Origin of the sequence: Paractinoplanes rishiriensis, assembly GCF_016862375.1 — a bacterium.
GTDB lineage: Bacteria > Actinomycetota > Actinomycetes > Mycobacteriales > Micromonosporaceae > Actinoplanes > Actinoplanes rishiriensis.
The window spans coordinates 1-56,118 of sequence record NZ_BOMV01000051.1 but is presented as its reverse complement, the minus strand read 5'-3'; the positions used below and the strand labels follow the sequence as shown (position 1 = coordinate 56,118).

Annotated in this window: 52 protein-coding genes and 1 other RNA gene; 22 read left to right on the top strand and 31 right to left on the bottom strand. The window is 71.1% G+C overall.

Annotated elements, in window-relative coordinates:
• The first annotated feature begins 19 nt into the window (after positions 1-19).
• Both lipB and Ari01nite_RS21040 read left to right on the top strand, forming a co-directional pair.
• The gene (gene lipB, locus Ari01nite_RS21045; RefSeq protein ID WP_203782993.1) at positions 20-649 is read left to right on the top strand and encodes a lipoyl(octanoyl) transferase LipB; all 630 of its coding nucleotides are present in this window, start codon (positions 20-22) and stop codon (positions 647-649) included.
• Positions 649-813, top strand: coding sequence for a DUF5808 domain-containing protein (locus tag Ari01nite_RS21040; protein WP_203782992.1), 165 nt, complete (start codon positions 649-651; stop codon positions 811-813). The genes lipB and Ari01nite_RS21040 overlap by 1 nt, the downstream gene beginning before the upstream one ends.
• Before the next feature lie 3 nt (positions 814-816).
• Here Ari01nite_RS21040 and aspS read toward each other — a convergent pair whose 3' ends face one another.
• Positions 817-2,082: an aspartate--tRNA(Asn) ligase gene (aspS, locus tag Ari01nite_RS21035; RefSeq protein ID WP_203782991.1), complete on the bottom strand. Its 1,266-nt coding sequence runs from the start codon at positions 2,080-2,082 to the stop codon at positions 817-819.
• Positions 2,083-2,462: 380 nt separating this feature from the next.
• Between aspS and lipA the strand changes: the two genes are divergently transcribed.
• Together lipA and Ari01nite_RS21025 are read left to right on the top strand one after the other, a co-directional pair.
• Positions 2,463-3,359, top strand: coding sequence for a lipoyl synthase (gene lipA / locus Ari01nite_RS21030; protein ID WP_203783224.1), 897 nt, complete (start codon positions 2,463-2,465; stop codon positions 3,357-3,359).
• 1,244 nt (positions 3,360-4,603) lie between these two features.
• Complete coding sequence (locus Ari01nite_RS21025; protein ID WP_203782990.1) at positions 4,604-5,257, top strand: hypothetical protein; 654 nt, start codon at positions 4,604-4,606, stop codon at positions 5,255-5,257.
• Position 5,258: 1 nt separating this feature from the next.
• Here Ari01nite_RS21025 and Ari01nite_RS21020 read toward each other — a convergent pair whose 3' ends face one another.
• The 4 genes from Ari01nite_RS21020 to Ari01nite_RS21005 form a co-directional block, all read right to left on the bottom strand.
• The gene (locus tag Ari01nite_RS21020; RefSeq protein ID WP_203782989.1) at positions 5,259-5,627 is read right to left on the bottom strand and encodes a DoxX family protein; all 369 of its coding nucleotides are present in this window, start codon (positions 5,625-5,627) and stop codon (positions 5,259-5,261) included.
• Positions 5,624-6,508 (bottom strand): sigma-70 family RNA polymerase sigma factor, encoded by an 885-nt coding sequence (locus Ari01nite_RS21015; protein ID WP_203782988.1) that lies wholly within the window; start codon positions 6,506-6,508, stop codon positions 5,624-5,626. The genes Ari01nite_RS21020 and Ari01nite_RS21015 overlap by 4 nt, the downstream gene beginning before the upstream one ends.
• A 71-nt stretch (positions 6,509-6,579) precedes the next feature.
• The gene (locus Ari01nite_RS50945; protein WP_275410861.1) at positions 6,580-9,435 is read right to left on the bottom strand and encodes a helix-turn-helix transcriptional regulator; all 2,856 of its coding nucleotides are present in this window, start codon (positions 9,433-9,435) and stop codon (positions 6,580-6,582) included.
• Positions 9,436-9,478: 43 nt separating this feature from the next.
• A complete protein-coding gene (locus Ari01nite_RS21005; RefSeq protein WP_203782986.1) occupies positions 9,479-9,649 on the bottom strand; it encodes a hypothetical protein in 171 nt (56 codons plus the stop codon).
• Between the two features lie 161 nt (positions 9,650-9,810).
• On the opposite strand from Ari01nite_RS21005, the gene Ari01nite_RS21000 reads away from it, so the two are divergent.
• Positions 9,811-10,503 carry a DUF4191 domain-containing protein gene (locus tag Ari01nite_RS21000; RefSeq protein ID WP_203782985.1) on the top strand — a complete coding sequence of 231 codons (693 nt, stop codon included), beginning with the start codon at positions 9,811-9,813 and terminating at the stop codon, positions 10,501-10,503.
• Here Ari01nite_RS21000 and Ari01nite_RS20995 read toward each other — a convergent pair.
• Entirely contained in the window at positions 10,500-10,886 is a 387-nt protein-coding gene (locus Ari01nite_RS20995) for an RDD family protein (RefSeq protein WP_203782984.1), read from the bottom strand. The genes Ari01nite_RS21000 and Ari01nite_RS20995 overlap by 4 nt on opposite strands.
• Positions 10,887-11,101: 215 nt before the next feature.
• Here Ari01nite_RS20995 and glnA point away from each other — a divergent pair, with 215 nt between their 5' ends.
• The gene (gene glnA / locus Ari01nite_RS20990) at positions 11,102-12,526 is read left to right on the top strand and encodes a type I glutamate--ammonia ligase (RefSeq protein WP_203783223.1); all 1,425 of its coding nucleotides are present in this window, start codon (positions 11,102-11,104) and stop codon (positions 12,524-12,526) included.
• A gap of 209 nt (positions 12,527-12,735) precedes the next feature.
• Here glnA and mptB read toward each other — a convergent pair whose 3' ends face one another.
• The gene (gene mptB / locus Ari01nite_RS20985) at positions 12,736-14,280 is read right to left on the bottom strand and encodes a polyprenol phosphomannose-dependent alpha 1,6 mannosyltransferase MptB (protein WP_275410860.1); all 1,545 of its coding nucleotides are present in this window, start codon (positions 14,278-14,280) and stop codon (positions 12,736-12,738) included.
• 76 nt (positions 14,281-14,356) lie between these two features.
• On the opposite strand from mptB, the gene Ari01nite_RS20980 reads away from it, so the two are divergent.
• The gene (locus Ari01nite_RS20980; protein WP_438872205.1) at positions 14,357-15,883 is read left to right on the top strand and encodes a hypothetical protein; all 1,527 of its coding nucleotides are present in this window, start codon (positions 14,357-14,359) and stop codon (positions 15,881-15,883) included.
• Between the two features lie 15 nt (positions 15,884-15,898).
• Here the strand turns inward: Ari01nite_RS20980 and Ari01nite_RS20975 are convergent, their stop codons facing one another.
• The gene (locus Ari01nite_RS20975; protein ID WP_203782982.1) at positions 15,899-18,907 is read right to left on the bottom strand and encodes a bifunctional [glutamine synthetase] adenylyltransferase/[glutamine synthetase]-adenylyl-L-tyrosine phosphorylase; all 3,009 of its coding nucleotides are present in this window, start codon (positions 18,905-18,907) and stop codon (positions 15,899-15,901) included.
• A complete protein-coding gene (locus tag Ari01nite_RS20970; protein WP_203782981.1) occupies positions 18,907-19,692 on the bottom strand; it encodes a type 1 glutamine amidotransferase in 786 nt (261 codons plus the stop codon). Before Ari01nite_RS20970 ends, Ari01nite_RS20975 begins: the two co-directional genes overlap by 1 nt.
• Positions 19,693-19,805: 113 nt before the next feature.
• Here Ari01nite_RS20970 and Ari01nite_RS20965 point away from each other — a divergent pair, with 113 nt between their 5' ends.
• A complete protein-coding gene (locus Ari01nite_RS20965) occupies positions 19,806-20,159 on the top strand; it encodes a VOC family protein (protein WP_203782980.1) in 354 nt (117 codons plus the stop codon).
• Here Ari01nite_RS20965 and Ari01nite_RS20960 read toward each other — a convergent pair.
• Positions 20,146-20,838: a helix-turn-helix transcriptional regulator gene (locus Ari01nite_RS20960; protein ID WP_203782979.1), complete on the bottom strand. Its 693-nt coding sequence runs from the start codon at positions 20,836-20,838 to the stop codon at positions 20,146-20,148. The genes Ari01nite_RS20965 and Ari01nite_RS20960 overlap by 14 nt on opposite strands.
• Positions 20,839-20,883: 45 nt before the next feature.
• On the opposite strand from Ari01nite_RS20960, the gene Ari01nite_RS20955 reads away from it, so the two are divergent.
• Positions 20,884-22,032 carry a low temperature requirement protein A gene (locus Ari01nite_RS20955; protein WP_203782978.1) on the top strand — a complete coding sequence of 383 codons (1,149 nt, stop codon included), beginning with the start codon at positions 20,884-20,886 and terminating at the stop codon, positions 22,030-22,032.
• 94 nt (positions 22,033-22,126) lie between these two features.
• On the opposite strand, the gene Ari01nite_RS20950 is transcribed toward Ari01nite_RS20955, so the two are convergent.
• Both Ari01nite_RS20950 and Ari01nite_RS20945 read right to left on the bottom strand, forming a co-directional pair.
• Positions 22,127-22,552, bottom strand: a complete 426-nt coding sequence (locus tag Ari01nite_RS20950; RefSeq protein ID WP_203782977.1) for a DUF350 domain-containing protein — start codon at positions 22,550-22,552, stop codon at positions 22,127-22,129.
• Positions 22,553-22,606: 54 nt separating this feature from the next.
• Positions 22,607-23,959 carry a glutamine synthetase family protein gene (locus Ari01nite_RS20945; protein WP_203782976.1) on the bottom strand — a complete coding sequence of 451 codons (1,353 nt, stop codon included), beginning with the start codon at positions 23,957-23,959 and terminating at the stop codon, positions 22,607-22,609.
• Positions 23,960-24,094: 135 nt separating this feature from the next.
• Here Ari01nite_RS20945 and Ari01nite_RS20940 point away from each other — a divergent pair, with 135 nt between their 5' ends.
• Together Ari01nite_RS20940 and panB are read left to right on the top strand one after the other, a co-directional pair.
• A complete protein-coding gene (locus tag Ari01nite_RS20940) occupies positions 24,095-25,891 on the top strand; it encodes an NAD+ synthase (RefSeq protein ID WP_203782975.1) in 1,797 nt (598 codons plus the stop codon).
• A gap of 130 nt (positions 25,892-26,021) precedes the next feature.
• Positions 26,022-26,852 (top strand): 3-methyl-2-oxobutanoate hydroxymethyltransferase, encoded by an 831-nt coding sequence (gene panB, locus Ari01nite_RS20935; protein ID WP_203782974.1) that lies wholly within the window; start codon positions 26,022-26,024, stop codon positions 26,850-26,852.
• Positions 26,853-26,949: 97 nt separating this feature from the next.
• Here panB and Ari01nite_RS20930 read toward each other — a convergent pair whose 3' ends face one another.
• From Ari01nite_RS20930 to Ari01nite_RS20915, 4 genes are all read right to left on the bottom strand, one after another.
• Complete coding sequence (locus Ari01nite_RS20930) at positions 26,950-28,365, bottom strand: RNB domain-containing ribonuclease (protein WP_203782973.1); 1,416 nt, start codon at positions 28,363-28,365, stop codon at positions 26,950-26,952.
• A gap of 74 nt (positions 28,366-28,439) precedes the next feature.
• Positions 28,440-30,599, bottom strand: coding sequence for a hypothetical protein (locus Ari01nite_RS20925; protein ID WP_203782972.1), 2,160 nt, complete (start codon positions 30,597-30,599; stop codon positions 28,440-28,442).
• A gap of 89 nt (positions 30,600-30,688) precedes the next feature.
• On the bottom strand, positions 30,689-30,961 hold the full coding sequence (locus Ari01nite_RS20920) for a hypothetical protein (RefSeq protein ID WP_239162889.1): 273 nt from the start codon (positions 30,959-30,961) through the stop codon (positions 30,689-30,691).
• 72 nt (positions 30,962-31,033) lie between these two features.
• Positions 31,034-32,059: an aspartate-semialdehyde dehydrogenase gene (locus Ari01nite_RS20915; RefSeq protein WP_203782971.1), complete on the bottom strand. Its 1,026-nt coding sequence runs from the start codon at positions 32,057-32,059 to the stop codon at positions 31,034-31,036.
• A gap of 112 nt (positions 32,060-32,171) precedes the next feature.
• Between Ari01nite_RS20915 and Ari01nite_RS20910 the strand changes: the two genes are divergently transcribed.
• A complete protein-coding gene (locus tag Ari01nite_RS20910; protein ID WP_203782970.1) occupies positions 32,172-32,969 on the top strand; it encodes a class I SAM-dependent methyltransferase in 798 nt (265 codons plus the stop codon).
• Between the two features lie 5 nt (positions 32,970-32,974).
• On the opposite strand, the gene Ari01nite_RS20905 is transcribed toward Ari01nite_RS20910, so the two are convergent.
• Genes Ari01nite_RS20905 through Ari01nite_RS20895 form a run of 3 tightly spaced genes read right to left on the bottom strand, consistent with a single transcriptional unit; the run spans position 32,975 to position 35,402 of the window.
• On the bottom strand, positions 32,975-33,574 hold the full coding sequence (locus Ari01nite_RS20905) for a M15 family metallopeptidase (RefSeq protein WP_203782969.1): 600 nt from the start codon (positions 33,572-33,574) through the stop codon (positions 32,975-32,977).
• Positions 33,575-33,616: 42 nt separating this feature from the next.
• Positions 33,617-34,231 (bottom strand): GTP cyclohydrolase II, encoded by a 615-nt coding sequence (locus Ari01nite_RS20900; protein ID WP_203782968.1) that lies wholly within the window; start codon positions 34,229-34,231, stop codon positions 33,617-33,619.
• Positions 34,232-34,268: 37 nt separating this feature from the next.
• A complete protein-coding gene (locus Ari01nite_RS20895; protein WP_203782967.1) occupies positions 34,269-35,402 on the bottom strand; it encodes an ABC transporter permease in 1,134 nt (377 codons plus the stop codon).
• Between the two features lie 499 nt (positions 35,403-35,901).
• On the opposite strand from Ari01nite_RS20895, the gene Ari01nite_RS20890 reads away from it, so the two are divergent.
• Both Ari01nite_RS20890 and Ari01nite_RS20885 read left to right on the top strand, forming a co-directional pair.
• Complete coding sequence (locus tag Ari01nite_RS20890; protein ID WP_203782966.1) at positions 35,902-36,960, top strand: type I glyceraldehyde-3-phosphate dehydrogenase; 1,059 nt, start codon at positions 35,902-35,904, stop codon at positions 36,958-36,960.
• Between the two features lie 11 nt (positions 36,961-36,971).
• On the top strand, positions 36,972-37,892 hold the full coding sequence (locus Ari01nite_RS20885; RefSeq protein ID WP_203782965.1) for a threonine/serine dehydratase: 921 nt from the start codon (positions 36,972-36,974) through the stop codon (positions 37,890-37,892).
• Between the two features lie 7 nt (positions 37,893-37,899).
• Here Ari01nite_RS20885 and Ari01nite_RS20880 read toward each other — a convergent pair whose 3' ends face one another.
• On the bottom strand, positions 37,900-38,664 hold the full coding sequence (locus Ari01nite_RS20880) for a sulfite exporter TauE/SafE family protein (protein ID WP_203782964.1): 765 nt from the start codon (positions 38,662-38,664) through the stop codon (positions 37,900-37,902).
• Positions 38,665-38,717: 53 nt separating this feature from the next.
• Between Ari01nite_RS20880 and rnpB the strand changes: the two genes are divergently transcribed.
• Both rnpB and Ari01nite_RS20870 read left to right on the top strand, forming a co-directional pair.
• Positions 38,718-39,130: RNase P RNA component class A (gene rnpB / locus Ari01nite_RS20875), an RNA gene on the top strand.
• A gap of 216 nt (positions 39,131-39,346) precedes the next feature.
• Positions 39,347-40,195, top strand: coding sequence for a 1-aminocyclopropane-1-carboxylate deaminase/D-cysteine desulfhydrase (locus tag Ari01nite_RS20870; protein WP_203782963.1), 849 nt, complete (start codon positions 39,347-39,349; stop codon positions 40,193-40,195).
• Here the strand turns inward: Ari01nite_RS20870 and Ari01nite_RS20865 are convergent.
• The gene (locus Ari01nite_RS20865) at positions 40,133-40,783 is read right to left on the bottom strand and encodes a TetR/AcrR family transcriptional regulator (protein WP_239162888.1); all 651 of its coding nucleotides are present in this window, start codon (positions 40,781-40,783) and stop codon (positions 40,133-40,135) included. The two genes, Ari01nite_RS20870 and Ari01nite_RS20865, sit on opposite strands and share 63 nt — an antisense overlap.
• Between Ari01nite_RS20865 and Ari01nite_RS20860 the strand changes: the two genes are divergently transcribed.
• Together Ari01nite_RS20860 and Ari01nite_RS20855 are read left to right on the top strand one after the other, a co-directional pair.
• On the top strand, positions 40,782-41,942 hold the full coding sequence (locus Ari01nite_RS20860; RefSeq protein WP_203782962.1) for an MFS transporter: 1,161 nt from the start codon (positions 40,782-40,784) through the stop codon (positions 41,940-41,942). The two genes, Ari01nite_RS20865 and Ari01nite_RS20860, sit on opposite strands and share 2 nt — an antisense overlap.
• A 122-nt stretch (positions 41,943-42,064) precedes the next feature.
• Entirely contained in the window at positions 42,065-42,952 is an 888-nt protein-coding gene (locus tag Ari01nite_RS20855) for a hypothetical protein (protein ID WP_203782961.1), read from the top strand.
• A gap of 4 nt (positions 42,953-42,956) precedes the next feature.
• Here the strand turns inward: Ari01nite_RS20855 and mctP are convergent, their stop codons facing one another.
• From mctP to Ari01nite_RS20815, 8 genes are all read right to left on the bottom strand, one after another.
• The gene (mctP, locus tag Ari01nite_RS20850; protein ID WP_203782960.1) at positions 42,957-44,600 is read right to left on the bottom strand and encodes a monocarboxylate uptake permease MctP; all 1,644 of its coding nucleotides are present in this window, start codon (positions 44,598-44,600) and stop codon (positions 42,957-42,959) included.
• A 4-nt stretch (positions 44,601-44,604) separates the two neighbouring features.
• Positions 44,605-44,823 carry a DUF3311 domain-containing protein gene (locus tag Ari01nite_RS20845; RefSeq protein WP_438872208.1) on the bottom strand — a complete coding sequence of 73 codons (219 nt, stop codon included), beginning with the start codon at positions 44,821-44,823 and terminating at the stop codon, positions 44,605-44,607.
• A gap of 130 nt (positions 44,824-44,953) precedes the next feature.
• Positions 44,954-46,219 (bottom strand): glycoside hydrolase family 18 protein, encoded by a 1,266-nt coding sequence (locus tag Ari01nite_RS20840; protein ID WP_203782958.1) that lies wholly within the window; start codon positions 46,217-46,219, stop codon positions 44,954-44,956.
• A 77-nt stretch (positions 46,220-46,296) separates the two neighbouring features.
• On the bottom strand, positions 46,297-47,388 hold the full coding sequence (locus tag Ari01nite_RS20835) for a bifunctional RNase H/acid phosphatase (RefSeq protein ID WP_203782957.1): 1,092 nt from the start codon (positions 47,386-47,388) through the stop codon (positions 46,297-46,299).
• Positions 47,385-48,119: a zinc ribbon domain-containing protein gene (locus Ari01nite_RS20830; protein ID WP_203782956.1), complete on the bottom strand. Its 735-nt coding sequence runs from the start codon at positions 48,117-48,119 to the stop codon at positions 47,385-47,387. Before Ari01nite_RS20830 ends, Ari01nite_RS20835 begins: the two co-directional genes overlap by 4 nt.
• On the bottom strand, positions 48,116-48,970 hold the full coding sequence (locus tag Ari01nite_RS20825) for a Nif3-like dinuclear metal center hexameric protein (RefSeq protein ID WP_203782955.1): 855 nt from the start codon (positions 48,968-48,970) through the stop codon (positions 48,116-48,118). Before Ari01nite_RS20825 ends, Ari01nite_RS20830 begins: the two co-directional genes overlap by 4 nt.
• Positions 48,971-48,989: 19 nt before the next feature.
• The gene (locus Ari01nite_RS20820; RefSeq protein ID WP_203782954.1) at positions 48,990-49,574 is read right to left on the bottom strand and encodes a flavoprotein; all 585 of its coding nucleotides are present in this window, start codon (positions 49,572-49,574) and stop codon (positions 48,990-48,992) included.
• 16 nt (positions 49,575-49,590) lie between these two features.
• Positions 49,591-50,817: a helix-turn-helix domain-containing protein gene (locus tag Ari01nite_RS20815; RefSeq protein WP_203782953.1), complete on the bottom strand. Its 1,227-nt coding sequence runs from the start codon at positions 50,815-50,817 to the stop codon at positions 49,591-49,593.
• A gap of 242 nt (positions 50,818-51,059) precedes the next feature.
• Here Ari01nite_RS20815 and Ari01nite_RS20810 point away from each other — a divergent pair, with 242 nt between their 5' ends.
• A complete protein-coding gene (locus Ari01nite_RS20810) occupies positions 51,060-51,728 on the top strand; it encodes a bifunctional DNA primase/polymerase (RefSeq protein WP_203782952.1) in 669 nt (222 codons plus the stop codon).
• Between the two features lie 213 nt (positions 51,729-51,941).
• Here Ari01nite_RS20810 and Ari01nite_RS20805 read toward each other — a convergent pair whose 3' ends face one another.
• Together Ari01nite_RS20805 and Ari01nite_RS20800 are read right to left on the bottom strand one after the other, a co-directional pair.
• Positions 51,942-52,538, bottom strand: coding sequence for a helix-turn-helix domain-containing protein (locus tag Ari01nite_RS20805; RefSeq protein ID WP_203782951.1), 597 nt, complete (start codon positions 52,536-52,538; stop codon positions 51,942-51,944).
• A 27-nt stretch (positions 52,539-52,565) separates the two neighbouring features.
• Complete coding sequence (locus Ari01nite_RS20800; RefSeq protein ID WP_239162887.1) at positions 52,566-53,303, bottom strand: hypothetical protein; 738 nt, start codon at positions 53,301-53,303, stop codon at positions 52,566-52,568.
• A gap of 299 nt (positions 53,304-53,602) precedes the next feature.
• On the opposite strand from Ari01nite_RS20800, the gene Ari01nite_RS20795 reads away from it, so the two are divergent.
• The 3 genes from Ari01nite_RS20795 to Ari01nite_RS20785 all read left to right on the top strand — a co-directional run bounded on the left by Ari01nite_RS20795 (position 53,603) and on the right by Ari01nite_RS20785 (position 55,178).
• Entirely contained in the window at positions 53,603-54,109 is a 507-nt protein-coding gene (locus tag Ari01nite_RS20795) for a ribonuclease FAU-1 family protein (protein ID WP_203782949.1), read from the top strand.
• A 51-nt stretch (positions 54,110-54,160) separates the two neighbouring features.
• Positions 54,161-54,712: a hypothetical protein gene (locus Ari01nite_RS20790; protein WP_203782948.1), complete on the top strand. Its 552-nt coding sequence runs from the start codon at positions 54,161-54,163 to the stop codon at positions 54,710-54,712.
• Between the two features lie 82 nt (positions 54,713-54,794).
• Complete coding sequence (locus tag Ari01nite_RS20785; RefSeq protein WP_203782947.1) at positions 54,795-55,178, top strand: VOC family protein; 384 nt, start codon at positions 54,795-54,797, stop codon at positions 55,176-55,178.
• Positions 55,179-56,118 lie beyond the last annotated feature (940 nt).

The following is a 56,118-nucleotide window of genomic DNA, read 5'->3' as shown; positions in this document are numbered from 1 at the left end:
CGGGGATAGGGTTGGCGGCGTGACATCCTCGACGCTCACGGTGCTGCGTCCGGGCCTGGTCGACTACCGCGAGGCCTGGGACGAGCAGCGCCGCCTGCACGACGCCGTGGTGGCGGGCGAGCAGCCCGACACCATCCTGCTGCTGGAGCACCCCAGCGTGTTCACCGCGGGCAAGCGCACCGAGCCCGCCGACCGCCCCGTCGACGGCACACCGGTCGTCGACGTCGACCGCGGCGGCAAGCTCACCTGGCACGGCCCCGGCCAGTTGGTGGGCTATCCGATCATCCGGCTGCCCGACCCGGTCGACGTGGTCGCCTACGTGCGCCGCACCGAGCAACTGCTGATCGACGTCTGTGCCGAGTTCGGCGTGGTCACCGACCGCATCGAGGGCCGCAGCGGCGCCTGGGTGCGGGCCGACGACCGGGGCCCGGACCGCAAGATCGCGGCGATCGGCATCCGGGTGGCGCGGGGCGTGACGCAGCACGGGTTCGCGCTCAACTGCGACTGCGACCTGTCGGCGTACGACCGCTTTGTGCCCTGCGGCATCCGCGACGCCGGCGTGACCTCGCTGACCACCGAGGTCGGGCGGCCGGTCCCGGTCGCCGAGGTGCTGCCGGTGCTCGAACGCCACCTGCCGACGCTGCTCTGATGGCCCTCTACAAGGATCCGCAGGACTCCCGGGTCTTCGTGCCCAAGCAGGGCGGCGGGATGGGCCTGAACTTCGCCCACCCCATCGCCTGGGCGATCGTGGTCTCGATGACCGTCATCCCGGTCGTGGTGGTGACGGTCACGACGATTGCCCTGCTGCTCTGACGTCTACGGCGTCAGCCGGTTCAGGTCGCGCGGGAACGCGGTCACCTCGCGCACGTTCGCCGCACCGAGCAGCCGCGCCACCAGGCGTTCCAGCCCGATCGCCCAGCCACCGTGCGGCGGCATCCCGTAGCGGAAACCGTCCAGGTAGCCCTCGTACGGCTCGAGCGGTTCGCCGGCCCTCTGCAGCGCGGCCACGTAGTCCTCGTAGCGGTGCAGCCGCTGCCCGCCGGTCACGATCTCCAAACCCCGGAAGAGCAGGTCAAAGCCATTCGAGTACGCGGGCAGAGCCGGGTCCGGGTGGGTGTAGAACGGCCGTTTCCGCATCGGGTAGCCGGTCACGTAGAGGAACTCGGAGTCGTGCTCCCGGAGCGCCCACTCGCCCAGCGCCCGCTCGTGCGCCGGGGCCAGGTCGGGTTCGTCGGCCGGCGCGCCCACGATCCGCAGCGCCTCGGTGAAGTGCACCGCCGGGATCTCGGCGAGCACCTTGGGGACCGCCGTCCCGGCACTTTCCGCGACGGTCGCCATCATCACGCTCAGCGTGCGGGTCAGCGCCGCCATCACGTCCCGGTGGTCGGTCACGAAACCCATCTCGGCGTCCAGCGACGTGTACTGCGCCAGGTGCCGGACCGTGTCGCTGGGCTCGGCGCGGAACACCGGTCCCGCCTCGAAGACCCGCTCGAACACGCCGACCATCAACTGCTTGTAGAACTGCGGCGACTGCGCCAGATAGGCCGGCCGCCCGAAGTAGTCGAGCCGGAACACGTTGGCCCCCGACTCGGTCGACGAACCGACGATCTTCGGCGTCTGGATCTCGACGAACCGCTGCTCGGTCAGCGCTGCCCGGAATCCGGTAGTCGCGGCGGCAGCCACCTTGAGTGCCTGCCGGCGTACCGGATGACGCAGCGCAAGCCCCGCATGCGCGAGCTGGGTGGGCAGGCTCGCGCTCAGCGCGGGGCGATGCAGTTCAAAGGGCAGCGGTACGCGCACAGCGGACAGAACCCGGATCGCCGGACCGGTCAGCTCGACGCCGCCCGGTGCCTGCGCGTTGGCGCTGACCGTGGCCTCGACCTGGACGACGCTCTCCTCGGTGAGCTCCTCGAGCAGGGCGCGGGTCGCGGGTTCGGTGACGACGACCTGGCTGAGCCCCTCGGCGTCCCGGACGATCAGGAAGGCCACCGACTTGAGCAGCCGGCGGCGGTGAATCCAGCCGGCGATCGTCACGGTCCTGCCGACGTGGGTGGCCAGTTGGGTGGAGAGGATGCGTTGCATGGCGGAACCTCCTCTGGTGACTGCAACGCGGCCCCAGGGAGGTGTGGGCGAGCGGGATCCTCGCGGTGCCACCACACCTTCGCGCCCTTGTTCCGGGCGCCTCTTGTCGTGCCTCGGCTCGGGAGTGTCTTCACGCCCCGGCGCACGGGCCGCCATCACAGCTACGGCGGCTCTCTCGGCCGGCGGTCCGGAGCGCTACTCGGTTCCGTCACTGCCGTAGCGCGACGTTAACAGCAGGCGACCTGCGGTGAAAGCACATTCGCCCGCAGTCGGTGACGGCGGTCACACCTAAGGTCACGTGAGCCTCGTCGCCCCTGTCTAGGCAGGAACCTATTCAGGCGTAATCTCGCCTTGTGACTATTGCTCCCGAGGGCCGCCGCATGCTGCGCATCGAAGCGCGCAACGCCGAAACTCCCATCGAGCGGAAGCCGCCCTGGATCAAAGTCAAAGCCAAGATGGGCCCCGAGTACACACAGATGCGGGGCCTGGTGCAAAAGGAAGGCCTGCACACGGTCTGTCAGGAGGCCGGCTGCCCCAACATCTATGAGTGTTGGGAAGACCGTGAGGCCACCTTCCTGATCGGCGGCGACCAGTGCACCCGCCGCTGCGACTTCTGCCAGATCGACACCGGTAAGCCTGCCGAGTTCGACGCCGACGAGCCCCGCCGCGTCGGCGAGTCGGTGGCCACCATGGGCCTGCGCTACGCCACGGTCACCGGCGTGGCCCGCGACGACCTGCCCGACGGCGGCGCCTGGCTCTACGCCGAAACCGTCCGCCAGATCCACAAGCTCCAGCCCGGCTGCGGCGTCGAGTTGCTGATCCCCGACTTCAACGCCGACCCGGCCCAGCTGGCCGAGGTCTTCGGCGCCGCACCCGAGGTGCTGGCCCACAACGTCGAAACGGTCCCCCGCATCTTCAAGCGCATCCGCCCGGCGTTCCGCTACGAGCGCTCCCTGAACGTCCTGACCCAGGCCCGAGCCGCCGGCCTGGTGACAAAGAGCAACCTGATCCTGGGCATGGGCGAGGAGCGCGCCGAGGTCTCCCAGGCCTTGCGCGACCTCCACAACGCCGGCTGCGAACTGGTGACCATCACCCAGTACCTCCGCCCCACCCCGCGCCACCACCCGGTGGAGCGCTGGGTAAAGCCCGAGGAATTCGTAGAACTACGCGAGGAGGCCGACCAGATCGGCTTCGCCGGCGTGATGAGCGGCCCCTTGGTCCGCTCGTCGTACCGCGCCGGCCGCCTGTACCAGCAGGCCCTCGACGCCCGCGGCTGAACCCGCCCCGAGGCCCCGCACTGACCCGGTGCTCGGCCACTGATCACCGCAACCGCACCCCGGAACCCGGTCCGCATCATGGCCGAGATTCCAACGGTCCGGACCGTCCGCGGTACTCCACCCCATCTGGTCGAACAAAAGCCGCTTTCCCGTTCATAACGGCAACCCGGCGCCGACGAGCTTCTGTTCGCCTCGAGTCTTCTGGATGGCGTGGTCGCGGCGCGACGTCGAGGCCCGCCTGGCGGTCCGGCGCTCGTCCGGCCCTTTCGCCGCAAAGTCCCCCGCTCGTGCGCGTCCGGGACGCAACGACCCAGGCCCCATCGCCCTGACGCCGGGTGCCCGACCCGAAATGGCGAAATTAGTCGAGTGACCACAGATCGCCAAAATCTCGCCACGCGGCCCGTGGCGTCTGGTTAGGGCGGTACTTGTCGGATATATCCGGGTGCCGAGAGCGGCGCGACAGCTAGGGGCCACCGGGAGAGCTGCCGCATCAAGGGACGACCATGCTTGTGGCTATCGGCTCGGCCGCGCAGGAACGAAAGTGGGGGGAGTCGAGTGGTCGGGGCGCGCTAAGCCGGCACCGCGGTACGCGAGGGTCGGAACGCATGCTGCTGGGTGCGCTGGCGCTTCGGGGACTTGAGGATTGTGGGCCCGGCTAGGGCAAAAACGACTTATCGGGTTAGGGGCCGGGTGGCCGGGTGGGTGGGAGGTGGTGCTGGTCGGGCAGGGTTTTTGCTGGTGGTTAGTGGGGGTGCCTAGCCTGGAACTGGGTGGTGTGAAGCCGCTCGATGGTGAAGAACGGGGAGACGTGGATCCGGGCCGGGGTTTCTCGGTCACCGCTTGGCGGCCCGGGTAGTCAGAGGTGAGACCGGCCCCAATCGGTTGCGCTGAGGATTGGGGACTGGGGCGTGCGGCGGTTCTTGCTTGTGCTGGCCGGTTTGACCGCTGTGCTGGCCACCTCGGGGGTTCCGGCCGTGGCGGCCACCGCTACTGCGGCATCGTGTGTTTCCGCGGCTCAGGCCGAGTACCGGCGCACGTTCGACGGGGCGGCCGGGAAAGTCACGATTCGCGCGGAGCGGGCCCTGTGTTCGGGGCAGAAGCAGGCCTTTTCGCTGGTTTCCTACACGGCGGGGGCGCCCGGGACGGCCAGTGGGCAGTTCGTCTACGACTCGGCCGGCGCGACCATCACCTCTAGCCGTCGATCCGTGACGCTTGACGTAGCCGTACCAGCATGCTTTTTCCAAGTGAATGCCATCAAGGGCACCGGGGTGCGCACCGAGACCACCAGCAACACCAGTCCCTACGGTGCCGCGAACCTGCTCGACTGGTACGCGGGCGGCAGCACGGCCTGCACCGCCACGCCCACGGTCACGTTCGCCAACGCCTGCGACGGCACCTTCACCGCGACGCTCGCCAACGGGCGGTCGGCCAACGCGCAGGCGATCTTTGTCGTCGGTGAGCGGCGGATCCGGCTGCCGGCCGGGGGCTCGACGAAGCTGCGGGGCGGCAAGAACTCGACCCTGACGATCCGGGCCAGCAACTTCACCACGTACGTGGGCACCTGGGGTTTGCCGGACGGACCCTGCGCCGCCCCGACCCAGCCGGCACCCACCCGGGTCGCGTCGCCCGCCGCGGCCGTGCCCACCCAGGGCGCGGTGACGCCGGGCCCCACGACCACCTCCTCCGCCCCGGCGTCGGGCAGCGGGGGCGGCATCGTGGACGAGGCGGCCTACGGCACCGGCCCGGACGGCACCGCCCCTGCCTCGGCCACGCCGGTCGCCCAGGCCACGAGCGGCATGGGCGCCGGCAGCGTCCTCGTGATCGTGCTGGGGCTGCTGATGATCGGCGGCGGCCTGATCGTCCTCACCAAGGTGATCCGCAGCATCCGCAGCACCTGACCTAACCGGCGAACCGGCCGGCCGCCACGAACGCGGCCAGGGCCAGGTAGAGGAGGTTGACCAGGACGTGCTTGAACTCGTGCAGGCGGTACACGACAACGGCGGCGCCGATCATGATGATCGCGATGCCGACGGCGGCCAGCGGGGTCAGGATCGGCGCGATGCCGAGCAGGACGGGCAGGATCAGGCCGATGGCGCCCAGGACCTCGAGGGCGCCCAGGGTCTTGACGAAGCGGGGGCTGAACTGGAGTGCCCAGCCGCCGCCGGGGGCCTTGGCCAGCGTTTCGCGGGGGACGAACAGCTTGGTCAGGCCGGCGAACAGGAAGGCGGTGGCCAGCAGGCCGGAGATGATCCAGAGTGCGGTGTTCATGAGAGTTCTCCTTCGCGCAGGCCCATACGGGCTAGTCGGTCGGGATCGCTCACCGAGAGGATGGCGACAATGCGGCCGTCGACGATCGTGCAGGACACCACGCCCATCAGCCGGCCGGTTCGGGTCCGGCCGACGAGCGCGGGCTCGCCGTTGAGCAGGGCGGGTACCGCGGTTGCCACCGCCCGGATCCCGTGCAGCACGCGTTCGGCCACCGCCGCCGCACCGTCGCGGCCGACCAGGCCGTGCGCGCTGTAGGAGCGCCAGGTCACCTGCGGATGGAGCAGGCGCAGCAGGCCGTCGAAGTCACCGCCGCGGGCCGCCGCCAGGAACGCGTCGACCACCTCGCGCTGCTTGCGGCGTTCCTCGGCCGGCCGGGGCGTGCCCTGGACCTTGCGCCGGGCTCGGCTGGCCAGCATCTTGGTGGCGTCCGCGGACCTGCCGATGATCTGGCCGATGTCGTCGAACGGCACCGCGAACAGGTCGTGCAGCACGAACGCCAGCCGCTCGGCGGGCCCGAGCGCGTCGAGCACCACCAGCAGCGCCGTCCCGACCGAGTCGGCGAGCAACGCCTCGTCCTCAGGCGCTACGCCGCTGTCCTCGGTCAGCACGAACTCGGGCAACCTGTCCTCGTACGACGTCTCGGGCCGGGCCCGGCGCGACCGCAGCACGTCGATGCAGACCCGCCCGACCACCGTGGTCAGCCAGCCGCCGAGGTTGTCGATCGCCCCGGCGTCCTGGCGGGCCAGCCGCAGCCACGCCTCCTGCACCGCGTCCTCGGCGTCCGCCCGCGAGCCGAGCATCCGGTGGGCCACCGCGACAAGACGGGCGCGTTCCCGCTCGAACGCTCCCGCGAGGGTCTCCTCCGGGGCCGATCCGGCCATGTCGTCACCTTCCTCGAGCGATTCCGTCACAGGTCCTGACGGAATCGGAAGGGCCGAGGTAACAGAGCAGGTCAGTCCTCGGCCAGCAGGCCGAGGCGGTGAGCCACCGCGGCGGCCTCGACCCGGTTGGCCACCTCCAGTTTCGCGATGATGCGGGACACGTGGACGCTCGCCGTCTTGGGCGAGATGTAGAGGCTGGCGGCTATCCGGCTGTTGCTCTGGCCCTGTGCCACCAGGCGCAGCACCTCGCGTTCGCGGGCCGTCAGGATCTCGGTGCCGGCGGCGGCCGGTGCGGCGGGTGCCCGGACGCCCAGCCGGCGGGCCAGGGTCTCGGCGGCGTCGAACACCGGGACCGCGCCCAGCGCGTCGGCGATGGCCTGCGCCTCGGTCAGCGACTCAGCCGCCGCGGCCCGGTCGTGCGCCTGGGACTCGGCCAGCCCGAGCAGCGCCGTGGCCAGCTCGTAGCGGTGACCGTCGGCGCGCCAGGCGTCGACCGCGGCCTGCCATCGCTGTTCTCCGGAGTCCAGCAGGGCGGCGACCTGGGCGGCGAAGGCGCGGGCGGCCGGGTAGTCGGTGGGCAGGCCGTCGGCGGCCCGGCGCACGCAGCGAGACAGGTCGTCGCCGCCGGGGACGGTGGCCGCGACCCGGGCCGCGGAGGCGAGCAGGGGCCAGGCGTAGCGGGGGCGCTGGGTCACGGCCGGCTCGAGGACGGCGGCGTGGGCGATCTCGAGCGCGGCGGCCGGGTCGGCGGCGGCGTCGAGAGCCAGCAGGACCCGCAGGTTTTGGATGCACAGCCGGTTTTCCGCGTGCAGGAACGGCTTGCCCAGCCAGGTGCCGGCACTGTGCACCAGAGCCCCGGCCGTGTCGCGGCCACGCGCCAGCCGCAGTTTGGCCCGCAGACGCAGCCACGGCAGGCCCAGCGTGCCGGGCGGATCGTGCCGGGCGGCCTCGGCCAGGCGGGCGTCCGCCTCGTCCCAGCGGCCCAGCGCGATCAGGGCCTCGGCGAGGTTGGCCAGCAGGAACACGCCGGTGGTGCGGCTCACGCCGACCCGGTCGGCGTCCGGGACGCCCTCGGCCGCGGCCGCCGCGGACTCCTCGTAGCGGCCCACCTCGAACAGGGCGTCGGAGATGTTGACCAGGGCGTGCGCGAGGCTCGGCAGGTCGCCGGCGGCCCGGGCGCGATCGGCCGCCGCATACATGGTCGAGAGGACGTCGCCGGGCATGGCGCGACCGGCGCAGACCTCGCCGTATGCCACCTCGGCTGCCACCTGGGTGGCCAGGTCGCCCTCGTCAGCCGCGGCCGCGATCGCCTCGCGGGCCACCTCGGTGACCCAGTCGCCGTCGAGAGCCGCGCCCACGTGGGCCAGGTCGGCCAGCAGGCGCACCCGGGTGGCGCCGGGCGGGGCCAGGCCGAGCAGGCGGTGCGCCTCGCGGCACTCGTCGGCACCGTCGCTCTTGCCCATCGTGCGCAGCAGCTTGACCCGGCGGATCAGCAGCCGGGCGGCGCGCAGCGGCTCGGCCTCGGCGTCGAGGTCGCCCAGGGCGGCCCGGGTCAGGCTGAGCGCGCGCAGGTGGTCGCCCCAGTCGATGGCGACCAGCGCGGCCTCCTCGAGCAGGTCGAGATGCTCGATGCCGAGCAGGGCGCCGGCGTCGGGCACGTCCTCCCAGAGTTCGAGTACGCGGTCGAGCAGCCGGGCCTGCTCGCCGAACGCGAACCGGCGACCGGCCTCGTCGGCGGCCCTCTTTGCGGCGACCAGCGCGCGCGGGTGGTCGCGGGCCGCGTGCCAGTGGTGGGCGACCTCGGCGGCGGCCCGGCCGGCCGCCACCAGCCCGGGATCGGCCTCGACCACCTCGGCGTAGCGGGCGTGCAGCCGCGCGTGCTCGCCGGGCAGCAGATCGTCGTGCACCGCCTCGCGGACGAGCGCGTGCCGGAACTCATAGCCGCCGTCGGGGTCGACGACGATCAGCTGGGCCGCCACGATCGCGCGCAGCGCCGACTCGAGGGTGCCCTCGTCCATCCCGGCGACCCGGGTGAGCAGCTCGTGGCCGAACGCGGTGCCGCCGACCGCGGCCACCCGGAGCACCCGCTGGGCCGGCTCGGGCAGCAGGTCGACCCGGGACAGCAGCAGATCACGCAGGCTGGTGGGGATGTCGGCGCAGGCCGGGTCGGCGGCGGTGGCGAACTGCACGATGAAGAACGGGTTGCCCTGTGCGCGTTCGTTGACCGCGTCGACCGTGGGCGGCCGGGGTTCGACGCCGAGCAGCTGGGTGAGCAGCTCGGCGGTGCCCTCGCGGTCGAGCCGGTCGACCTCGTGACGCTGTACGCCGCGGACCCGGTCGAGCTCGGCCAGGAAGGGGCGCAGCGGATGGCCGCGATGCAGCTCGTCGGTGCGGTAGGTGCCGACGAGCAGCAGCTGCGGCGCCCGGGCCGAACGGACCAGGAAGCCGATCAGATCACGGGTGGAGCGGTCGGCCCAGTGCAGATCCTCGAGGATCAGCACCACCGGGTGCTCGCGGCTGAGCGTGTCGAGCAGCGCGCCGACCGACTCGAACAGCAGGCCGCGCCGGGCGTCGCCGGGCTCGGGCGTCGGGCCCAGCTCGGGCAGCAGCCGGGCGAACTCCCGCTCGCGGCCGCCGAGGATCTCGGTGCCGTCGGCGCGGACCAGGTCGCGCAGCGCGGCCGCGAACGGCGCGAACGGCAGGCCCTCCTCACCGAGCTCGAGGCAGTGCCCGGTGAGGATCCGGACCGGGTCGCCGGCGAGGCCGCGGCAGAACTCCTCGACCAGGCGGGTCTTGCCCACCCCGGCCTCGCCGCCGATCAGCACCGTGGTCGGTTCGGCGTGCCGGATGCGTTTGAGGGCGTCACGCAGCACGGCCAGGTCGGCCTCACGGCCGACCAGGACCTCGCTGTGCGCATGCGCCGTCATGAGGTCGAGCATGCCACGGGGGTACGACAAGACCGGCCCCCGCTCAAACGGCGGCCGGCCGCCTGGCCGGCGCGCGACGCCAGCGGCTGAGCCGGCGGTGCCGGCCGGTGGACGCGCCTCGGAAGCGCCGGTGGCCGGCCGCCTCGAGGATCAACTCGGCGACGTGCTGGCGGTGCAGTTCGAGCTGGATGTACGGGTCGTTGTAGGGAAACATCGTGATCGCCTTCCGAAGGGTCGTTTCGCTGTTGTCCTCGACTCTTCGCGCGAAGGCACCCCCGGCACATGGGGCAGCTGCCTCATTTCCGCACCGCCGGCCTCCTTACCCCCGGTGCCCGCCACACGTAAGGCCTCACGACAGCACTACACTTACGGGTTATGGCAAAACCCCAGGAGAAGGTGTCGTTCCGCGAGCGTCTGAAGCAGATCGGACAGGTGTTCGCGTTCACGGCAAAGCAGGACAAGTGGTTCGTGCCGCTGCTGGTCGCGGCCGTACTACTCCCGCTTTCCCTGACCGTCCTCGTGGTTCTGCTGACGGGCGGCTGGTTCTGGCTCCCGGTCGGCATCATGCTGACCCTGCTGGCCGCCGTGATCGTGCTCAACCTGCGATCCAACGCCGCGATGATGAACGCGGCCGAGGGGCAGCCCGGCGCGGCCGCCTCGCTGATCGAGAACATGCGCGGTGACTGGCGGGTCCGTCCCGCGGCGGCCTCGACCACCCAGTTCGACATGGTGCACGTGGTGCTGGGCCGGCCCGGCGTGATCCTGCTGGCCGAGGGCAACCCGCAACGCGTACGTGGTCTGCTCGGTCAGGAAAAAAAGCGGCTCGCCAAGGTGATCGGCAACGCACCGCTCTACGACTACGTGATCGGCACCGAGGAGGGACAGCTCGCCATCCGCAAGCTGCGCTCCACGCTGATGCGGCTGCCCCGCAACCTGACCGGCAAGGACGTGAACTCGCTGGACAAGCGGCTCGGCGCGCTGATGGCCCGGCCGCAGATGCCGAAGGGCGCGATCCCCAAGAACATGCGTCCGCCCAAGGGCCAGTTCCGGCAGCAGCGGCAGCGCTAATTCACCGCGATCACGACCGACCCGGCCGCCCGGTCGTGCAGGCCCCGACCGTCCCCATCGGAGATCATCGCGGGGATCACCAGGGCCAGCAGCAACGCGCGGACGAACGCCCGGGGAATGCCGACGGCACCACCGTCGGCGATGGCGAGGCAGCGGATCCGGAACAGCGCCTTGCCCAGGGTCTGTCCGAACAGGCCGACGAAGAACGCGTGGGCCAGCACGAAGATGCCCAGCTGCGGCCACGGGTTGGCGCTCAGGCTGTCGACCAGCAGGCTCGCCACCAGGGTGCAGATCAGCCAGTCGACCAGCAGCGCGCCGAACCGCCGGCCGAACGACGCGACCTGGTCGAGAGCCGGTGGCTGGGGCTTGCCGGTGGTCGCCATCCGGCCAGCGTAACCGGGGCTCTTTCGGCGACCGGGCGCGCCGGGGCGGGGTTCGCGGTAGCGTGCGAGTGATCGCGCTCTCTTCTCGGACTCCGTAACACGACGGAAACAATAGGGATACGCCTGGGCAACTCGGTGCCCATAGCGTCGCGACCAGCCAGCCAAGCGGCGGAAGCACGCCGCCCGGTATCGACATCATGCGCCAGGAGGACGTGTTGTTCGCCAATCCCGAGGAACTCCTGCGATACCTCAAGGACGAGGACGTCAAGTTCGTCGACGTACGTTTCTGTGACCTGCCCGGCGTTATGCAGCACTTCAACATGCCGGTCGAGTCGTTCGACGACAGTGTTGTCACCGACGGCCTCGCCTTCGACGGATCCTCGATCCGCGGGTTCCAGGCCATCCACGAGTCCGACATGATGCTGCTGCCGGACGTCACCACGGCCTTCGTGGACCCGTTCCGGATCCAGAAGACGCTGGCTCTGAACTTCTTCATCCACGACCCGTTCACCCGCGAGGCCTACTCGCGTGACCCGCGGAACGTGGCGAAGAAGGCCGAGACCTACCTGGCCTCCAGCGGCATCGCCGACACGGCGTACTTCGGTGCCGAGGCCGAGTTCTACATCTTCGACTCCATCCGGCACTCCACCGGCGCCAACGAGGCGTTCTACTACATCGACTCGATCGAGGGCGCCTGGAACTCCGGCAAGGAGGAGGAGGGCGGCAACCGCGGCTACAAGACCGCGTACAAGGGCGGCTACTTCCCGGTCGCGCCGGTGGACCACTACTCCGACCTGCGCGACGCCATGGTGCGCCGCCTGATCGACGTCGGCTTCACCGTCGAGCGCTCGCACCACGAGGTCGGTACCGCCGGCCAGGCCGAGATCAACTACAAGTTCTCGACCCTGCTGCACGCCGGCGACCAGATGCAGATGTTCAAGTACATCATCAAGAACACCGCCTGGGAGCACGGCAAGACCGTCACCTTCATGCCCAAGCCGCTGTTCGGTGACAACGGCTCCGGCATGCACACCCACCAGAGCCTCTGGCTGGGCGGCGAGCCGCTGTTCTACGACGAGACCGGCTACGCCGGACTGTCCGACACGGCCCGCTGGTACATCGGCGGCCTGCTGCACCACGCGCCCAGCCTGCTGGCGTTCACCAACCCGACGGTCAACTCGTACCGGCGCCTGGTGCCCGGCTTCGAGGCCCCGGTCAACCTGGTCTACTCGCAGCGGAACCGCTCCGCCTGCACCCGTATCCCGGTGACCGGCAGCAACCCGAAGGCCAAGCGCGTCGAGTTCCGCGTGCCGGACCCGTCGTCCAACCCGTACCTGTCCTTCTCGGCCCAGATGATGGCCGGCCTGGACGGCATCAAGAACAAGATCGAGCCGCCGGCCCCGATCGACAAGGACCTGTACGACCTGCCGCCGGAGGAGTGGGGCAGCGTCAAGCAGGTGCCGGGCTCGCTCGACGCGGTGCTGAACTCGCTGGAGAACGACCACGAGTTCCTGACCGCCGGCGGCGTCTTCACCGACGACCTGATCTCCACGTGGATCGACTGGAAGCGCGCCAACGAGATCGACCCGGTCCGCCTCCGCCCGACCCCGCACGAGTTCGAGATGTACTACAACGTCTGATCCGAGGTAAGGAGAACGGCGGTCACGCTCAGCGTGGCCGCCGTTTCTCGTTCCGGTGCGGGCTAGAGGGCTTAAGCGCCTTGCCCCAGACCTCGCCTCCGCCGTCACCACGCCGGGCGAATAGTCGGCGGCGCCGACGACCGCAATACCGGCGACCAGCGCAAAGGAAACAACGCTGACACGGCGCTGACATGCCGTGTCAGCGCCGGTCAGCGCGAGGGCACCGGGCCCGGTTTGCCGATCGGCTCCGGTGCCGCGTCGCCGGTGTCCGCCCGTTCCCGGCGCAGCCAGCGGACCGCGCGGACGGCCACCCACACGACCAGGGCGGTCATCACGAACGACAGCGGCACCTGCAGGTAGCGGAACGAGCCGTCCCCGGAGGGCAGGATGGTGAACATCGAGAGCACCACGGTGCCGGCGAACCAGCGGGCGGGCACCGTGGTCACCGCCAGCAGCACGGCCGGCCAGGTCAGATACCAGGGCTGGGTGATCGGCGCCAGGAAGATCACCGCGAGGCAGGCCAGCGCCGCACCGTAGAACGGACTCTCCCGGCGGGTCCGCCAGACGATCGCCACCAGGGCGACGGCCAGCAGGATCAGCGCCACGACCCGGGCCGCCGGCACGGCATCCCACTGCAGGCCGAACCACTTCCCGATCGCGTTCACGGTGATGCCGGCCCCGGTCATCGGGGACGTCCAGTTCACCGCCTTGTTGGCTCCGGAGAGCGCGGTGACCCAGCCCATGCCGAGGCCCGAGGCGTACGAGAGGAGCACCAGCGTGCCCAGCGCCGACGCCAGCACCGCTCCACCGCGCCGGAAGATCAGGGCCAGCGCCGCGGGCTCCGGCAGGCCCATGGCCCGCCACCGCCCGCCGGGTGAGCCGGTCGGCGGGAACAGGGCCGGCCCGCCCGCGGCCAGCAACGCCCCGAACGGCAGGATCACACCGAGCGTGGGCTTGACCGCGGCGGCCAGCCCGAGCAGCGAACCGCCGGCGACCAGCGCACCGGCGCGCACCGACCGGCCGGCGAGCAGCGCCATCCCGGCCACGAGCAACGCCATCGTCGTGGCGTCGTTGTGGCCACCGCCGACGAGATGAACTGACACCAGCGGGCTGGCCAGCACCAGCCACATGGCCCGGTCGACCGGCGCGCCGGCCCGGCGAGCCAGCACCGGCAGCACCGCCGCGAGCAGGACCAGCGAGACCACGGCCAGCGCACGGAAGACGGCCAGCGCGAGGAACTGCGAACCCGGCGCCACGGCCAGGCCCGCGAAGACCACGAACACCGGCCCGTACGGCGTCGGGGTGTCCCGCCAGATCACCGACATCGAGTCGAGCCACGGGCACGGCTGCGAGGACACCCCCTGCAGGTACGGGTTGCCGCCGGAGGCGTAGAGCGTGCCCTGACAGGCGTACGCGTACAGGTCGCGGCTGCCGAGCGGCAGGGTGACCAGCATCGGCAGGCACCACAGCGCGGCGGTGACGACGATCCAGCGCACGCTGAGCGCTCCGCGACCGGTCAGCCGGATCCCGTACCACCAGGCCACGCACAGCGCCGCCAGGCCGACCGTCCAGAGCGAGAGCGCCAGCGGGCCGTACGGGCTCTGCAGCACGCTGGTCAGCGAAAGGTGCCGGACCAGTTCCGGGCCGGCGCCGTGGAACAGGCCGGCGACGGCGCAGCAGACCGAGCCGAACAGGCCGAGATAACGCAAAACCGACGGCCGCGACAACACGCTTTCAGTCACCGGCTGCTCCACTTGATCCGCGCACCCCAACGACGATATCTCCCGCGCGCCGGTGGTCGCCCGGGCGGTGCCCGGTACTGTCTGGCGGGTGTTCGCTCGGCACCGGTTGGAGTGGGTCACCGCCGTGGTCGCGGCGGTTCCCGGTGTCGCCTACCTGCTCCTGCCCGCGCTCGGCTCGGATCTGTCCGCCCAGGTGGCGCGGGCCGACTTCTTCGCGGCGCACGGCTACACGCCGGTCGACCTGCGGTGGTACGCGGGCGTCAACCAACTCGGCTACAGCCTGCTGTCGCAGCCCGTGATGGCCCTGCTGGGCGTGCGGATGACCGGCGCGCTCGCCCTGGTAGCGGCCGCGGTGCTGCTCGCGGTCCTGTTCCGCCGCACCGGCGCGCCCCGGCCCGGCCTCGGTGTCCTGGTGGGCACGGCATGCATCGCCGGCAACCTGGTGAGCGGCCGGATCACGTACGGCCTAGGGGTGGCCCTGGGTCTCGCCGCCCTGGTCGCCCTGACCAGCGCGACCAGGCAGTGGCTCGCGGCGGTGTTCGCCCTGCTGGCGGCCGCGACGAGCCCGGTGGTGGCGCTGTTCCTGGGGCTGGCCGGGGTGGCGCTGCTGCTGTCCCGCCGGGTCCGGCCGGGGCTGCTGATCGCGGTGCCGGCCGCGGTGCCGTTGCTGGCGGCGGCGCTGCTGTTCGGCGACGGCGGCTGGATGAACATCAGCCGCACCGACACGATCCGCGCGGTGGTGGCGAGCCTCGCGGTGGCGGCCCTGGTCCCGCTGCGCGCGGTCCGCATCGGCGGGGTGCTGTCGGCGCTGGGCGTGCTGGCCGCCGCCCTGGTGCACACCCCGGTGGGCCTGAACGCCACCCGCCTGTCGGTGATGTTCACTCTTCCGGTGCTGGCCGCTTACGCAACGCTTCCCCGCCTGCACGCCCGGATGCCGCTCTGGGCGGTGGGGGTGCTGCTTGCCGCCGCCTGCTGGTGGCAGCCGCCCGTGGTGACCGGCGACCTCCGCGACCTCGGCAATCCCAGCGCCGACCCCGCCTACTTCGCGCCGCTGCGGGCCCGCCTCGCCCAGGAACAGCTCACCGGCCGCGTCGAGATCCCGCCGACCCGCGACTACTGGGAAGCCGCCCGCCTCGGCGATCTCCCGCTCGCCAGGGGCTGGCTGCGGCAGGCCGACATCGACCGCAACCCGCTGTTCTTCACCGCCATCCCCGGCGCGCGCGGCACCGGCGTACCCCTCAATGCCGACACCTACCGTGACTGGCTCGCCCAGCTTGCCGTGCAGTTCGTGGCGGTGCCCGACGCCGAGCTCACCTGGTCGGGCCGTCCCGAGGCAGCCCTGGTCACCGGCGGTCTCCCCTACCTCACCGAGGTCTGGCGCGACCCGCACTGGCGCCTCTACCGGGTCGCCGGCCACCAGCCGGTCGTCGCGGCGCCGCTGGTCGCCGTCACCGCGGCTGCCATCACCTTCGACGCGCCCGCGGCGGGTGACGTGCCGGTCCGGGTGCGCTACTCCCGCTGGCTGCGCGCGGACGGCGGCGCGACCGTCGAACCCGACGGCGACTGGACGACGGTGCGGGTCCCGGCACCGGGCCGATACACGCTGAGCAGCTGACTCGGGGCAGCGCGATCAGGAGTCCATGACGCGTTCCATGGCGGCCCGGGAGCGGCGGGTCAGCCGCAGGTAGCGGTCGACGAACTCGCCCGGGTCGCCGCCGCCCAGCAGTTGCACGGTGCCGGCCAGTTCGACGCCGTGCCGCGGCAACTGGTCGGTGGGACGGCCGCGCACCAGGGTGAGCGCGTTGCGCACCTGGGCCGCCAGGGTCCAGCCCTCGGTCATCGCGGCCGCGTCCGCCCGGTCGACCAGACCGCCCTCCGTCTCCGCGACGAGCGCCTCGATCGTGCGGGTCTTGCGCAGGTCCGGCAGCGCGTACGCGTGCCGCAACTGCATCAGCTGCACCGCCCACTCGACGTCGGCCAGACCGCCGCGGCCGAGCTTGGTGTGCGTGTTCGGGTCGGCGCCGCGGGGCATCCGCTCGGTCTCGACCCGGGCCTTGATCCGGCGGATCTCGACCACCTGGTCGCGGGTCAGCCCGCCGTCGGGGTACCGCATCGTGTCGGCCAGCGCCTCGAACTCCCGGCCCAGCGAGTCGTCGCCGCTGACGAAGCGGGCCCGCAGCAGCGCCTGCGCCTCCCACACCTTCGACCAGCGGGCGTAGTACTGCTGGTAGGCCGCCAGGCTGCGGACCAGCGGACCCTGCCGGCCCTCGGGTCGCAGGTCGGCGTCGATGCCGAGTGGCGGGTCGGGGGCCGGCGCGGTCAGCACCCGGCGCAGTTCCTCGGCGATCGCGTGCGCCGCGGCGCTGGTCTCCCGCTCCGGCGCACCCTCCGGCGCGTCGTAGACGAACAGCACATCGGCGTCCGACGGGTAGCTCATCTCGTACCCGCCCAGGCGGCCCATCCCGATGATCGCGAAGCGCAGGCCGGCCGGTGCGGTGCGCGAGCGGCGGGCCACCTGCAGGGCCGCGTTCAGGGTGGCGTCGGTGACGTCGGACAGCGCGATGCCGAGCGCGTTGACGTCCAGCGGCTGGGCCGGTGCCAGGCTGCCGGCCCGGCTCAGGATGTCGGCGCAGGCCAGCCGGAACAATTCGCGGCGGCGCAGCGCGCGGACCGCGGTGATGGCCTTGACCGGGTCGTCCGCGTGGCGTTCGGCCGCGGCCGCGAACCCGTCGATCAGCGATTCCCGGCTGCGCGGCACCAGTTCGGCGTCCTCGGCCAGCAGCCGCAACGCCTCCGGGTCGCGGGTGAGCAGGTCGGTCGCGTACCGGGACAGGCTCAGCACCCGGGCCAGCCGGCGGGCCACCGGGCCGCCGTCGCGCAGCAACCGCAGATACCACGGCGTGCTGCCCAGCTTGTCGGACACGTGCCGGTAATTGAGCAGGCCGCGGTCCGGTTCGGGGGCGTCGGCGAACTCCTGGAGCAGCATCGGCAGCAGGGTGCGCTGGATGGCCGCCGTGCGGGTCACCCCGCCGGTCAGCGCCTGCAGGTGGCGGACCGCGCCGGTGGGGTCGGCGAAACCGAGGATCTCGAGGCGCTTGCCGGCCGACTCGGCGGTCATCCGCAACGCCTCGGACGGCACCCGGGCCACCGCCTCGAGCAGCGGCTGGTAGAGCAGCTTGACGTGCAGCCGGCGGACCTGCGCGGCGTGACCCACCCAGTCGGACCGGAACGCCTCGACCGCGTCCCGGCCGGGCAACGCCGTGTAGCCGAGCGCGGCGGCCAGCCAGCGCACCGCCGCCGGATCGTCCGGCACGGTGTGCGTACGCTTCAAATTCTGCAGTTGCAGCCGGTGCTCGACGCCACGCAGGAAGCGGTAGCCACGCAGCAGCGTCTCGCCGTCCTGCCGGCCCACATACCCGCCCGCCACCAGCGCCCGCAGCGCCGGCAGCGTGCCACCGCTGCGCAGCGTCTCGTCGATCCGGCCGTGCACGAGCTGGAGCAACTGCACCGCGAACTCGATGTCGCGCAGGCCGCCCGGCCCCTTCTTGATCTCGCGGTCGAGCTGGTTGGCCGGCACGTTGTCGATGATTTTGCGGCGCATGTCGCGGACGTCGGCGACCGCCTCGGGCCGCTCGGCCGCGTGCCAGATCAGCGGCGCCAGGTCGGCCAGCCACTCCTGGGCCAGGGCCTCGTCGCCGGCCGCCGGGCGTGCCTTGAGCAGCGCCTGGAACTCCCAGGTGCGGGCCCACTTGCGGTAGTAGGCCTGGTGGCTGGCGAGGGTGCGGACCAGCGGCCCGCGGCTGCCCTCGGGGCGCAGCGCCGCGTCCACCGGCCAGGCCACCTGCCCGCAGATCTCGATGAGCCGGGCCGCCACCGTGGTGCCGGCGCTCAGGTCCTCATCGGTGGCCGCCACGAAGATGACGTCCACATCGGACACGTAGTTCAGCTCGTTGCCACCGCACTTGCCCATCGCGACCACCGCCAGCCGCGGTTCGGTCACGCCTGCCGGCAGGCCGGCCACGGCGATGCCGTACGCGGCACCGAGCGTCTCGTCGGCCAGCCGGGACAGCGCCGCCATGGTCGGCTCCAGCCCGCGCCCGCCGGTGAGGTCGGCCGCCACGATGCGCAGCAGGGCGATCCGATATTGCCGGCGCAGCACCGGCACGGTGAGCTCGTCCTCGACCTCCAGGTGCCCCTCGGCGTTCGGCGGCAGGCCGGTCTTGCCGGTGGCCAGCACCTGCCAGTCGTCCGGGTTGGCCACCAGGTGGTCGCCGAGTGCCGAGGACGCGCCGAGCACCGCGACCAGCCGTCGGCGGAGCCCGTGATCGCGGTAGAGGGCGCCGATCACCGCCTCGGTCGCCTCGTTGGGGCTGATCTCGCCGGCCGGCCCGGTGACCTTGCGGCCGTTGCCCCGGTCGGCGGCCCGGCCGGCCGCGTCGACCAGCCGGTGCAGCTGGCGCAGCGCCAGGTTGGGGTCGGCGGCCCGGGACAGCGAATGGATCAGCTCGGCCGCGTCGGTGCCGGTGGGCGCGTGCGACTCGACGTCCCACAGCCGCAGCCCGGTGGGACCGAGCAGATCGGCCGCCCGGTCACCGTTGTCGGCGAAGCCGTACCGGGCCAGCCGGCTGGGCCGTGTCATTACTGGCCCAGCAGGGGCAGCGTCGACCCGGTGCCGGCGGCCGGTATGTCGGCGTCCGGCAGGGTGCCCAGCGCGAGCGACGCGAACCGGGCCGCGAACGGCTGCCACACCTCCTCGACGTCCGGCAGCACCTCGGCGATCGCATAGACCACGGCCTCCGGGTCGTAGCCCAGCTCGTCGAGCGAGGCCCGGTCGTCGACGGCCCACCGCTCGATCATCGCGATGTCGCACTCGATGTGGAACTGGACGCCCCAGGCCCGGTCGCCGAGCCGGAACGCCTGGTGCGGGTACCGGCTGGAGGCGGCCAGCAGCACGGCCTTGAGCGGCAACTCGGTGATCTCGTCGCGGTGCCACTGGATCACGTCGGGCAGCAGCGGCACCCACTTGAACAGCGGGTCGGTGTCGGCCGCGTCGCGCTTGCCGACCAGGCCCGGGCCGATCTCGGGGCCCGAGGTGCTGCGTTCGACCAGGCCGCCGTGCGCCTGGGCGAGCAGCTGACCGCCGAGGCAGACGGCCAGGGTAGGCACCCGGTTGCGGACCGCCTTGCGCAGCAGCCCCTCCAGCTCCGGGAACCACGGCGCGCCCGGGGTGCCGTCGGCGGCCGAGTACGCATTCTGGTCGCCGCCCAGCACCACCAGCGCCAGGTGGTCGTCGAGCGTCGCCGGCAGCGGATCACCGGCGTACGGCCGCAGCACGGTGAGCTCGAGGCCGGCCTCGGTCAGCCACTCGCCCAGCCGGCGCAGGTCGTCGGACGGGTCGTTCTCGATGACAAGTGCGGTTCCCACTCCCCCGAGGCTAGTCGTAACCAGATCCGGAAACACCGACAGGAGGCTGTCGCCGCGGCCAGCGATGGTGGAACTCGCCGGCGACGGGCCGGCCCGGAACGAGGGAGCAGGACATGTCCGCAGTCAACGGCATCGGCTGGTTCGAGATCGGCACCAGCGAGCCCGAGGTGGCGCAGCGTTTCTACGGCGAGGTCTTCGGCTGGACGTTCGCCGACGACGGCGGTTACCGGATCGTCAGCACGCCGGACGAGGGCGGCCTGAACGGCGGCATCTTCAACACCGAGGGCAACGTGCCCAACTACGCGATCTTTACCGTGCTGGTCGACGACACCGCCGAGGCCTGCCGCCGGATCGAGGCGGCCGGCGGCAAGGTGCTGGTGCCGCCGCAGGGCGACCCGGAAGGTCTCAGTTATGCCCACGTGCTCGACCCGTCGGGCAACCATTTCGGCGTTTTTACGCAAGGCTGAGCTGGGCCAGCCCTTCGGGGATGTCGAGGTCGCCGGCCGCCAGCTCGCGCGGCGGCGGCACCTCGGCGGTCACCCCGACCGTGCCGATCCGGTCGGTGCGGAACGCCCGCACCGACTCGCGCAGGCGGCACCAGGCCACCAGGTACCAGTGGGTGGGGCTGCCCACGAACGCGAGCGGCTCGATCTCGCGCCGGCTGGCGGTGCCGGACCGGTTCGCGTACGAGATGCGCAGCACCCGGCCGGTCGACAGCGCATCGGCCACCACCCGCGGCATCTCGACGGCCGGCGCACCACCCACCAGATGGATGCGGGACGCCAGCGTGCGGGCCCGGGCCGCGTCGCCGGCATGCATGGCCGCCACCAGCTTGCGCAGCGCCGTGGCGGCCGGCGCGTGGAACGGGGTGCCGGCCAGCCGTCGCAACGCCAGCGCCATCGCCACCGCCTCGTCCGGCGTGAAGTTGACCGGCGGCAGCGTGTGCGCCCGGTCGAGGCAGTAACCGCCGGTGCGGCCCGTTTCGGCGTAGACCGGCGTGCCGGACTGTTGCAGCGCCGAGATGTCGCGCTCGACCGTACGGACGCTCACCTCGAACCGGTGGGCCAGCCAGCGTGCGCTGCGCGGCCGCGGCGCCACCGCGCGCAGTTCCTCGACCAGGGCGTAGAGGCGATCGGTACGGTTCACGGTCCGGATGTTAGGCCGGGGGTACGACACAATTAGGCTGCCGCCATGGCCGAGCCCCCGCCGCCCGCGATCCGGGTGTCCACCCTGGAGCTCTTCTTCGACCTGGTCTTCGTCTTCACGATCATCCAGTTGGCCGAGACGCTGGCCGACGACCTCAGCGCCGCCATGCTCGGCAACGTCCTGCTGATCCTGTTCGTGATCTGGTGGATGTACTCGGCCTACGCGTGGCTCACCAACGCGGTCGCGCCGAGCAGCACCACCCGCCGCACGCTGCTGCTCACCGGGATGGCCGGTTTCCTGGTGATGGCGCTCGCGATCCCCGGGGCGTTCGGCGAGTACGGCTGGCTGTTCGGGGTCAGCTACCTGATGGTCACCCTGGTGCACGCGGTGCTGTTCCGCACCGCCGGGCCGGGCGCCCGCGACCTGATGAGGGTGTTCGCCCCGCTGAACATCCTGGCCGCGCTGCTGGTGCTGGCCGGCGGCCTGGTGCCGGACCCGTGGCGGTACCTGTTCTGGGTGGCCGCGCCGCTGGTCCAGATCGTCGCCGGCTACCTGCACCGGATCAACCTGCACACGATCTCGGCCGGGCACTTCGCCGAGCGCCACGGCCTCGTCGTGATCGTCGCGATCGGCGAGTCGATCCTGGCGATCGGCACGGGCTTCCACGGCGTGCCCCTGGGCCTCGGCGAGATCCTCACCGCGGTGCTCGCGCTCTGTGTCGCGTACTACTTCTGGTGGTACTACTTCGCCGGTGACGACCGCCGCGCCGAGCAGGTGCTGGCCGGGGTCACCGAGCCGGGCCGGCGGGCCCGGCTGGCGCTGGAGGCGTGGGGATTCGCGCACTACCCGATCCTGCTCGGCGTGGTGATCGCCGCGGTTGGCATCAAGAAGACCGTCGGGCACGCGTACGAGCCGCTGCACTGGGACGCCGCCCTGGCCCTCGGCGGCGGGGTGGCCGTCTATCTGCTCGGGCACGCCGCCTTCCTGCGCCGGCTCGGGCTGCGCGGCGTACGCCATCGGCTGGCCGCGACCGCCCTGGTGCTGGCGACCGTGCCGCTCGGGCACGTGGTCGCGATCGCCCAACTGGCCGTCGTGGTCGTCATCCTGGTGGTCGTCGCCATCGGCGAGAACCTCCCGGAGATCCGCCGCACCCACTCCACGGACTTCACCGACTTCGGCCGCAACGGCACGTAACAGGCACGTTTGTGGTCCGGCCGGACCAGGTCCGGCCGGACAGGTGTGCTGGGTGGCGCTACCGCGCGGAACCGCCACCCGGTTCTGCGATTGGTCAGGCGATACAGGCACAGACGATGAGCGCGGCACCGAAATGGGACGCCGCGCTCACCATCGCGCCGCCGTGCCGCTCCGGGGTGCAGATGACGTCGCCCAGCTTGCCCGGGGTCATCCAGTCCAGCACCAGGAAAGCCAGGCCCATCACGCCGATGCCCACCAGGCCGAAGACGACCGTGGAGGCCAGGCCCTGGCCGAAGCTCTCGTAGCTCGTGAAGATCGCGGTGAACACGATCAGCGCGATGCCCAGTTGGTTGGCCGCCAGCAGCAGCGCGGCGTTGTGGTTGCGTTCGGCCCAGATCAGGTCGCGCAGCTTGCCGGGCGTCAACACATCGACCAAAACATATCCGAGGGCCATCAGGCCGATGCCCACCAGGCCGAATACGATGCTCCGGCCGGCGCCCTCGAGCAGATCTTGCAGCACGGTCTCTCCTTCACACAGCGTCAGGAGAGACCGTACAAGAACGGATCTACGTTTCTACAGAGCGCCGAGATAACGTTGCCGCTCGTACGGCGTGACCTCGCGCCGGTATTGCTCCCATTCGGCGCGCTTGTTCCGCAGGAAGAAGTCGAAGACGTGCTCGCCGAGCACCTCGGCGACCAGCTCGGACTTGCTCATCACGTCGATGGCCTCGGACAGGTTCTCGGGCAGCGCGTCGTACCCCATGGCCTTGCGCTCGGCCGGGGACAGCGACCACACGTCGTCCTCGGCACCGGGGGGCAACTCGTACCCCTCTTCGATGCCCTTGAGGCCGGCCCCGAGCATGACGGCGAAGGCCAGGTAGGGGTTGGTCGCCGAGTCGATCGAGCGGACCTCGACCCGGGCCGAATTCGGCTTGCCGAACGCCGGTACCCGGACCAGCGCCGAGCGGTTGAGGTGGCCCCAGCTCACGAACGCCGGCGACTCGGTGATCGCGTTGGGCAGTTGCAGCGGGAAGAGGCGCTTGTACGAGTTGACCCACTGGTTGGTGACCGCCGTGTACTCCCGGGCGTGCACCAGCAGGCCGGCGATGAACGCGCGGGCGGTCTTGGACAGCTTCATCGGGTCGTCGCCGTCGTAGAACGCGTTGCGCTCGCCCTCGAACAGCGACAGGTGCGTGTGCATGCCGCTGCCCGGCTGGTCGGTGTACGGCTTGGGCATGAAGGTGGAGCGGACCCCCTGGGAGAGCGCCACCTCCTTGACCACGTGCCGGAAGGTCATGATGTTGTCGGCCGTGGTGAGCGCGTCCGCGTAGCGTAGGTCGATCTCCTGCTGGCCGGGCGCGACCTCGTGGTGGCTGAACTCGACCGAGATGCCGATCCGCTCCAGGGCCAACACCGCCTGCCGGCGGAAGTCGCGGGCCACCGCGTGCGTGGTGTGGTCGAAGTAGCCGCCGGTGTCCACCGGCACCGGCACCGAGCCGTCCAGCGGCCCGTCCTGGACCAGGAAGAACTCGACCTCGGGGTGGGTGTAGAAGGTGAAGCCCTTCTCGGCGGCCCTGGCCAGCGAGCGGCGCAGCACGTGCCGCGGGTCGGCCCAGGCGGCGCTGCCGTCGGGCAGCAGGATGTCGCAGAACATCCGGGCGCTCTCGCCGGAGACGCCACCCTCGAACGGGAAGACCTGGAACGTGGTCGGGTCGGGCATGGCGACCATGTCCGACTCGTACACCCGGGCGAAGCCCTCGATGGCCGAGCCGTCGATGCCGATGCCCTCCTCGAAGGCGGACTCCAGCTCGGCCGGGGCGACCGACACGCTCTTGAGGGTGCCCAGCACATCGGTGAACCAGAGCCGGACAAAACGGATGTCGCGCTCCTCGAGAGTGCGAAGCACGAACTCCTGCTGTCGGTCCACGTTCACCCCTAGTAGCCAGGCTCTGACGAGCCAGTCTTCCTCGCTGCCGTTACGCCGAGATTACGCTGACCGGCCCTGGTCGCGGCGCCCCGGGGGGCGGGATGAGAACCCGCCCCTTGGGGAAGAATAGGTGCCATGCCCACGCTTCGGATCGCCCTGGCCCAGGTGAACTCGACGGTCGGCGACATCGCCGGTAACGCGGCGGCGATCCGCCGCTGGTCCCGGGCCGCCGCCGACGCCGGCGCGCAGCTGATCGCCTTCCCCGAGATGATGCTGACCGGCTATCCGATCGAAGACCTGGTGTTCCGCAACTCGTTCATCGAGGCGTCCCGCGCCGGCCTGGCCACCCTGGCCCGTGACCTGCGGGCCGACGGCCTCGGCGACCTGGCCGTGGTGGTGGGTTACGTGGACGCCGACGGCCCGGCCGCGACCAGCGCCGAGGCCGCGCCGGGCCGGGGTCGCCGGGACTCGTCCGCGCTGCTGTTCGGTGGCGAGGTGGTGGCCCGCTATGACAAACACCACCTGCCCAACTACGGCGTCTTCGACGAGGACCGCTACTTCGAACCGGGCACCTCGCTGACCGTGGTCCGGTTCGCCGGGGTCGACATCGCGCTCACCGTCTGCGAGGACATCTGGCAGGCCGGCGGCCCGTTCACCGCGGCCCGCCGGGCCGGCGCCAGCATGGTGCTCAACATCAACGCCTCGCCGTACGAGCTCAACAAGGACGACGTACGGCTGCCGCTGGTCAAGCGCCGGGCCGCCGAGGCCGGCGCCACCGTGGTCTACGTGAACGCGGTCGGCGCCCAGGACGAGTTGGTCTTCGACGGCGACTCGATGATCGTCACGGCCGGCGGTGAACTGCTCAGCCGGGCCGGCCAGTTCACCGAGGAACTGCTGATCCACGACCTGTCGCTGCCGGCCGCCGACGCCGTGCCGAACCAGGCGGCCAAGACCGACGCCGAGCCGCTGCCGATCGTCGAGCAGTTCATCGACGACGAGATGGAGATCGTCCGGGTCGAGGTCCCGGCCGAGCCCCGGCCGGCCCACGGCGACAAGCACGACGGCGGCGTCGCCGAGCGGGTGGCCGACGCCGCCGAGGTCTGGTCGGCGCTGGTCCTGGGCCTGCGCGACTACGTCAACAAGAACGGCTTCCGCTCGGTGGTGCTGGGCCTGTCCGGCGGCATCGACTCGGCCGTGGTGGCCGCCATCGCGGTCGACGCGCTCGGCCCGGAGCGGGTCGTCGGCGTCTCGATGCCCAGCGGCTACTCCTCCGGTCACTCCCGGGACGACGCGGCCGACCTGGCCAAGCGCACCGGCCTGGATTACCGGGTGGAGCCGATCCAGCCGATGGTCGACTCGTTCCTGGCCAACATGTCGCTGTCCGGTCTCGCGGTGGAAAACCTCCAGGCCCGGGTGCGTGGCGTCATCCTGATGGCGCTGTCAAACCAGGAGGGCCACCTCGTGCTCACCACCGGCAACAAGAGTGAGCTCGCGGTCGGTTACTCCACCCTCTACGGCGACTCGGTGGGCGGCTTCAACCCGCTCAAGGACGTGCCCAAGACCATGGTGTGGCAGCTGGCCCGCTGGCGGAACACCCAGGGCGAGCCGCCCATCCCAGACAACTCGATCAGCAAGCCACCGAGCGCCGAGTTGCGTCCGAGCCAGCTCGACAGCGACTCACTGCCCGACTACGACCTGCTCGACCCGATCATCAAGGGGTACGTCGACCACGACCTCGGCCGGGACGACCTGGTCGCGGCCGGCAACGACCCGGCCCTGGTCGACCGAGTGCTGCGCATGGTCGACCTGGCCGAATACAAGCGACGCCAGTCCGCCCCCGGCCCCAAGATCTCCGGCAAGGCGTTCGGACGTGATCGTCGTCTCCCCATTACGAACAGGTTTCGCGAGGGTGGTGCCTTCAGGCCGGTTTAGGGCGGCGGCGGGGTGGTCGGATGGGGTGTGAGAACTTCCACTCGCCCCTGACCGCGCGCTTTCCCGGGTGCAAGCATTGCCGCATACCCGGGGACCGCAACCGCGCGGCCTCGAGGGAAGGAGTAGCACAATGTCGGACATTCCCACGCTGTACGGTGGCCCCGCCACCCGTCGCGTCCGCACCCGCGACCTCCTCGCCGCCAAGGTCCGCGGCGACCGCTGGCCGATGCTGACCTCCTACGACCAGTACACCGCGTCGATCTTCGACCAGTCCGGCATCCCGGTGCTGCTGGTCGGCGACTCGGCGGCCAACAACGTATTCGGCCACGAGACCACCCTGCCGATCACGGTCGACGAGTTGATCCCGCTGGTCCGCGCCGTGGTCCGGGCCACCAAGACCGCCCTGATCGTGGCCGACATGCCGTTCGGCAGCTACGAGGAGGGTCCCACCCAGGCGTTGCGCACCGCGGTCCGGTTCATGAAGGAGGGCGGCGCGCACGCGGTCAAGCTCGAGGGCGGCCGCCGCGTCGCCGCCCAGATCGAGGCGCTGACCGGCGCCGGCATCCCGGTGATGGCGCACATCGGCTTCACGCCGCAGAGCGAGCACGCCCTCGGCGGTTACCGCGTGCAGGGCCGCGAGAACGAGGGCGCCGAGGTGCTGGCCGACGCCCGCGCGGTGGCCGAGGCGGGCGCGTTCGCCGTGGTGCTCGAGATGGTGCCGGGCGAGGTGGCCAAGTCGATCACCAAGGAGCTGCCGATCCCCACGGTCGGCATCGGCGCCGGCCCCGACACCGACGCCCAAGTGCTGGTCTGGCAGGACATGGCCGGCCTGCGCACCGGCCGCACGCCGCGTTTCGTCAAGCAGTACGCCGACCTGGCCGGGGCGCTCTCGTCCGCGACGCAGCAGTTCGCCGCCGAGGTCCGTGGTGGTGAGTTCCCGGCCGCGGAGCACACATTTTAGAAAGTACGATGACACCGCCCGGTCCCGTGACGCACGCCCGGGCGGTGCCGTCCCGGCCCCTCTGCCGCGGCTGCCGGGCTGTCCTGCAACTAAAGCTCTAAAGCTCGAACTGCACCTTCCGCGCCGCCGGATCGGCCACCGTGAGCGTCACCTCGACGCGTTCCCCCAGCGGCAGTTCGCCGAGGCACCGGGCCCGCACCGCCGGCTCGTCCAGTGCCACGGTCCCACCGGCGGCCCGGTTCCGGCCCGGCTCATCCCGGTCGACGACCCCGGCCGCAAACCGCTCACCCACCCGCCCGTGCAACAGCACCGCCTCGGTGAGATCAATAGCCCCGCGCGTGGCCGCGCCCGCCAGCCGATCGGTGTCCGCCATGGTCTTGGGCAGCTGCGGCAACGCCTCCCGAACCCACTCCGGCACCGCCACCCCCGCCTGCAACGCCAGACAGACCTCGGTGGCAAACCGATCAGCCAGGCGCCGCAGCGGCGCCGTGACGTGCGCATAAGGCGCACCCACCCCACCGTGCCCGGTCTCCGCGGGCAGGGTGCCCTCGAACTGTGTGTAAGCCGCGCCGCGTAACAGATCGGCCGACTGGTCCAGGAACGCGGCGCCCCTCGGCGTGGCCGGATCCACGGCCGCCACCACCGCACCCACCGAGGCGCCGTCCGGCCAGGGAATGCCCAATGAGGCCGCTGCGGCCCGCAGCTTTTCCACCGCGTCCGGGCGGGGCGGCGGCATCGTGCGCAGCAGCCCGATCCCGCCCTCGATCATCATCGCCGCCGCCGCCATGCCGGTGAGCAGCGAGATCTGCGCGTTGTGCTCCTCCACCGGCAGCGGCGCCCGCAACACCAGCCGCCACCCGTCGCCGTGCCGTTCGACCTCCTGATCGGGCAGCGGCAGATTCACCGCACCGCGATCGGCCGCCCGGCGGGCCAGCAGCGCACCCAGTTCGGGCAGCAGCGCGTACGGCTCCCCGGCCGTCCCCGAATCCACCTCGTCCTGCACCGTGACGTAGGACAGTTTGGCCCGGCTGCGAATCCGCGCCCGCTCCAGCGACACCCCGGTGGTCTCGCCGTCGGCATCCAGGTCGATCGTCCACACCACGGCCGCCCGGTCGACGTCCGGGAACAGGCTGACCGCGTCCTCGCTGAGCACCGCGGGGTGCAGCGGGATCCGGCCGTCCGGCAGATAGATCGTCTGCCCGCGCACCCAGGTCTCGGCGGCGAGCGCACCGCCCGGCCGCACGTAGGCGGCGACATCGGCGATCGCGTACCGCACCCGGTATCCGCCGCCGTCCCGCCGGCTCAGGTGCAGGGCCTGGTCGAGGTCGCGCGAGGTGGCCGGGTCGATCGTCACGAACGGCACGTCGGTGCGGTCGGCGGGCGGCAGCGCGGTCTGCCGCACGGACTCCTCGGCCTCGGCCGCGGCCGACGCCGGGAACTCACCCGGTAATCCCAGTTCGCCGCGCAGCACCGAGAAATCGATCTGTGGCGCCCTAACCCGTTTGATCGGCACGGCTCATTCCTACCAGGCCGCGGAAACGACGGAGGGCCACGCCGACCGGCGTGGCCCTCCGTACGGGTGGTGCGTCAGCGCGCGCGCTTCGCGGCAACCTTGCGGGCCGCGGTGCCCCGGCTGCCGGTGTTGCCGGCCGCGGCCTTGCGGGCCGCCGCCGCGGTGGGCGCCTTGGCGACCTTGGCCTTGTTGGTGGCCGAGGTCTTCGCGGTCGGCGTGGCCTTGGCGACGTTGGCCGACTTGGCCGCCCGCCCCCGGGCCGCCGTCTGGGTGGCGCCGCTGCGGGCCGGCTTGTTGGCCGCCTTGCCCGCCATCGAGTCGGCCAGTGCCGTCTTCGCCGCGGTCAGCTTGCTGGCCGTCGCCTTGGCCGCGCTCGACTTGGTGGCCGGCGACTTGGTGCCCGGCGACTTGGTGCCCGGCGACTTGGTGCCCGGCGACTTGGTGGCCGGCTTCTTCGCCGTCGCCTTGGTGGCGACCTTCTTGGCGGTGGCCGCCGTCTTGGTCGCCGCCTTCTTCGCGGTCGTGGCGGCCTTCTGGGCGGTGGTCGCGGTCCTGGTCGCCGCCTTCCGGGCGGTGGCCGTACCGACCGGCTTGGCCGCCTTCTTGGCCGCCGCCGACTTCGCGCCGGTGCGCGCCGCCGACCCGGCCTTGGCCGCCGCACCGTCGACCGCCTTGGCCGCACGACCGGTGGCGCCGGCCTTTGCGGTCCGGGCCGCGCTGGTGTTCTGCGAGGCGACCTGGCTGGCCGCGTCGGCACCGGCCCGGGCCGACCGCGCCGTGGAACTCGACCGCGCGGTCCGCGCCGCGGTCGTGTTCTGCGCAGCGATCTTGGCAGCGCCCCGGGTGCTGGTCCGGGCCGCCGCCGCGTTCTGCCCGGCGACCTTGCTGGCCGCCTGGCTGCCGGCCTTGGTCGCGCGCGCCGTCGAACTGCCCTTCACGGTCCGGGCCGCGGTCGCGTTCTGCGCCGCGACCTTGGTGGCCGCGCCGCGGGCGGTGGTCCGGGTCGCCGTCTTGGTGGCGGGCGGCTTCTTGGCCGCGGTCCGCGCCGTGCTGCGGGTCGCACCCGTCTTGGCCGGCCCGGTGGCCTTCGCGACCGCGGCCTTCTTGGCAGCCGCGGTCCGGGCCGCCGCCGCCGCGGTCTTGGCCGCCGCCGCCGCGGTCTTGGCCGCCGTCGCCTTGGCCGCAGTCGTCTTGGTAGCCGTCGTCTTGGCCGCCGTCGTCTTCGTAGCCGGGGTCCGCGTCGTGGCCGCCTTACCGGTAGCCGCGTTGGTCACCCGCGTCGCCGTCTTCTTCGCGGCCGCGGTCTTCGACGCAGCCGCCGTCTTCGTGGCCGCAGTCCTGGTGGCCGCAGTCTTGGTGGCCGCCGTCTTGGTGGCCGCGGTCTTGGTGGCCGCCGTCTTGGTGGCCGCGGTCTTGGTGGCAGCCGCACTCTTGGTGGTGGCTCGCGCCGCCGCCGTCGTCTTGGTGGCCGCCGTCTTGGTGGCGGTGCGCGCCGCGGTCGCCGCCTTCTTCGCCGCCGCGGTTTTGGTCGCGGTGGTCTTCGCCGCCGCGGCCGCGCGGGTCGCCGCCGCCGTGCTCTTCGTCGCGGTCGACGCCGCCTTGGCCGCGGCCGCCCGGGCCAGCCCGGTCGCGGTGCGACTCGGCTTACGGGCCGCGGTCGCCTTCTTGTTCGCGTCGGTGATCACCGGCATGCCGCTCAGCGAACCGAGCACCGCCGACATGTCGTCCGACCGCCGGCTCCGGCGGGCCGGCTTGATACCCGCATCGGTCGGCACGTCGAGGGCCGGCTCGCGGGTCAGCGTGATGCTGTCGTCCATGTCCGCGGCCGGCGTCGGCTCCGGCGGAATCGTCGCCGTCGTCATGCCGGGAATCGGGTGGCTCATGGCCGCCGTGCGCCGCGGCGTGACGGGCCGGCGGGTCGTGCCGGACTTGGCCTTGGCAGCGGTCTTGGCAGCGGTCCTCGTGGAGGCGGCGGTGCGCGACGAGGCCGTGGCGCGAGTGCCGGCCGAGGCGGCGGGCTTCGCGGTGACCGGCTTGGCCGGCTTGGCCGCGGCGGCCGACGTCTTGCGGTTGGGCGTGCTGGGCTTGGGAACCGCGGGACGCGTGGTGGTCGTGGTGCGTACCACGGTCTTCTTGGTCGTGGAGCTCGCGGCGGCGACCTTCTTCGAAGGCTTGGCGGCGGGCGTACCGGACCGGGCCGACGATCTGGTCGTAGCCTTCTTGGCAGCGGCCATCAGGGTGTTCCTCCTTGCGAATGACTGCGGGCTCGTCTCCGCCTGGAGACTGCGAGATCCGGCTTGGACACAGGGGGTCGGAGCCGGTGTTAGCTGACCTCCCCGGTCCAGCGGGCATCCTCGGCATCCCACTCGGCATTGCGCTTCTCGACGGTCTCGAGTGCCCGCGTCGCTTCGTCAGCCGTGGCGTAGGGGCCGAGCCGGTACTGGCCGGGACACACGTCGTCGCCAGTCTCGACACGGCTATGGCGAAGGCACCAGAAATAGCCGCCCTCGCCGAGCCCACTGTCGTTCATGCAACCACTGTGCACCGCAAACCGACCATCCGCCACCGATTCGGGCAAAAAGTCCCAGATTTCCACATTGGATCTGAGTGGAACTCAACAAAAACCGCCCCGACCGGGTGGGTCGGGGCGGTTCCGGGAGACGGGAAGTTACCGCAGTTCCGCGGCCACCAACTCGGCTACCTGCACCGCATTGAGGGCAGCACCCTTGCGCAGATTGTCGTTCGAGACGAACAGAGCGAGGCCGTTCGCCACCGTCTCGTCGGCGCGGATCCGGCCCACGTACGAGGGATCCCGTCCGGCCGCCTGCAGCGGCGTCGGCACGTCGGAGAGTTCCACGCCGGGCGCGGTGGCGAGCAGTTCGACCGCGCGCTGTGGGCTGATCGGCCGGGCGAACCGCGCGTTGATCTGCAGCGAGTGCCCGGTGAACACCGGCACCCGCACGCACGTGCCGGACACCAGCAGCGACGGGAGGTCGAGGATCTTGCGGCTCTCGTTGCGCAGTTTCTGTTCCTCGTCGGTCTCGCCGAGACCGTCGTCGACGATCGAGCCGGCGAGCGGGAGCACGTTGAACGCGATCGGTCTGGCGAACGAGCGCGGTTCCGGGAACTCCGCGGCCGACCCGTCGTGGGTCAACTCGGTGGCCCGGTCGGACACCTTCTTGACCTGCTCGTCGAGTTCGCTCACGCCGGCCAGACCGGCACCGGAGACCGCCTGGTAGGTGGTGGCGACCATGGCGACCAGTCCGGCCTCGTCGTGCAGCGGGCGGAGCACCGGCATGGCGGCCATCGTGGTGCAGTTGGGGTTGGCGATGATGCCGCGCGGACGGTTGCGGGCCGCGTCCGGGTTGACCTCGGAGACGACGAGCGGCACCTCGGGGTCCATCCGCCAGGCCGACGAGTTGTCGATGACGACGGCGCCGGACTCGGCCACCCGCGGCGCGAGCTCTTTGGAGCTGCCCTTGCCGGCCGAGAAGAGAACGATGTCGAGACCGCGATAGTCGGCCGTCGACGCGTCCTCGACCGTTATCTCGCCGTCCCGCCACGGCAGCGTGCGCCCGGCGCTGCGCGCCGAAGCGAAAAGCCGGAGCTGGTCTGCCGGAAAACTGCGCTCGGCCAGGATGCGGCGCATGACGCCGCCGACCTGTCCCGTCGCGCCCACAATGCCGATCCTCATGCGCACAAAAGTACGTCCTGAGCTGCCCGGCGGGAAATCACATAATCCGACACCGTCCAAATAGCGGGATTCTGGTCTCACATAGGGAGACAGCGGGGTTAGCTTCGAGGGCATGGCGACGTACACGCACGGGCATCACGAGTCGGTCTTGCGCTCGCACCGCTGGCGCACCGCAGAGAATTCGGCGGCGTACCTCCTGCCGCATCTTTCCTCCGGCGCCACGGTGCTGGACATCGGTTGCGGCCCCGGCACCATCACGGCCGACCTCGCGACGATCGTCACACCGGCCCGGGTGACCGCCGTGGAGATCACTGACGCGGCTCTCGATCTGGCCCGCGCCGAGATCGACCGGCGCGGCCTGACGAACGTGACGTTCGCGGTGGGCGACGTGCACGCGCTGGACTTTCCGGACGACACGTTCGACGTGGTGCACGCCCACCAGGTGCTCCAGCACGTGACCGACCCGGTGGCGGCGCTGCGCGAGATGCGCCGGGTGACCCGCCCGGGCGGACTGGTCGCGGTCCGCGACAGCGACTACGCCGCGTTCACCTGGTTCCCCGAGTCACCGGCGCTGACCGACTGGCTGGCCCTGTACGAGCGGATCGCCCGCGGCAACGGCGGCGAACCCGACGCCGGACGCCGGTTGCACGCGTGGGCCCGCGCGGCCGGCTTCACCGACGTCACCGCGTCGTCGAGCACGTGGTGTTTCGCCACCGCCGAGGACCGCGCGTGGTGGGGTGGCCTGTGGGCCGACCGGATCCTGAAGTCCGACATGGCCGCCACCGCCCGGCGCACCGGCGCCGCGACCCCGGACGACCTGCAGCGGATCTCGGACGGTTGGCGGCAGTGGGCCGCCGACCCGGACGGCTGGCTCTCCCTGCTGCACGGCGAAGTGCTGGCCCGGGCCTGAGAAACCTAGACGGCCTTGGGCTTGAACGCCCAGTGCCAGCTCTCCCGCGGGGTGTCCTCGACGAAGCCGTACCGGTCCGCGTTCTTGCGCATCCAGTCCAGCGCCTTCGGGTTCAGGTCGAGGTCGGTGGCCATGCCCCAACCGTGATCGCTGGTGCCGGGCTTGGCCGCCAGCCCGCCCTGCGAGTAGAGGCCCTTGCGCCGGGCCAGGTCGACCTGCTCCTCGTAGGGGCGGTAGGAGTCGGTGATGCCGATCTTCACGCCGTCCCGCTCGGCGTCGGCGATCATCCGGGTCAGCCCCTGCGCGGCCGGCGCCCACAGCTTGTGCCGGGTGTTGCCGACCTGCTCCAGGGCGCTGGCCGGGATCTTCCCGTTGCCGTACGCGGCCAGGTCGGTGGGGATGCCCTTGCTGTTCAGCTTGTACGAGCCGGTCGACGCCGGGTTGGCGGCCACGGCGTCGTTCAGGATGCTGGCGAAGTCGTTGCCGCCGGCACCGGTCGTGGTGGTCTGGCTCTGCGCCGTACGCGTCGCGGTCTGTTGGGTCTGGAGCGCGATCATCCGGCTCTGGATGTCGGCGATCCGCTGGTTCACTCCCTCGATTCCCACGCAGTTCCGTTCGGCGTCACCCGGGAAATCTGAGCCGGAAACCTAAAGTCGGCCGGCCAGTGGCAGCGCGATCGTGTGCCGGGTCTGCTCGACCTTGGCCTCGAGATAGCGGACATTCGCCGCGGACGCGTACACCCCGGTCGGGACCACCTCGCGCACCTCGACGCCGGCCGCCCGCAGAGCCGCCGGTTTGTCCGGGTTGTTGGTCAGCAGGTCGACCGTGGTGACGCCGAGCACGTCCAGCATCTGCGCCGCCGCGGTGTAGTCCCGTTCGTCGTCGCCGTGCCCGAGCGCCCGGTTCGCCTCGTACGTGTCCAGGCCCTGCTCCTGCAGCGCGTACGCGTCCAGCTTGGCGTAGAGGCCGATGCCACGACCCTCCTGCCGCAGGTAGAGCAGGTAGCCGCCGGTCTGCTCGATCCGGTCGACCGCCTCGCGCAGCTGGGGACCGCAGTCGCAGCGCTGCGAGCCGAAGACGTCACCGGTGAGGCACTCGGAGTGCAGCCGCACCAGCGGGACCCGGTCGGTGGCCGGCTCGCCGAACGCGAGGGCCAGGTGCTCCTTGCCGTCGGCCAGCCCGGTGAACGTGATCACCTTGGCGGTGGCCGAATAACCGTCGGCGAAGCGCAGCGGGACGGTGACGCGGGTGCGTACGGACATGCCGGTTCGATCGGTAGCGGTCCGCCCGGGATGAGGCTTAGAGCGGAACCGGCTCCCGGCGCTCGCTGCCCTCGAGCCGCTCGACCAGTTCGAGATCGACCTCGCTGGTGCTGTTCCGCCGGTTCGGCAGCATGTTGGTGATCAGCACGATCAGCGCGCCGATGCCCGCGTACAGGCCCAGGGTGAGCAGGTGCCGGTTGATGTCGGCGGCCGGGAAGTACAGGTTGTCGCGTACCGCCTGAACGCCGGCGCCGGTCGGCAGATGCTCGCCCACGATCCGGCCGAGGGCCGGCAGGAACTCGGGCAGGATGCTGGCCCCCGAGATGACCGTGCCGAGCGTGAAGTACATGACGCCGACCAGCGCGCCGGCCGGGCCGAGCAGCGCCACCGCGCCGGCCGTGGACGCCGTGATGGCCAGCGAGATCAGGGAGAAGATGGCCAGCATCTCGCCCCGGTCGGCGGTGGTGCCGACGCCGAACCAGGTCATCGACCAGAGCACCACGGCGGCCGAGCCGACCGCGTACACGGCCAGGATGGAGACGTGCGCGATGCCGCGCCGCCAGGACCGCCTGGTACGCGGGATCAACCGGCCCAGGCCCATCGAGGCGATCGTGCCGCCGAGCGCGAGCGCCTGGGTGAGGAAGCCGAGCGAGACGCCGTTCACGTCATCGGTGGGCAACGGCACCACGTCGGTGATGTCCGGTGGCGTGTTGAGTTCCTGCGCCCGGGCCACCGTCATGTCCTCGTCCTCGCCGGCCAGTTCGGCCAGCGTGGCGGCGGTCTGCTGCTGGACCACCGCGGTGTAGGTGCTGCGCAGCAGGGAGGCAGCCGGGACGCCGGCGGCACTGGCCACGTAGAGATGCGGACGCGAGCCGGTGACATCGACTCCGCCGTAGACGTCGCGCCGCTTGATCGCCACGATCAGGTCGTCCGCGGAGGCGTAGTCGGTGACCTTGAAATGGTCGTTCCGGTCCAGCAGGCCGATCACCGCGGGCCGCTTGGCCGCCGACGAGACCAGGCCCACCGGCACGTGGTGCGGCTGCGCCTTGTGCCCCATGCCGAGGTAGTACGCGGTGAGCCCGAGTTGCACGAGCACCCCGATCACGCACACCGCCAGCGCGAATCGCCGGAACTGCCGGACCGACTCGACCGGCTTGGTCTCCTCCGCCACCGCGCGCCCTTCTTCCCCGTCTGCCCTCACTGGAGAGCATTACGGACGAAAGCGCATCATGCGGCCGGTTTGCCGATCAGAGTCCGCGCTCGGCGGCCGTCGGGCGCGCTGCAGTCTCTGCACCGCGCACTCACCCGGGTGATTGCCGCCACGCGGTGAGCGGTTTCCGGAATACCGCGGTGCCGCGTCCCGCTTGGAATTCTCGATCAGTAAAAGACACTGCCTTGGCCGGAAAACGCGCAGCTCATCCGGAAGACGAAGACCGGCCGAGAATTCGTATCAAGCACCACCAATGACCGATAGACCCTATTCACCCACGCACAGTACGCCCGACCTGCACTTCCGTGTTTCACATTCACCCGTGTGACATCCCGTGCGTTGACGTGCAAGTTGCACGACTCATAGTGTCGAGGGCGTGACGGCGGGTGGCCCCGGGGCAACCCGGCCTGCCTGCCGGCGCGCGCCATGCACCGGATCACCAGCGGCCTAGGAGCCTTCGATGACTGTCACGATCGGCATCAACGGATTAGGCCGGATCGGCCGCAGTATCACCCGGATACTCGCCGCGAACTCCGATTCGGGGATATCCATTGCCGCCGTGAACGACCTTGCGTCGGCCGAGAAAATGGCCTACGGGCTGCGCCGGGACAGCATTCGCGGCGCATTTCCCGGTACCGTCACGGCACGCACCGATCAGCTGGTCGTCAATGACCATGCGATCCGTGTGTTCCACCATTCAAGACCGGAACGCATTCCGTGGGCGGACGCCGGTGTCGACGTCGTCATCGAGGCCACCGGGCAGTTCCGGGCCGGTTCCGCGGCCCGCACCCACATCTCGCACGGCGGCGCCCGCAAGGTCGTGATCAGCGCGTCCGCCGACGACCCGGACGCGTTCCTGGTCTACGGCGCCAACCACCACACCTACGACCCCGACCTGCACGACGTGGTCTCGCCCGGCTCCTGCGGGGTGAACGCGCTCACCGTGATGGCCAAGGTGCTGCTCGACCGGTTCGGGCTGTGCGGCGTCAACACGTCGGTCGTGCTCGCCGTCCAGGGCTGGGCCAAGGGACAGGACGCTGTGGTCGGCACCTCGCGCGACGACCCGCGGCTGGGCCGGGCCACCGGCGAGAGCATCATCCCGCACAACTACGTGGTCGGTGACCTGGTGCGGGTGGCGCTGCCCGAGATCGGCGAAATGCGCTACAGCTACTACTGCGTACCCACCCCGATCGGCTCGCTGGCCGAACTGTCCGGCCAGACCGACCGCCCGGTGAGCGTCGAGGAGGTCAACCGGGCGATGGCCGAGGCCGCGGCCGGTCCGCTGCGCCGGGTGCTCGCGTACGACCCCGACCCGACGGTGTCGATCGACGTGAAGAACAACCCGGCGTCCTGCCTGTTCGACCCGTCCGGCACCCAGGTCACCGCGGACGGCGGGGTCAAGGTGCGCGGCTGGTTCGACAACGAGTGGGGCTTCTCGAACCGATTACTCGACCTCGCGCGCCTGGTAGGTGAACCCTCGGCCGTCTCATCCAGGCGCGTGAGCTGGAGTATCGCCTAGAGTCGTCGTCGATGATTGACACCGACGACGTACGGGCAGCGGCACAGCGCATCGGCACCCGGGTCCGCCGGACACCCGTCCTGCAGGCCGACCGTCAGCTCTGGTTCAAGCTCGAGCACACGCAGCACGCCGGGAGCTTCAAGACCCGGGGCATGTTCAATCAGATCCTCGCCGCCGCCGAGCGCGGCGCCCTCCCACCAGCCGGCATCGTGACCGCGTCGGGGGGCAATGCCGGCCTGGCCGCCGCGTACGCGGCCCGCGAGCTCGGCGTCGCCGCCGAGGTGTACGCCCCCGAGACCGCGCCCGCCGTCAAGGTTGCCAAGCTGCGCAAGCTCGGCGCCCGGGTGGTCCAGGCCGGCAACGAGTACGCCGAGGCGTACACCCAAGCGGTCCTCGCCACCGAGGCCTCCGGCGCCCTGTTCTGCCACGCCTACGACGACCCGGCCATGGTGGCCGGCAACGGCACGATCGGCCTGGAACTGGCCGAGCAGCTGCCGGGCTTCGACACCGTGCTGGTCGCGGTCGGCGGCGGTGGCCTGATCGCCGGCGTGATCGCGGCACTGCGCGACCGGGCCCGGGTGGTCGGGGTCGAACCGATCACGTCGGCGGCGCTGTCCGAGGCGCTGCGGACCGGCGAGCCGGTGGACGTGCCGGTGGCCGGGGTGGCGGCCGACTCGCTGGGTGCCCGGCGGGCCGGCCGGATCGCGTTCGAGCTGGCCCGGGACGCCGGCATCGGCTCGGTGCTGGTGGACGACAAGGCCATCGTCGACGCCCGGCGCCGGCTCTGGGAGGACTACCGCCTCGCGGTCGAGCACGGCACCGCGGCGGCGCTGGCCGCGATGACCTCGGGTGCGTACCTGCCGGCCCCCGGCGAGCGCGTCGTGGTCCTGCTCTGCGGCGCCAACACCAACCCGGCCGACCTGACCGCCTAGGTCCGGCCTACGTGAACGCGCGGTACAGCAGCAGCAGGCCGATGGCCGTGCCGAAGGAGACGATCACGAAGCGCAGCACCCGGGCGGGCAGCCGGCGGGCGAGACGCGCCCCCGCGTACCCGCCCAGGATGGTGGCCGGTGCCAGCGTGAGCGCGGCACCCCAATGGACCTGCGCGAAGATCGCGAAAACCACGACGGTGACCAGGCCCACGGCGGCCGACAGCACATTCTTGAGGGCGTTGATCCGCTGCAGCGGCTCGTCCAGGATCAGGGCGAGCGCCGCCACATACATGACACCGAGCGCGGCGCCGAAGTAGCCGCCGTAGATCGCGCCCGCGAACACCACGGCCTGCAGCGTGATCGCGGCCCGGCGTGGCGACATCTGCCGCGGATGGCCGACCAGCCCGCGCAGCCGCTCCTGGAAGGCGAGCGTGGCGGCCGCGCCGAGCACCAGGAACGGCACCACGAGATCGAACGCCGCGGCCGGGGTGAGCAGCAGCAGGGCGCAGCCGCCGACGGTGCCGGCCATGCTGGTCGGCAGGATCGTGCGCAGCCGGCGACCCTGCCCGGCCAGGTCGGCCCGGCTGCCCACCACGCTCGACACGTAACCCGGGAACACCGAGACCGAGTTCGTCACGTTGGCGTCCACCGACGGCAATCCGGTGGCCAGCAGCGTCGGGAACGTGATCAGCGAGCCACCGCCGGCGATCGCGTTCACCGCGCCGGCGGCGACACCGGCGGCGATCAGCAGAACGATGTGCAGAAGATCCATGGTGGGTCCGAATTTACGTCGTCGGCGGCGCCCGTAGGATTGGCGGTGACGGACGAGTCGGCTGGGCGGTCGCGTCGGTGTCCCGCAGGGGGCGTCGCCGAGGAACGTCCGGACTCCGCAGAGCAGGGTGGTTGTTAACGGCAACCCGGGGCGACCCGCGGGAAAGTGCCACAGAGAACAGACCGCCGGCCCGCGCCACGGTGCGGCGCCGGTAAGGGTGAAACGGTGAGGTAAGAGCTCACCAGCACCCCGGGTGACCGGGGTGGCTCGGTAAACCCCACCCGGAGCAAGGCCAAGCAAGGCCGCCGCCGCAAGGTGACGGCCGGCGCAGGCGTTCGAGGGCTGCTCGCCCGAGCCTGCGGGTAGGCCGCAAGAGCCGCCCGGCAACGGTCGGCCGAGATGGATGACCGCCACCGGCGACCCAGGTCGCCGGCAACAGAATCCGGCGTACCGGCCGGCTCGCCCGTCACCCCTAAGCTGGCTGCTCTGGTTCGGGCCCGCCGAACTGCTCGCGGGCTTCCCGCTCCAGCCGCCTTCCAGAAGGCGTCAAGCTTCTGCATGCCTTCCTGGATTTCGATACCTTGCCGACCAGCCGGCGGAACTCGACCGCTGCCTGAATCACTGTCCGCTCACCTCGCCGCTACGCCTCGGCATGGAGGCTAGCAGCTGCTTCAATGGCGGCATGTCGCACGCCCTCGACCTGCGTCTGCCGTCCCCGCTCGACGAGCTGGCCGACGAGCGGACCGGCGGGGTGCGCGTCCTGCTCAAGCGCGACGACCTGATCCACCCGGACTTTCCCGGCAACAAGTGGCGCAAGCTGAAGTACAACCTGCCGGCCGCGGGCACCGTGCTGACCTTCGGTGGCGCCTGGTCCAACCACATCCTGGCCACCGCCGCGGCCGGTCACCACTTCGGCTTCGGCACCGTCGGCGTGATCCGGGGCGAGGAGCACCACCCGCTCAACCCGGTGCTGGCCCGGGCCGCCGGGTTCGGCATGCGGCTCGCATACGTGGACCGGACCACCTACCGGAGCCGGGCCGAGCCCGCGTTCCTCGGCCGGCTGCGTGACCGGTTCGGCGACTTCCACCTGATTCCCGAGGGCGGGGCGAACGCGGCGGCGCTGCGCGGAACGGCCGAACTGGTCGACGAGATCGAGTCGCCGTTCGACGTCCTGGCCTGCGCCTGCGGCACGGGCGCAACGCTGGCCGGGGCGGCGACCGCGTTGGCGCCGGGGCGGCGGGCGGTCGGTTTCCCGGTGCTGCGCGGCGGTGACTATCTGACCGGGGAGATCCGCCGGCTGCAGCGGGAGTACGGCGTCCCGACCGCGAACTGGTCCCTCGAACCGGATTTCCACTTCGGCGGCTTCGCCAGGCGTACGCCCGTCTTGGAAGGTTTTGTCAGTGACTTCCACGCCCGCCACGGCGTCGCACTGGATCCGGTGTACGAGGGAAAGATGATGTCCGGCCTGCTAACCCTGATCGGACGCGGCGTCTTCCGGCCCGGTACGACCGTGGTGGCCCTGCTGGCGTAGGTGGGCCGCGACCGCCGCCGCCATGTCGATCTCGGGGTCGCCGAGCAGCCACTGGATCTGCAACCCGTCCATCAGCGCCACCAGTTGCCGGGCCGCGGTCGCCGGTTCGACGTCCGGGTGCAGGTCACCGCCCGCCCGCGCCTCCGCATAGGCCGCCTCCAACTCGGCCACGATGCGCCGGTAGCGGTCCGCGAACCAGCCGTGCGCCGGATGATCGGGCGCGGTCGCCTCCGCGGACAGCACCGTGAACAACTCGACGATCCCGCGCCGCTCGGCGTTGCGCCCCACCAGGTCGACCAGCCCGCTCAGCAACCCGGCCCCGGTCGCCAGCCCTTCCCGGTCGACCTCCTCGCGGTGCTCGAGCACCGCCAGCAGCAGCGACTCCTTGGTCGGGAAGTGGTGCAGCAGCCCCGGATGCGACAGCCCGCACCGCGCTGCGATCTCCCGCAGCGAGGTGCCCCGGTAACCGGCCTCGCCGAACAGCGCGGTCGCCTGATCCAAGATGTCCCGCCGGGTAGCTCGGCCCTTCGCGTAGCCCACCCGTGAATACTTACCATCTGGTTGGTATTCGTCTACCGTCGGCTTCATGCCAACCCTCCGCGTCCACCCCGACCGGACCCTGCGCCAGGCACGAGCCGCCACCTCCGCGATCTTCGCCGCGCACGGCGCCGTGACGGGCACGTTCGCCGCCCGCGTCCCCTGGGTGGCCGACCACGTGGGCACCGGTCCCGGCGGCCTGGGCGTGGCCCTGCTGATGCCCGGCCTGGGCGCCATCCTGGCGATGCCGCTGTCCGGCCGGTTGGCCCACCGCTTCGACCTGCGCGCGCTGACCAGGGTCCTGATCGTCGCGTGGTGCCTGTCCCTGATCCTGCCCGCCCTGCCCACCAGTCTGCCGCTACTCTGCCTGACCTTGGCGGTCTACGGCGCCACCGCCGGCCTGGCCGACGTCGCGATGAACGCCCAGGCGGTCCTGGTCGAGGAGCGCTACGAACGCTCGGTGATGTCCAGCTTCCACGGCTGGTGGAGCGTGGGCGGCCTGGCCGGCTCGACACTGGCCGCCCTGGCCGCCCGAGCCGGCGTGGGCGCACCACTGCACTTCACCCTCACCAGCATCGCCCTGGTGGCACTGAGCCTGGTCGCCGCCACCTGGCTGCTCTCCCACCGCCCCGAGCCGTCGGCCGAGGAACCACCGGCCTTCGCCCTGCCCACCGCCGCCGTTCTCCCGATCGGCCTGGTGGGCCTGTGCGCGGTCTTTGCGGAGGGCGCCAGCCTGGACTGGTCCGCGGTCTACATCCGCGACCTCCTGGGCGCCCCCGCCTCCACAGCCGCCGCCACGGTAGCCGTCTTCTCCATCGCGATGGCAGCCGCCCGCTTCGGCGGCGACTGGGTGGTCCGCAGACTGGGCCCGGTGCGCACTGTCCGCATTTCAGGCGTTCTGGCCACCCTGGGCGCCGTAACGGTGGTCCTGGCCGAAACCCCGTGGCTGGGCATCCTGGGCTTTGGCCTGCTGGGCGTGGGCATAGCCGTGGTGGTCCCCCTGGTCTTCGCCGCCGCCGGCCGCATGCCCGGCCACCCCGGCCGCAACCTGGCAGGCGTGGCCGGCATCGCCTACGGAAGCGGCCTGATCGCCCCCGGCGTCATCGGCGGCATAGCCCATGTCTCGTCGCTGACCACATCTTTCCTCCTGATCGTGGCCCTGACGGCTTTGGTTGCGGTGGGTGCGGCGGCTCTCAAACCAAAGACCTAGGGGGTACGCGCTGGCCAACGTTTCGGTTCGGGCTACCGGTGGGGGCGCGCGGCGAGGAGTGTAGGCAGCACGGCATCGGGGAATTCCGATGCGGCTATTTGTCAGACACGAGGGGAGCCGCAGTGGACGAGACCACACCCCAGGGGCGTGCACCGCAGGGCGATGGTCCACCCGCGGAGTCCGACCGCACTCCCCCACCCGGCACCGCGCAGACCGCCGCCGCCGAACCCGCGGCCGAGCCGCCGAAACGACCCGGCCGGCTGGCATCGTTGCGGGGCCGGACGCTGCTGCAGGATGACCGGCCCGCCTCGGTGCTTCTCGTCTTCCTGGCGGCCGTCACCATCCTCGGCCTGATCGCCATCCTGCTCGGCACCCTGGTCCTGCGGGACGGCACCGCCGAAAATCCGCGCACCGTCGCCGGCCCGCTCAACGGGCGGGAGAACGCCACCTTCGAAGTCATGGACGGGGTGGGCGCCATCCGGCTGCGCTCCGACGACCTGAACGACGACCTCTACCGGGTCAACGTCCCGGGCAACCACCCGGTCCGGCCCAGCGTCACCCGCAACGACGGCGACGTACGGCTGAATCTTGAGCCCGCCGGCAGCGAAGGTCTGGTCGATGTGGCCCTCAACGCCGGCGTGTTGTGGACCCTCCGGCTGCATGGCGGCACCCGGCAGACCGTGATCGACCTGCGCAACGGCCGGCTGGACGGCATCGAACTGGGCGGCGGCTCCACCCAGATCGACCTGACCCTGCCGGCGCCGTCGCGGGTCGTCCCGGTGCGGCTGACCGCCGGCGCCGAGCGGGTCGAGGTCCGGCTGCCGGTGAACACGCCGGTCCGGGTCCAGTTCGCCGCCGGCGCCGGCCAGGTCAACCTGGACGGCGCCGCACGGCAGGGCATCGCCCCGGGCCAGTCGTTCACGGGCAACGGCTTCGGCGAGGGCACCAACACCGGCATCGACTTCGTCGCCCAGGCCGGCGTCGGTTCCCTGTCCGTCACCCAGTACTAGAACCTCAGGTGGACGAGGCCGTCTCGACCGCGGTCTTGTCGCGGTCGACGCGCGGGTCGCCCTCGTCGGCGAAGTAGTCGTCCGGCTGGGTGCCGTCCGGGCCGTCCGGCGTCTTGATCGCCCGGAGGAGCAGCGTGACCAGGACCACGACCAGCATGTTGACCGCGACGCAGACGAAGCCCACGTAGATCGTCTTGGGGGTGTCGAAGCCGAACTTCTCCAGCGGGAACGCCGAGCCGCCGAAGTGCGCCCGCTTGGTGTTCGGGTTCGGGATCTGCCACAGCATCCAGAACGCCAGGCCCATGCCCACCGCCCAGCCGGCGATCAGCCCGCCCCGGTGCAGCCACCGGGTGTAGAGACCGAGCGCCACCGCGGGCGCCGTCTGCAGGATGATCACGCCGCCGATGAGCTGGAGGTCGATCGAGAACTGCGGGTCGAGGAAGACGATGCAGGCGACCGCGCCGACCTTCACGACCAGCGACACGATCTTGGAGACCTGGGCCTCCTGGGCGTGCGTCGCGTCCTTGCGCAGGTACTCCTTGTAGATGTTGCGGGTGAACAGGTTGGCCGCGGCGATCGACATGATCGCGGCGGGCACCAGGGCGCCGATGCCGATCGCGGCGAAGGCGACGCCCGTGAACCAGGCCGGGAACTGCTGGTCGAACAGCAGCGGCACCACGGTGTTGCTGTCCACGCTGCCGGGGGTCGAACCGGGCAGTGGCTTCACGCCGGCCGAGATGGCCATGAAACCGAGAAGAGCAATCAAACCCAAGAGCAAGCTGTACGCGGGCAGAGCCGACATGTTGCGCTTGATGACGTTGCGGTTCTTGCTGGCCAGCACCCCGGTGATGCTGTGCGGGTAGAGGAACAACGCGAGTGCCGAACCGAACGCCAAGGTCACGTACTGCAATTGGTTGTTGGCGTTGAGAATGATGCCGTCACCCGGCGCAGGCGAGGCTTGGAACTTCGCGTCGGCGGCATCGAAGATGCTGCCCCAGCCGCCCAGTTTGTAGGGCAGGTAGATGACCGCCACCAGGATCACGATGTAGATCAGGGTGTCCTTGACGAAGGCGATCAGGGCGGGCGCGCGCAGGCCGGACTGATAGGTGTACGCCGCCAGGATCGCGAACGCGATGATGATCGGCAGGTGCCGGGCCAGTGCGCTCTCGCCGGTGACGCCCATGGTCTTGAGCACCGCCTCGATGCCGACCAGTTGGAGAGCGATGTACGGCATGGTCGCCACGATGCCGGTGATCGCGACCAGCAGAGCGAGCGTCGGCGAGCCGAACCGGGTGCGGACGAAGTCGGCCGGCGTGACGAAGCCGTGCCGGTGCGACACCGACCAGAGCCGGATCAGGACCAGGAAGAAGAGCGGATAAATGATCACGGTGTACGGGACGGCGAAGAACCCGGCCGCACCGGCGCCGAAGATCAGGGCCGGCACCGCGACGAACGTGTACGCCGTGTAGAGGTCGCCGCCGATCAGGAACCAGGTGATCCAGCCGCCGAAGCTGCGGCCGCCCAGGCCCCACTCGTCGAGGTGCGCCATGTCCTTGGGCGCCCGCCAGCGCGCCGCCACGAAGCCCATGCCGCTGACCAACAGGAAGAGGAGCGTGAAGACGACGATCTCGGTGATGTGGTCGCTCATCGGATCACCTCTTGGTCATCCGGTAGACGATCGTCGTGGTCGCCACGCCGAGCGCGATGAACAGGAATTGGACCCAATAGAACGCCGGGAAGCCGAACAACCGCGGTTCGTCGCGATTGAAGATCGGAGTCATCAACGGCACCACAATGGGGATGATCAATAACCAGTTCCAGGGGCTGCGATCGCTGCGCACCTGCGGAGATTCGGGCTCGGCCGCCATCAGCCGTACCTCCTCATCGAAGCGTGGATACGGTCCATAACGACGCTAACGATGTTGGAAGGAATCGGTCGATCACGATGCGCCGAACGGGCGCGGCGGTGCGCTCAACGGCACCGCCACGCTCATCCAAAGATCACCCGCGAGTGGCCAGACCGGCAGCAATAGCCCTGGTGAGAGACGCGCGGTCGTCGTCGCCGTCGAGCGACCACATCATCGCCCCGCCGAGACCCCTGGCCCGGATGTAGACGGTCTTCTGCAGCATCTGGGCCGGGTCGTCATAGGTCCAGAACGTGGTGCCGTCGAACAGCCACGAGTTGCCGGCCCGCCAGTCCCGGTGCAGCCGGAAGCCGGGCAGGTTCTTGACCGTCTTGTAGTCCTCGGTGCCGGCCGCGAAGATGCCCGGCGCCGGCCCGGTGGCGGTCGCGAACCGGCCGTCGCCGCCGCTGGTGATGCCGGTCCACCCCTGGCTGTAGTACGGCACGCCCAGCACCAGCTGGGACCGCTTGGCGCCCTTCGCCAGCCAGGCGTTGATCGCGACGTCGGCGGAGAAGTCGGGATTGTCCGGTGCGCCGCGCGGTACAAAGATCGACGACTGCTGGTTCGACCGGTTCTCCCACGAGCCGTGGAAGTCGTACCCCTGCACCGTTCCGAAGTCCAGATATTTGAAAATCTTGTTCTCGAAGCCCGCCTCCACCTTGGCCGGCGCGGCCGGCAGGAATGCCGTGAGCAGGTGCTTCTTGCCGAGCTGCCGGCGGAACTCGGCGACCAGCGCGGTGAAGTTCGCCCGGTCCTCCGGCCGGATGACGTTGCCGGCGTTGCCTTCCGAACCGGGCCACTCCCAGTCCAGGTCGATGCCGTCGAAGATCCCGGCGGCCACCCCGGCCGGCAGCCCGGGCAGGTTCCCCTTGATCCACAGGTCCACGCAGGAGCTGACCAGCTTCTTCCGGGAGGCGTCGGTGAGCACGGCGTCCGAGAAGAACGCCGAGCCGGTCCACCCGCCCAGCGAGATCAGGACCTTGAGCTTGGGGTTCCTGGCCTTGAGCTCGGCCAGCTGGTTGAGGTTGCCGGCGATCGGCTGCCCCGCGACGTCGCCGACGCCGTCCACGCTGAGCTCGGCCGGAAACGGGGTCTGCCAGTCGGCCCACGGGTCCGCCGACGCGCAGACGCCGTCCGCGGTCACCGGCCCGAAGGCGTAGTTGAGGTGCGTGAGCCGGGCTGCGGCACCCGAGTCCTGCACCTTGCTGAGCTGGAAGTTACGGCCATAAATACCCCACTGCGTGAAGTATCCGACCGTGACGTACGGCGACTTGCGGCCGGCCTGTGCGGCCGATGGTGCGGCCGTCACGATCGTCGCGGCCACGGCGGCCACGGCGATCAGACGGCGGGTCAACCCATGCATGAGCCCTCCAGGGCGTGACGTTCAATAAAGTTTCCTAATCGAGGAAGCTAAACGTCACACCCTGCAGATGCAATAAGTCAGCGCAGGTGGGCCGTCTCGTTGACCGAGCGCACCGCGATGTTGCCGTCCGGCCAGACGTCCATGGTGGACACCCCTGCCGCGTCCAGGAACAGCCGGTGCAGGAAGGAGTCCGATGCGGCCAGCGCATCCCGCAGGATCAACTTGATCGGCGACACATGCGAAACAACCACCACAACACCGCCGGCGTACGACTTGAGCACCGTCGACAGCGCGGCGCGGGTGCGGGCCGCGACCGTCTCGAACGACTCACCGCCCGGCGGCGCCACCGTGGTCGACCCCAGCCAGGCCGCCAACTCGCGCGGCCAGCGCTCCTGCACCTCGGCGAAGGTGTGCGCCTCCCACTCCCCGAAGTCGCACTCGATCAGGTCGTCGACCACGGTCACCGGGACCCCGCCCACCTCGGCGGCGATCAACTCGGCGGTACGCACGCAGCGCTGCAGCGGCGAACTGACCACGGCCGTGACGTCCCGGGCCAGCCCCGCCACCCGGCCGCCGGCCGCCATGGCCTGCGCCTGACCCTCGTCGGAGAGCGGGATGTCGCCGCGACCCGAGTACCGGCCCTGCTTGGTCAACTCGGTCTCGCCGTGCCGGACCAGGATGAGCCGGGTCGCATTGTCCATCGACGGCGGCGCCCAGGAGACCGGCTTGGGCGGTTCCTCCGGTTCCACGTCGCTGGGCACGATGCCGGCCGCCTCGTCCATGGCCCGGTTGGCCAGCGCGTCGGCCGCGCTGTTGCGCTCCCGCGGGATCCACTCGAAGCCGACCCGGGCGAACCGGCTGACCAGCGCGGCCGCGTCGGCGGCGAGCGGGCGCAGGCCGGCGTTCTTGATCTGCCAGCGGCCGGACATCTGCTCCACCACCAGCTTGGAGTCCATCCGGACGTCAACCTCGGTGGCGTTCAGCTCGAGCGCCGCCTTGAGGCCCTCGACCAGGCCGGTGTACTCGGCCACGTTGTTCGTCGCGACGCCGATCGACCCATACCGCTCCAGCAGGATCTCGCCGGTCGGGTGGGTGCGCACCACGGCGCCGTAGCCGGCCGGCCCCGGGTTGCCCCGCGACCCGCCATCGGCCTCGACGAGGACCCTCATAGGCCGGACTCAGAGGTGCGGACCATGATCCGCCGGCACTCCTCGCAGCGGACCACGTCGTCGGCGGCGGCGGCCTTGATCCGGGCCAGGTCGGCGCCGTACAGCTCGATCCGGCAGCCGCCGCAGCGGCCCGAGCGGAACAGCGCCGCGCCCAGGCCCGAGTCCAGCCGGATCTTGTCGTAGAGCTGGACCAGGTCGGCCGGCAGGTCGGCGGCGAGCGGGCCGCGCGACGAGGTCTTGAACTCCTCGTCCTTGGTGATCTCGGCGAACGCGTCGTCCCGGCGGCGTTCGGCGGCCAACCGGCGCTCGCTCGCCTCGTTGAGCCGGCCCTGCACCTCGGCCAGCGCCGCCTCGGCCGTCTCCTTCTGCTCCATCAGCTCCAGCTCGGCGTCCTCGAGCTCGGACTGCCGGCGGTTCAGCGTGGCCAGTTCGTGCTGGAGGCCCTCGATCTCGCGCAGCGCGCCACCCGCCTCGAGCCGCTTCTGGTCGCGCTCCTTGCGGATGCGTACCTGCTCGATGTCTTTTTCGAACCGGCTGATGTCACGGTCCAGGTCGTCCACCGCGACCTGAGCACGGACCCGCTCGTCCTCCAGGGCCGACAGCTCCCGGGACACGGCGTCGATCTCGGCGAGCTCGGGCAGCGACTTGCGGCGATGCGCGAGCTGAGCCAGGGCGGTGTCCACGGCCTGCAGATCGAGCAGGCGGCGCTGGGCTTCCGGGGAGGCCTTCACGGCTGGGTCTCCTTCGACGAGGAACTGAAAGCATGAACCGTCCAGGGATCGGTGTCCACGTCGGACACCGTCACCGTGACGCCGAATTGTCCGCCGAGCCAGGCGGCCACGTCATCCAGCCAGGGTCGCTCGGTCGCCCAATGGGCGACATCGAGCAGCGCGGGGCCCTCCTCGGCGAGATGCTCACTCGCCGGGTGGTGGCGCAGATCGGCACAGAGGTACGCGTCGACGCCCGCCCGGCGTGCGTCGGCCAGGAACGAGTCGCCCGCACCGCCGCAGACCGCCACGGTCCGGACCGTCCGGGCCGGGTCGCCGGCCGAGCGTACCCCCGCCGAGGTCGCCGGCAACCGGCTCGCCGCGTACCCGGTGAACTCGGCCAGGTCCATCGGGCCCGGCAGCTCGCCGATCCGCCCGGTGCCCCGGCCGTCGCCGGCGGCCACGCCGGTCGCCGGGACCAGCGGGCGCAGGCCGGTCAGGTCGAGCCGGGCCGCCAGCGCGTCCGAAACGCCGGGATTGGCCACGTCGGCATTGGTGTGCGCCACGTAGAGCGCCACGTCGCCGCGGATCATGCGATGGATGATCCGGCCCTTGTACGTGTCCGGCGCGATCGACGAAACCGGCTTGAGCAGCAGCGGATGGTGCGCCACGACGAGATCGGCACCGGCCGCGAGGGCCTCGTCGACGGTCTCCGGCACGCAGTCGACCACGCACAGCACCCGATGCACCGGATGGGCGAGATCGCCGAGCACCAACCCCACCCGGTCCCAGGACTCCGCCCAGTCCCGCGGGTAACGCCGGTCCAGCGCGTTCACCACGTCCAGGACGGTGGGTGGTGCGGCAGTGTCGGTCACGGCCGCCAACTCTATCTGGCTACGACAGCGCGCCCGGCTCGACTCGGCTGCTCATCGTCACCGGACTGCTGACCGCCTGCAACGCGCGGCGCCACGGGAACGTCTTGCGGAAGCGATCGGTCTGCCCGGGCTTGCCGAGGCGGCACACGTCCTCGCCGTACAGGACGTGGACGCCCCAGTCGCGGAGCCGGGCCAGGCTCTCGTGCAACACGGGGTGCAGGGCCATGACGTTGTTGGTGTACGGGACGACAGCCGTCGGGAGGCCGTACCCGTATCCCTCCACCAACAGGCCCAGGACCAGGGTGTCGGTGATCCCGGCGGCCCACTTGTTGACCGTGTTGACCGTGGCGGGCGCGACGATCATCGCGTCCGCCGGCGGCAGCGTGTCGGGGTCGCCGGGACTCTTGTAGTAGGTGCGTACCGGATGTCCGGTCTGCTGCTGGAGTGCGGGCACGTCGACGAACTTGCGCCCGTCCGGGGTGGTGATCACGCACACGTCCCAGCCTTCCTGCTGGGCCAGGCCGACCAGAATGCCGACGTCCCGGGCAATCGGGGAACCGCAGACCAGGATGTAGAGCACTCCGGGCGAAGGGTTACCGGTCATCACGCGCGTGCCCACCTCATACGCCGACTCCCATCTGCTCAGCCAACTCCGCGATCGGAGCTGGCGGCGTCCCCCGCGTCCGGCGGAGGACGTCCGAAAGAACCTCGTGCGCGAGCGGGCGACAGCGGATCTCGGACGGGGCGAGCCGGTCACCCTCGAGGAGCATCTCGCTGGCCTTCTCGACGTTGCCGATCTGGGTGTAACCGCGGGCGATGTCCAGGAAGTGGTGCGCCCGGCGCTCCGGCAGCAGCGCCTGGAAGCCGACCTGGTCGATCCGCTCGTGAGTCTCCACCGCGGTCCGTCCGTCGCCCAGCTCGACCGCGGTCGCACAGCGGTGCAGCTGCACGTTGGTCGGGCCGAAGCTGGTCCAGTAGTGGTTGAAGTCGCCGCCCAGCTCGAGCGACGCCTGCTCGGCGCCGCACAACAGGTCGCGCACGGTCGCACTGTCGCCGATCCGCGCGGCCGCCATCGCGCCGTTGAGCAGCAGCATCCCGTACACGGAGAGCCGGTCGGCCTTGGCCGGCTCGTGGCTGGGCGCCAGCCGGTTCGCGATGTTGACGTTGACCTCGAGCGACGGCCGGACCCGGCCGAGGGCCAGCAGCGCGCTGCCCACCCGGTAGCTGGCCAGCCCGGCGAGCAGCTGGTCGCCGGCCCGCTGCGACACCGCGATCGAGCGGTCCGCCGCCAGCCAGGACAGCTCGTGCTCACCGACCTTGCGCAGCGCCGACGACGCGATCTGGTAGACCTGCCCGAGCAGGTGCGCCGCGTCCCTGGCCTCGATGGTGCTGGCGTGCGCGCTGTCCGCCGCCTGCGCATCCCGCAAGAGCTTGGGCAGCGTACGGGCGAGCACGCCGTACTTGGCATGCTGGTAGGTCAGCCAGGCGTGGCTGACCGCCTTGCGCATCTCGGACAGCGGCGGCGAGTTCGGTACGGCCTGGAAGAACGCGCTCATCTGGTCATAGCGCTCCAGGGCCGCCCGGATCTCCTCGACCTCCACCTGGTCGATGCAGTTCTGTGTTTCGGGCCGGCGTTCCACGTCCTTGCCCAGCAGCAGCTGGACGTCGACCTGAAGTACGTCGGCGATCTCGTAGACGACGGAGAACTTGTCGAGTCGGCGGACCCCCCGCTCCACCTTGTCAACCCAGCTCTTGGACTTTCCCAGCCGGTCAGCGAAGACCTGCTGGGACATCTTGCGTCGGCCGCGCCAATAGGCGACGCGGCGGCCGATCGGCAGCTCGTCCACGGTGCCTCCCCCGACTCGTCCGGCGGCCCCCGCCGGCGAGCCCTTCTGTCATCTCACAGTCTGAACGCTCCGCGTGTGCGCACGTCGCACAGCGTGTGTGATCGCCTGCTCACCGATGCTCGTAGTTTTTGTTGCAACTTGCAAAGGGCGGATCTGCCGGAAACAACGATGCGTGTCGTCCTTGGATACGGCACCCGCGGCTGATATGGCCGCGATCCGCCTAGATCGGGGGTTATCGAGCCATGCAGTGGACCGTCCATCGGCCGTTCGTCCCACCGGCGCTTGTCGACCGGCTGGACCGGATACGCCTGCGCCGGGCCGCGATCCGGTACGCCGAGCACGGCTGGCCGGTGACGCCCGGTGCCCGGCTGACCGGTCACCGGTTCCTCTGTGGCCGGCCCGGCTGCCCGATCATGACCTGTCACCCGGCGCTGGAGTCCTGGGAGGACAGCGCGTCGACCGACCTGGGCCGGGTGCACTCCTGGTGGCGGCACGGCGCATACACCGTCCTGCTCGCCACCGGCTGGCGGTTCGACGTGCTGGAGGTGCCGGCCTCGCTCGGCCTGCGGGTACTCGGCACGTCCCGGCTGCTCGGTGCCGGCGCCCTGGGGCCGGTCGCGGTCACCGCGGCCGGTCGATGGATGTTCCTGACCAGGCCCGGCAGCCCACTGCGATCCGAACTGGATCATCGGCTGGACGTGGTGCGGCACGGGCTCGGCTCGTGGATCCCGGCGCCACCCACCCGGATGCTGGAGGGCCCGGTGCGGTGGGCGGTCCGCCCCGAGCGGACACAGTGGCGGCTGCCCGAGGCCGAGGTCGTGCAGTCCCTGCTGGTGGATGCCCTCGGCACGGTGCGCACCCCGCGCCTGACCGTGCCCCGGCAGATGTCCACCGCCCGCCGGGCCGTTTGACGGCGCCGACGACCCACCGGCCGCCGAATCGTTGACGCTGGTAGCGGACGGTTCACGGGCATGGGCGGGGGCACGCATGTCGTCAGACAAACTAATGGCATTCCAGGTGCAGGTCGAGTCGCACAATGGAATGAATCCGCGCGGCCGCGGGGCCGGCACCGGGCCCCGCGGCTCGCGACCGGCCGGCTCCCGCCCACCGGGAACGCCGCGGCGCTACTGACCTTCAGGCTGCTGGGCCTTCCTGGGCCGGGCCCGCACGTGAATCCGCGCCCCCTGCTGGTCGAAGATCGTCAGGAACTCCACCGGACCGCTGCCCGCGCTGCCGAACCAGTGCGGCACCCGGGTGTCGAACTCGGCCGCCTCACCGGCCGGCAGCACCAGGTCGTGGGCGCCCAGAATCAGTCGCAGCCGGCCGCTCAGCACGTACAGCCACTCGTACCCCTCATGGGTTTTAGGGTCCGGTTCCTGCCGGGAGTCGGGCGCGATGATGTGCTTGAACGCCTGCGGCCCGCCCGGGTTGCGGCTGAGCGGCAGAATGGTCTGACCGTGGTGGGTGATCGGCCGAGCATAGACCCGCGGATCACCGGTCGGCGGCGCGCCGACCAGTTCGTCGAGCGGCACCCGGTAGGCCCGGGCCAGCGGCAGCAGCAGCTCGAGGGTGGCCTTACGCTGACCCGACTCCAGCCGCGAAAGCGTGCTCACCGAGATGCCGGTGGTCTCGGCCAGCGCCGCGAGGGTGGTGCCGGCCTTGGTGCGCAGGGCCCGCAGCCGCGGACCCACCTCACGCAGCACGTCGTCGTTTGCCGTCATGGCAACCATTGTTGCTCTGGCCGCGGCCTAACCGAGCTTTTCGAGCTCCCGGTAGGCGGCCAGCACGGCAGCCGTGCGGTCGGCCAGTTCCGGCGCCGACTCGGCCGGCGGCGCGCCCACGGTGAGCCGGCTCAGCGCCCGCTCGGCCCGCCGCGCGGTGTCGCTGATCCGCTGCTCGTGCAGGAACGTCTCGCCGGCCAGCGCGGCCGCGTCGATGCTGCGCAGGATGCGGTTGGCCTGCTCGGCGGTCTCCAGCCAGAGGCGTTCGGCGTGCTCGCGCTGCGCGTCCAGGGCGGCCAGCGCCGGGCTGTCGTCCGGCACGGCCTGCTGCGGCACGCCGGACAGACCGGCCCGCAGCCGGCGCAGCTCCTGCCGGCGCACCAGCAGGGTGGCCAGGTCGTCCAGGGCATGGGTGAGCGACCGGTCGGCAAGCACCGGGTCGATCATGCCGGGCAACCCCGGCCAGGTCCGCCGCACCCGGCGCGAAACCCCGACGGCCCGCTGGTATGCCGCCCGCTCCTCGGCGGTACGCAGCACCCGAGCGTCGCCGGGCACCGCAAAGATCGTCTTCTGACTGCGCCGGGCGTCCCGTCGCCAGGCCAGCCCGAGCAGCCCGGCGGCACCGCCGGCGAGCAACCAGGCCGGAACCCCGGCGGCATAGAGCACGGCAACCGTGAACAGCGTGGGCAGCGTCAGCCTGGCCAGGAAGGCAACCCGCACGTCCCGGCTGCGCCCGCTGGGCGGCACCGGCAGACTCTCGGTCACCGTTCCGGTGCGACACCGTCGCGCACGCCCGGCCCGAACGCGGATGGCACCCGCCGAAACCACAACTTTCTCGGCATCAATGCCGATGTGCAGTTCGGTCGCCATCGCTCGCCCCTAGCCCCGGGTTTCCGGGCGGGCACCGATCGCCGAGGGGAATCCGACCGGTGCCCGCCCACCTGCGGTATCTCCCGCAGGTGCCACAAGGAATCGGCTCCGGCCCGGGTCAGGTTAAGGTCCGCCCGGTTGCCATTCGGTCTCCACGCCCCAGGCCCCGGCCGGTCTCGCGGTAGCCTCGCGGCGTGACGCCGGTGGATCTCGTGCTGCGCAAGTTCGACGGCCGGCCGCACCGGCAGGTGACCGGGCGCCTCCTCGGCGAGGACAGCTTCGGCACCTGGATCGCCACCCCCGCCGGCAGCCGGGTCACCTTTCACTACGGCGGCAAACGCCCCCGGCTCACCCGTGCCGACGCGGTCCGCCTGTTACCGGTCGGCGGCTGGTGGATGGCACTCTTCCTGGCCGAGCCGGACGACCGGGACCTCTACTGCGACATCGCCACCCCGGCCCGGTGGACCGGCCCCGGCGAGATCACCGTGGTCGACCTGGACATCGACCTGGTCCGGTACCGCGACGGCCGGGTGGCGGTGGAGGACGAGGACGAGTTCGCGCGACATCGGGTCACCTTCGGCTATCCCGGGGACGTGGTGGCGGCGGCGCTGGCCGCGACCGACGCCCTGCGCACGGCCCTGACCGCCAACACGGAGCCGTTCGCCGGCCACTACCGCACCTGGCTGAACCGCGCCGGTTGAGCCCGCCGCCAGCCCCCGAAAACTGTCAGAGGCCACCCCTACCCTCACCCCATGAACACCACCGCACTCCAGTCCTCGCCCATCACCCTCGACCGCCGCCTGCTCCTGGGCGAGACCGATTACCAGGTCACCGCGTTCCCCACCGACGACCACCGGATCGACCTCTGCATAGTCAGCAGCGACGGCGACGGCCGCGTGGTGAGCGAGATCAGCGGCGGCCTCGCCCCCGCCGACCTGGTCGGCCTCACCGACGTTCTCACCTCGACCCTGGCCGGCCTGATCGCCATGACCCAGCCGGCCCTCTCCTCCCGGGTCGCCCCACCTCCCGAACGCCGCGGCCGCCACCCCAACCAGGGCACCCGCTGGACTCCCGAGGACGACGAAACCCTGGTGGCGCGTTACCGGGCCGGCGCCCGCCCCCGCGACCTGATGACCGAGTTGGGCCGCAGCCACGGCGGCATCCGCTCCCGCCTGGAGTTCCTGGGTGAGCTGGCCCCCGGCGCCCGCTGGCGCCCCACTCCCGAGCCCGAGCCCGAGCCCCCGGCGCCCACCCGCACCCCCGCGCCCGCATCCACCTCCGACACCCCCACCGCCCAGGCCTAGTGACCGCCTTCCTCCCGGCCCGGGTCCGCCCGGGCCGGGCCGGGCCACCTTCTTGTCAGACCCGTCTGATATCTCTACGCCCATGAGCTTGCGGAGCAAAAAGCAGTGGTGGGGCGTCACATTGGACGCCCCCGACGCCCTCGAACTGGCCCGCTTCTACGCCCGCCTACTCGACTGGCAGCTGTTCCCCGGCGGCCCCAACAACGCCTCGGTCGCCCCGTCCCCCGACGCCGGCTACAACCTGGGCTTCCAAACCGAACCCCACTACACCCGCCCGGTCTGGCCGGCCACCCCCGGCCACCCCCAGATGTCCATGCACCTGGAAATAGAGGTCGACGACCTACCCACAGCCGTAGCCCACGCCCTGTCCACCGGCGCCGAGCTGGCCACCCACCAGCCACAAGAGAACGTCCGCGTAATGCTCGACCCCGCCGGCCACCCCTTCTGCCTATACCTCGACGACTAAACTGATCGAAGCACTACAGCCGAGGAGTCTTGGTCAGGGCTTCACACAACCGCGAACCCGAACTCGGATTCGCCCGGGGCGGCTAACTTCTTAGTTCGAAGCAGTTCGAGGACGAAGGAGTGCTTCCAAGGTCGGCGAACTGGTCTGGATGGCGGCGGCGTCGAGTCACAAGGTTTCCCAGGGTCCTTGTGCCCCAAGGCGTATCGGCGCAAGCTGCTCGGCCTCGTCGTGGTCGCTCGGCTTGCGCCATTGACCGTTATGCACGTTATGTGACAGCACCTCGGCCGAACCCGGAGCGGCATTCCTGTTTCCAGCCCACGGTCCCTGGCAGCCGAATGCCGAACAGCCGTGGCCGTCATCCCGGCAGTGGACGATCGCTCCCGCCAGCCGTTACCTGGCCGCGACAAAAGCCACCAAGCCGCCTATAAGGTCGCACCGCCGGTAGACCTTGTCGAGTTCCTGTTCCCCCGGAACTTCCCAAGATTGCGACCCGGAGCCACCATCGCCTGGCGGCCGTGGGGCAGCCGCGCGCTGGCGACCCGTTAAGCGTGCCCAAACCGAAACGGCGACCGCGGCGTCCCAGATCAGCGCAGATGCCGAAGTGAATCGTGCACTTGCTTGGTCAGCGGGGTCCCAATATTCGCAGCGTGATCGTCAGGCATCGGTGTGACCTGGGCTGACGCTAGACGTGGTGGCGCGCAACGAACCCGAAGAACGGCGAAATTCGAGGTGGTCGAAATGGCCATGACCACCAGGTATCAGCACCTCGCGCCCGAGCTGGCGGGCGGCATCGCCGGGCAGGTCGAGGGGCTGCTCTGGCGGACCACCTGAGACCGGAAACGAGACCGGCCACGTCATGTTTGCTCCGACGCCAGAACGGCCACCGCACCGTGGGCCGTCCGCGAGCTCGGCCAGAGTCACCACCGCACCGTGGGGCGTG

Coding starts and splice junctions, on each gene's coding strand:
- Ari01nite_RS21040 (WP_203782992.1), top strand. CDS start 649: ATGGCCCTCTACAAGGATCCGCAGGACTCCCGGGTCTTCGTGCCCAAG.
- Ari01nite_RS20910 (WP_203782970.1), top strand. CDS start 32,172: ATGGCGACGTACACGCACGGGCATCACGAGTCGGTCTTGCGCTCGCAC.
- aspS (WP_203782991.1), bottom strand. CDS start 2,082: ATGCAACGCATCCTCTCCACCCAACTGGCCACCCACGTCGGCAGGACC.
- Ari01nite_RS20900 (WP_203782968.1), bottom strand. CDS start 34,231: ATGTCCGTACGCACCCGCGTCACCGTCCCGCTGCGCTTCGCCGACGGT.
- panB (WP_203782974.1), top strand. CDS start 26,022: ATGTCGGACATTCCCACGCTGTACGGTGGCCCCGCCACCCGTCGCGTC.
- Ari01nite_RS20940 (WP_203782975.1), top strand. CDS start 24,095: ATGCCCACGCTTCGGATCGCCCTGGCCCAGGTGAACTCGACGGTCGGC.
- Ari01nite_RS50945 (WP_275410861.1), bottom strand. CDS start 9,435: ATGACGGCGCATGCGCACAGCGAGGTCCTGGTCGGCCGTGAGGCCGAC.
- Ari01nite_RS20955 (WP_203782978.1), top strand. CDS start 20,884: ATGGCCGAGCCCCCGCCGCCCGCGATCCGGGTGTCCACCCTGGAGCTC.
- Ari01nite_RS20835 (WP_203782957.1), bottom strand. CDS start 47,388: ATGAGGGTCCTCGTCGAGGCCGATGGCGGGTCGCGGGGCAACCCGGGG.
- Ari01nite_RS20840 (WP_203782958.1), bottom strand. CDS start 46,219: ATGCATGGGTTGACCCGCCGTCTGATCGCCGTGGCCGCCGTGGCCGCG.
- Ari01nite_RS20870 (WP_203782963.1), top strand. CDS start 39,347: ATGTCGCACGCCCTCGACCTGCGTCTGCCGTCCCCGCTCGACGAGCTG.
- Ari01nite_RS20785 (WP_203782947.1), top strand. CDS start 54,795: ATGAGCTTGCGGAGCAAAAAGCAGTGGTGGGGCGTCACATTGGACGCC.
- Ari01nite_RS21005 (WP_203782986.1), bottom strand. CDS start 9,649: ATGTTTCCCTACAACGACCCGTACATCCAGCTCGAACTGCACCGCCAG.
- Ari01nite_RS20965 (WP_203782980.1), top strand. CDS start 19,806: ATGTCCGCAGTCAACGGCATCGGCTGGTTCGAGATCGGCACCAGCGAG.
- Ari01nite_RS20975 (WP_203782982.1), bottom strand. CDS start 18,907: ATGACACGGCCCAGCCGGCTGGCCCGGTACGGCTTCGCCGACAACGGT.
- Ari01nite_RS20810 (WP_203782952.1), top strand. CDS start 51,060: ATGCAGTGGACCGTCCATCGGCCGTTCGTCCCACCGGCGCTTGTCGAC.
- Ari01nite_RS20880 (WP_203782964.1), bottom strand. CDS start 38,664: ATGGATCTTCTGCACATCGTTCTGCTGATCGCCGCCGGTGTCGCCGCC.
- Ari01nite_RS20885 (WP_203782965.1), top strand. CDS start 36,972: ATGATTGACACCGACGACGTACGGGCAGCGGCACAGCGCATCGGCACC.
- Ari01nite_RS21020 (WP_203782989.1), bottom strand. CDS start 5,627: ATGAACACCGCACTCTGGATCATCTCCGGCCTGCTGGCCACCGCCTTC.
- Ari01nite_RS21000 (WP_203782985.1), top strand. CDS start 9,811: ATGGCAAAACCCCAGGAGAAGGTGTCGTTCCGCGAGCGTCTGAAGCAG.
- Ari01nite_RS20925 (WP_203782972.1), bottom strand. CDS start 30,599: ATGGCCGCTGCCAAGAAGGCTACGACCAGATCGTCGGCCCGGTCCGGT.
- mctP (WP_203782960.1), bottom strand. CDS start 44,600: ATGAGCGACCACATCACCGAGATCGTCGTCTTCACGCTCCTCTTCCTG.
- lipA (WP_203783224.1), top strand. CDS start 2,463: ATGCTGCGCATCGAAGCGCGCAACGCCGAAACTCCCATCGAGCGGAAG.
- Ari01nite_RS20805 (WP_203782951.1), bottom strand. CDS start 52,538: ATGACGGCAAACGACGACGTGCTGCGTGAGGTGGGTCCGCGGCTGCGG.
- Ari01nite_RS20995 (WP_203782984.1), bottom strand. CDS start 10,886: ATGGCGACCACCGGCAAGCCCCAGCCACCGGCTCTCGACCAGGTCGCG.
- Ari01nite_RS20865 (WP_239162888.1), bottom strand. CDS start 40,783: ATGAAGCCGACGGTAGACGAATACCAACCAGATGGTAAGTATTCACGG.
- Ari01nite_RS20890 (WP_203782966.1), top strand. CDS start 35,902: ATGACTGTCACGATCGGCATCAACGGATTAGGCCGGATCGGCCGCAGT.
- Ari01nite_RS20860 (WP_203782962.1), top strand. CDS start 40,782: ATGCCAACCCTCCGCGTCCACCCCGACCGGACCCTGCGCCAGGCACGA.
- Ari01nite_RS20915 (WP_203782971.1), bottom strand. CDS start 32,059: ATGAGGATCGGCATTGTGGGCGCGACGGGACAGGTCGGCGGCGTCATG.
- Ari01nite_RS20820 (WP_203782954.1), bottom strand. CDS start 49,574: ATGACCGGTAACCCTTCGCCCGGAGTGCTCTACATCCTGGTCTGCGGT.
- Ari01nite_RS21015 (WP_203782988.1), bottom strand. CDS start 6,508: ATGGCCGGATCGGCCCCGGAGGAGACCCTCGCGGGAGCGTTCGAGCGG.
- Ari01nite_RS20790 (WP_203782948.1), top strand. CDS start 54,161: ATGAACACCACCGCACTCCAGTCCTCGCCCATCACCCTCGACCGCCGC.